57 protein-coding genes and 3 pseudogenes (1 of these 60 running past the window's edge) are annotated in these 56,648 nt (G+C 55.7%); 29 read left to right on the top strand and 31 right to left on the bottom strand.

Features of this window, described 5'->3' with window-relative positions; all coding sequences use genetic code 11:
* The 6 genes in view from H097_RS01075 to H097_RS01050 are tightly spaced (at most 11 nt apart) and all read left to right on the top strand, a layout consistent with a single transcriptional unit that may run on beyond the window.
* Positions 1–640: the 3' portion of an ATP-binding cassette domain-containing protein gene (locus H097_RS01075; RefSeq protein WP_032856981.1), read on the top strand. Its footprint begins 29 nt before the window's first position; only the last 640 of its 669 coding nucleotides appear in the window; the start codon falls outside the window, past its left edge; its stop codon occupies positions 638–640.
* Positions 640–1,506 (top strand): metal ABC transporter permease, encoded by an 867-nt coding sequence (locus H097_RS01070; RefSeq protein WP_032856662.1) that lies wholly within the window; start codon positions 640–642, stop codon positions 1,504–1,506. Before H097_RS01075 ends, H097_RS01070 begins: the two co-directional genes overlap by 1 nt.
* A gap of 11 nt (positions 1,507–1,517) precedes the next feature.
* Positions 1,518–2,396 (top strand): metal ABC transporter substrate-binding protein, encoded by an 879-nt coding sequence (locus H097_RS01065; RefSeq protein ID WP_032856661.1) that lies wholly within the window; start codon positions 1,518–1,520, stop codon positions 2,394–2,396.
* Positions 2,393–2,818, top strand: a complete 426-nt coding sequence (gene hisI / locus H097_RS01060) for a phosphoribosyl-AMP cyclohydrolase (protein ID WP_032856660.1) — start codon at positions 2,393–2,395, stop codon at positions 2,816–2,818. The genes H097_RS01065 and hisI overlap by 4 nt, the downstream gene beginning before the upstream one ends.
* Positions 2,815–3,375: a DapH/DapD/GlmU-related protein gene (locus tag H097_RS01055; RefSeq protein WP_032856659.1), complete on the top strand. Its 561-nt coding sequence runs from the start codon at positions 2,815–2,817 to the stop codon at positions 3,373–3,375. Before hisI ends, H097_RS01055 begins: the two co-directional genes overlap by 4 nt.
* Positions 3,376–3,377: 2 nt before the next feature.
* On the top strand, positions 3,378–4,715 hold the full coding sequence (locus tag H097_RS01050) for a dihydroorotase (RefSeq protein ID WP_032856658.1): 1,338 nt from the start codon (positions 3,378–3,380) through the stop codon (positions 4,713–4,715).
* A 46-nt stretch (positions 4,716–4,761) separates the two neighbouring features.
* Here the strand turns inward: H097_RS01050 and H097_RS01045 are convergent, their stop codons facing one another.
* Entirely contained in the window at positions 4,762–5,283 is a 522-nt protein-coding gene (locus H097_RS01045; RefSeq protein WP_032856656.1) for a DUF3617 domain-containing protein, read from the bottom strand.
* Between the two features lie 130 nt (positions 5,284–5,413).
* Between H097_RS01045 and cls the strand changes: the two genes are divergently transcribed.
* The gene (gene cls, locus H097_RS01040; RefSeq protein WP_032856655.1) at positions 5,414–6,853 is read left to right on the top strand and encodes a cardiolipin synthase; all 1,440 of its coding nucleotides are present in this window, start codon (positions 5,414–5,416) and stop codon (positions 6,851–6,853) included.
* 133 nt (positions 6,854–6,986) lie between these two features.
* Here cls and cfaB read toward each other — a convergent pair whose 3' ends face one another.
* The 4 genes from cfaB to H097_RS01020 form a co-directional block, all read right to left on the bottom strand.
* Positions 6,987–8,171, bottom strand: a complete 1,185-nt coding sequence (gene cfaB / locus H097_RS01035) for a C17 cyclopropane fatty acid synthase CfaB (protein WP_032856654.1) — start codon at positions 8,169–8,171, stop codon at positions 6,987–6,989.
* An 86-nt stretch (positions 8,172–8,257) separates the two neighbouring features.
* On the bottom strand, positions 8,258–9,040 hold the full coding sequence (locus H097_RS01030) for a DNA-binding domain-containing protein (protein WP_032856653.1): 783 nt from the start codon (positions 9,038–9,040) through the stop codon (positions 8,258–8,260).
* On the bottom strand, positions 9,031–9,876 hold the full coding sequence (locus H097_RS01025; RefSeq protein WP_032856652.1) for a DUF692 domain-containing protein: 846 nt from the start codon (positions 9,874–9,876) through the stop codon (positions 9,031–9,033). The genes H097_RS01030 and H097_RS01025 overlap by 10 nt, the downstream gene beginning before the upstream one ends.
* Before the next feature lie 62 nt (positions 9,877–9,938).
* The gene (locus tag H097_RS01020; protein ID WP_032856651.1) at positions 9,939–10,193 is read right to left on the bottom strand and encodes a membrane protein; all 255 of its coding nucleotides are present in this window, start codon (positions 10,191–10,193) and stop codon (positions 9,939–9,941) included.
* Between the two features lie 216 nt (positions 10,194–10,409).
* Between H097_RS01020 and H097_RS01015 the strand changes: the two genes are divergently transcribed.
* The 7 genes from H097_RS01015 (at position 10,410) to H097_RS00985 (ending at position 17,219) form a co-directional block, all read left to right on the top strand.
* Entirely contained in the window at positions 10,410–11,033 is a 624-nt protein-coding gene (locus tag H097_RS01015) for a CDP-alcohol phosphatidyltransferase family protein (RefSeq protein ID WP_032856650.1), read from the top strand.
* Positions 11,034–11,043: 10 nt separating this feature from the next.
* Positions 11,044–12,798 (top strand): bifunctional alpha/beta hydrolase/class I SAM-dependent methyltransferase, encoded by a 1,755-nt coding sequence (locus H097_RS01010; protein ID WP_032856649.1) that lies wholly within the window; start codon positions 11,044–11,046, stop codon positions 12,796–12,798.
* Positions 12,799–12,800: 2 nt separating this feature from the next.
* Positions 12,801–14,099: a phosphatase PAP2/dual specificity phosphatase family protein gene (locus tag H097_RS01005; RefSeq protein ID WP_032856648.1), complete on the top strand. Its 1,299-nt coding sequence runs from the start codon at positions 12,801–12,803 to the stop codon at positions 14,097–14,099.
* A complete protein-coding gene (locus H097_RS01000) occupies positions 14,089–14,532 on the top strand; it encodes a hypothetical protein (RefSeq protein WP_032856647.1) in 444 nt (147 codons plus the stop codon). Before H097_RS01005 ends, H097_RS01000 begins: the two co-directional genes overlap by 11 nt.
* A gap of 9 nt (positions 14,533–14,541) precedes the next feature.
* On the top strand, positions 14,542–15,162 hold the full coding sequence (locus tag H097_RS00995) for a lysophospholipid acyltransferase family protein (RefSeq protein ID WP_032856646.1): 621 nt from the start codon (positions 14,542–14,544) through the stop codon (positions 15,160–15,162).
* Position 15,163: 1 nt separating this feature from the next.
* Entirely contained in the window at positions 15,164–16,096 is a 933-nt protein-coding gene (locus H097_RS00990; RefSeq protein ID WP_032856645.1) for a phosphatidate cytidylyltransferase, read from the top strand.
* Positions 16,097–16,250: 154 nt separating this feature from the next.
* The gene (locus H097_RS00985; RefSeq protein WP_191982815.1) at positions 16,251–17,219 is read left to right on the top strand and encodes a bifunctional GNAT family N-acetyltransferase/nucleoside diphosphate kinase regulator; all 969 of its coding nucleotides are present in this window, start codon (positions 16,251–16,253) and stop codon (positions 17,217–17,219) included.
* A 357-nt stretch (positions 17,220–17,576) separates the two neighbouring features.
* On the opposite strand, the gene H097_RS28090 is transcribed toward H097_RS00985, so the two are convergent.
* Positions 17,577–17,969: a hypothetical protein gene (locus H097_RS28090; RefSeq protein ID WP_143513845.1), complete on the bottom strand. Its 393-nt coding sequence runs from the start codon at positions 17,967–17,969 to the stop codon at positions 17,577–17,579.
* Positions 17,970–18,338: 369 nt separating this feature from the next.
* Positions 18,339–18,977, bottom strand: coding sequence for an antitoxin Xre/MbcA/ParS toxin-binding domain-containing protein (locus H097_RS00980; RefSeq protein ID WP_224793261.1), 639 nt, complete (start codon positions 18,975–18,977; stop codon positions 18,339–18,341).
* 227 nt (positions 18,978–19,204) lie between these two features.
* Between H097_RS00980 and H097_RS00975 the strand changes: the two genes are divergently transcribed.
* Complete coding sequence (locus H097_RS00975) at positions 19,205–19,753, top strand: 3'-5' exonuclease (RefSeq protein WP_032856644.1); 549 nt, start codon at positions 19,205–19,207, stop codon at positions 19,751–19,753.
* Positions 19,754–19,781: 28 nt separating this feature from the next.
* Here H097_RS00975 and H097_RS00970 read toward each other — a convergent pair whose 3' ends face one another.
* The 12 genes from H097_RS00970 to H097_RS00925 all read right to left on the bottom strand — a co-directional run bounded on the left by H097_RS00970 (position 19,782) and on the right by H097_RS00925 (position 34,875).
* Positions 19,782–20,264, bottom strand: a complete 483-nt coding sequence (locus H097_RS00970) for a Mov34/MPN/PAD-1 family protein (RefSeq protein WP_019334922.1) — start codon at positions 20,262–20,264, stop codon at positions 19,782–19,784.
* The gene (locus H097_RS00965; RefSeq protein WP_032856643.1) at positions 20,261–22,045 is read right to left on the bottom strand and encodes a ThiF family adenylyltransferase; all 1,785 of its coding nucleotides are present in this window, start codon (positions 22,043–22,045) and stop codon (positions 20,261–20,263) included. Before H097_RS00965 ends, H097_RS00970 begins: the two co-directional genes overlap by 4 nt.
* Positions 22,029–23,279, bottom strand: a complete 1,251-nt coding sequence (locus H097_RS00960; RefSeq protein ID WP_019334920.1) for a nucleotidyltransferase — start codon at positions 23,277–23,279, stop codon at positions 22,029–22,031. The genes H097_RS00965 and H097_RS00960 overlap by 17 nt, the downstream gene beginning before the upstream one ends.
* Positions 23,279–24,445: an SAVED domain-containing protein gene (locus tag H097_RS00955; protein WP_032856642.1), complete on the bottom strand. Its 1,167-nt coding sequence runs from the start codon at positions 24,443–24,445 to the stop codon at positions 23,279–23,281. Before H097_RS00955 ends, H097_RS00960 begins: the two co-directional genes overlap by 1 nt.
* A 291-nt stretch (positions 24,446–24,736) precedes the next feature.
* Positions 24,737–27,880, bottom strand: a complete 3,144-nt coding sequence (locus tag H097_RS00950) for an efflux RND transporter permease subunit (RefSeq protein WP_032856641.1) — start codon at positions 27,878–27,880, stop codon at positions 24,737–24,739.
* Positions 27,877–29,361 carry an efflux RND transporter periplasmic adaptor subunit gene (locus H097_RS00945; protein ID WP_032856640.1) on the bottom strand — a complete coding sequence of 495 codons (1,485 nt, stop codon included), beginning with the start codon at positions 29,359–29,361 and terminating at the stop codon, positions 27,877–27,879. The genes H097_RS00950 and H097_RS00945 overlap by 4 nt, the downstream gene beginning before the upstream one ends.
* A complete protein-coding gene (locus tag H097_RS00940) occupies positions 29,358–30,614 on the bottom strand; it encodes a TolC family protein (protein ID WP_032856639.1) in 1,257 nt (418 codons plus the stop codon). The genes H097_RS00945 and H097_RS00940 overlap by 4 nt, the downstream gene beginning before the upstream one ends.
* 99 nt (positions 30,615–30,713) lie before the next feature.
* Positions 30,714–31,055 (bottom strand): hypothetical protein, encoded by a 342-nt coding sequence (locus H097_RS28530; RefSeq protein WP_080761980.1) that lies wholly within the window; start codon positions 31,053–31,055, stop codon positions 30,714–30,716.
* Positions 31,056–31,129: 74 nt separating this feature from the next.
* Complete coding sequence (gene copD, locus H097_RS00935; protein ID WP_019334915.1) at positions 31,130–32,068, bottom strand: copper homeostasis membrane protein CopD; 939 nt, start codon at positions 32,066–32,068, stop codon at positions 31,130–31,132.
* Positions 32,069–32,071: 3 nt separating this feature from the next.
* A complete protein-coding gene (copC, locus tag H097_RS27385) occupies positions 32,072–32,455 on the bottom strand; it encodes a copper homeostasis periplasmic binding protein CopC (protein WP_017341635.1) in 384 nt (127 codons plus the stop codon).
* Between the two features lie 339 nt (positions 32,456–32,794).
* Entirely contained in the window at positions 32,795–34,183 is a 1,389-nt protein-coding gene (gene copS, locus H097_RS00930) for a copper resistance membrane spanning protein CopS (protein WP_032856638.1), read from the bottom strand.
* Positions 34,180–34,875 (bottom strand): heavy metal response regulator transcription factor, encoded by a 696-nt coding sequence (locus tag H097_RS00925; protein WP_032856637.1) that lies wholly within the window; start codon positions 34,873–34,875, stop codon positions 34,180–34,182. The genes copS and H097_RS00925 overlap by 4 nt, the downstream gene beginning before the upstream one ends.
* A gap of 206 nt (positions 34,876–35,081) precedes the next feature.
* Here H097_RS00925 and H097_RS00920 point away from each other — a divergent pair, with 206 nt between their 5' ends.
* From H097_RS00920 to H097_RS27380, 5 genes are all read left to right on the top strand, one after another.
* Positions 35,082–35,435, top strand: coding sequence for a co-regulatory protein PtrA N-terminal domain-containing protein (locus H097_RS00920; RefSeq protein WP_019334912.1), 354 nt, complete (start codon positions 35,082–35,084; stop codon positions 35,433–35,435).
* Between the two features lie 163 nt (positions 35,436–35,598).
* On the top strand, positions 35,599–36,135 hold the full coding sequence (locus H097_RS00915) for a plastocyanin/azurin family copper-binding protein (RefSeq protein ID WP_019334911.1): 537 nt from the start codon (positions 35,599–35,601) through the stop codon (positions 36,133–36,135).
* Between the two features lie 95 nt (positions 36,136–36,230).
* Complete coding sequence (locus tag H097_RS00910; protein ID WP_050587200.1) at positions 36,231–36,476, top strand: DUF2933 domain-containing protein; 246 nt, start codon at positions 36,231–36,233, stop codon at positions 36,474–36,476.
* A gap of 89 nt (positions 36,477–36,565) precedes the next feature.
* Positions 36,566–38,836: a heavy metal translocating P-type ATPase gene (locus tag H097_RS00905; RefSeq protein ID WP_159440117.1), complete on the top strand. Its 2,271-nt coding sequence runs from the start codon at positions 36,566–36,568 to the stop codon at positions 38,834–38,836.
* 111 nt (positions 38,837–38,947) lie between these two features.
* Positions 38,948–39,148, top strand: a complete 201-nt coding sequence (locus H097_RS27380) for a heavy metal-associated domain-containing protein (RefSeq protein WP_074321237.1) — start codon at positions 38,948–38,950, stop codon at positions 39,146–39,148.
* Positions 39,149–39,178: 30 nt separating this feature from the next.
* Here the strand turns inward: H097_RS27380 and flgB are convergent, their stop codons facing one another.
* Positions 39,179–39,592 (bottom strand): flagellar basal body rod protein FlgB, encoded by a 414-nt coding sequence (gene flgB, locus H097_RS27375; protein ID WP_080761982.1) that lies wholly within the window; start codon positions 39,590–39,592, stop codon positions 39,179–39,181.
* A gap of 392 nt (positions 39,593–39,984) precedes the next feature.
* On the opposite strand from flgB, the gene H097_RS28525 reads away from it, so the two are divergent.
* From H097_RS28525 to H097_RS00885, 5 genes are all read left to right on the top strand, one after another.
* Entirely contained in the window at positions 39,985–40,191 is a 207-nt protein-coding gene (locus H097_RS28525) for a co-regulatory protein PtrA N-terminal domain-containing protein (RefSeq protein ID WP_032856636.1), read from the top strand.
* 178 nt (positions 40,192–40,369) lie between these two features.
* Entirely contained in the window at positions 40,370–42,298 is a 1,929-nt protein-coding gene (locus H097_RS00895; RefSeq protein ID WP_032856635.1) for a copper resistance system multicopper oxidase, read from the top strand.
* Between the two features lie 12 nt (positions 42,299–42,310).
* Positions 42,311–42,556: a hypothetical protein gene (locus H097_RS28310; protein WP_099170805.1), complete on the top strand. Its 246-nt coding sequence runs from the start codon at positions 42,311–42,313 to the stop codon at positions 42,554–42,556.
* The gene (locus H097_RS00890) at positions 42,528–43,529 is read left to right on the top strand and encodes a copper resistance protein B (protein WP_032856634.1); all 1,002 of its coding nucleotides are present in this window, start codon (positions 42,528–42,530) and stop codon (positions 43,527–43,529) included. Before H097_RS28310 ends, H097_RS00890 begins: the two co-directional genes overlap by 29 nt.
* Before the next feature lie 162 nt (positions 43,530–43,691).
* Positions 43,692–44,159, top strand: coding sequence for a DUF411 domain-containing protein (locus H097_RS00885; RefSeq protein ID WP_032856633.1), 468 nt, complete (start codon positions 43,692–43,694; stop codon positions 44,157–44,159).
* A 319-nt stretch (positions 44,160–44,478) separates the two neighbouring features.
* Here the strand turns inward: H097_RS00885 and H097_RS27370 are convergent, their stop codons facing one another.
* From H097_RS27370 to H097_RS00875, 3 genes are read right to left on the bottom strand one after another with little or no spacing between them, the layout of a single operon-like run.
* Positions 44,479–44,661 carry a DUF1289 domain-containing protein gene (locus H097_RS27370; RefSeq protein WP_017341650.1) on the bottom strand — a complete coding sequence of 61 codons (183 nt, stop codon included), beginning with the start codon at positions 44,659–44,661 and terminating at the stop codon, positions 44,479–44,481.
* 43 nt (positions 44,662–44,704) lie between these two features.
* Positions 44,705–45,670: a CDF family Co(II)/Ni(II) efflux transporter DmeF gene (gene dmeF / locus H097_RS00880; protein ID WP_032856632.1), complete on the bottom strand. Its 966-nt coding sequence runs from the start codon at positions 45,668–45,670 to the stop codon at positions 44,705–44,707.
* Between the two features lie 11 nt (positions 45,671–45,681).
* The gene (locus tag H097_RS00875) at positions 45,682–45,957 is read right to left on the bottom strand and encodes a metal/formaldehyde-sensitive transcriptional repressor (protein WP_025992775.1); all 276 of its coding nucleotides are present in this window, start codon (positions 45,955–45,957) and stop codon (positions 45,682–45,684) included.
* Between the two features lie 359 nt (positions 45,958–46,316).
* On the opposite strand from H097_RS00875, the gene H097_RS00870 reads away from it, so the two are divergent.
* Positions 46,317–47,627 carry an MFS transporter gene (locus H097_RS00870; protein ID WP_032856631.1) on the top strand — a complete coding sequence of 437 codons (1,311 nt, stop codon included), beginning with the start codon at positions 46,317–46,319 and terminating at the stop codon, positions 47,625–47,627.
* A gap of 41 nt (positions 47,628–47,668) precedes the next feature.
* Here the strand turns inward: H097_RS00870 and H097_RS00865 are convergent, their stop codons facing one another.
* The 4 genes and pseudogenes from H097_RS00865 to H097_RS00850 form a co-directional block, all read right to left on the bottom strand.
* Positions 47,669–48,412, bottom strand: coding sequence for a TraX family protein (locus tag H097_RS00865; protein ID WP_050593284.1), 744 nt, complete (start codon positions 48,410–48,412; stop codon positions 47,669–47,671).
* Positions 48,409–48,846, bottom strand: coding sequence for a YqaA family protein (locus H097_RS00860; RefSeq protein ID WP_032856630.1), 438 nt, complete (start codon positions 48,844–48,846; stop codon positions 48,409–48,411). The genes H097_RS00865 and H097_RS00860 overlap by 4 nt, the downstream gene beginning before the upstream one ends.
* Before the next feature lie 12 nt (positions 48,847–48,858).
* A pseudogene (locus tag H097_RS00855) lies at positions 48,859–49,994 on the bottom strand (nickel/cobalt efflux protein RcnA).
* A gap of 7 nt (positions 49,995–50,001) precedes the next feature.
* Positions 50,002–50,301, bottom strand: coding sequence for a metal-sensing transcriptional repressor (locus tag H097_RS00850; protein ID WP_032856629.1), 300 nt, complete (start codon positions 50,299–50,301; stop codon positions 50,002–50,004).
* Between the two features lie 127 nt (positions 50,302–50,428).
* On the opposite strand from H097_RS00850, the gene H097_RS28305 reads away from it, so the two are divergent.
* Genes H097_RS28305 through H097_RS00840 form a run of 3 tightly spaced genes read left to right on the top strand, consistent with a single transcriptional unit; the run spans position 50,429 to position 52,212 of the window.
* Entirely contained in the window at positions 50,429–50,767 is a 339-nt protein-coding gene (locus H097_RS28305; protein WP_229752137.1) for a hypothetical protein, read from the top strand.
* Positions 50,768–50,814: 47 nt separating this feature from the next.
* The gene (locus H097_RS00845) at positions 50,815–51,552 is read left to right on the top strand and encodes a HupE/UreJ family protein (protein WP_032856628.1); all 738 of its coding nucleotides are present in this window, start codon (positions 50,815–50,817) and stop codon (positions 51,550–51,552) included.
* Positions 51,553–51,564: 12 nt separating this feature from the next.
* Positions 51,565–52,212: a hypothetical protein gene (locus H097_RS00840; protein WP_032856627.1), complete on the top strand. Its 648-nt coding sequence runs from the start codon at positions 51,565–51,567 to the stop codon at positions 52,210–52,212.
* 265 nt (positions 52,213–52,477) lie between these two features.
* Here the strand turns inward: H097_RS00840 and H097_RS28520 are convergent.
* The 4 genes and pseudogenes from H097_RS28520 to H097_RS00820 form a co-directional block, all read right to left on the bottom strand.
* Positions 52,478–52,883 (bottom strand): annotated as a pseudogene (locus H097_RS28520) (potassium transporter Kup); the annotation flags it as partial.
* A gap of 164 nt (positions 52,884–53,047) precedes the next feature.
* Positions 53,048–54,373 (bottom strand): annotated as a pseudogene (locus H097_RS00830) (OprD family porin).
* Between the two features lie 218 nt (positions 54,374–54,591).
* Positions 54,592–54,924, bottom strand: coding sequence for a DUF2790 domain-containing protein (locus H097_RS00825; RefSeq protein WP_019334883.1), 333 nt, complete (start codon positions 54,922–54,924; stop codon positions 54,592–54,594).
* Between the two features lie 327 nt (positions 54,925–55,251).
* Positions 55,252–56,514: a hypothetical protein gene (locus tag H097_RS00820; protein WP_032856625.1), complete on the bottom strand. Its 1,263-nt coding sequence runs from the start codon at positions 56,512–56,514 to the stop codon at positions 55,252–55,254.
* Positions 56,515–56,648: the final 134 nt, after the last annotated feature.

Below are 56,648 nucleotides of genomic sequence, written 5' to 3'. Positions count from 1 at the left end.
CGCTCCGGGCCAACCGCTGACACCGGCCATTGATATCGAACTGGACAAAGGCAGCCTGACCGGGGTGATCGGCGCAAACGGGTCGGGTAAAAGCAGTTTGTTGAAAGTCATCGCCGGCCTGCAGAAGCCCCTGGCGGGCAAGGTCACGTTGGACGTTCCACGGCGCGGCGGGCTGTCTTTCCTGCCACAGCAACAATATCTGGACCGGCAGTTTCCTATCAGCCTTCAAGAACTGGTGATTGCCGGTTTCTGGGCGACAAAACACTCCCCGCAACAACGCAGCCAACGTCTGCAAGCCGTGCTGGAGGACTGGTGCCTCAACGGCCTGGAACAGCGCCCCTTGATGGCCCTGTCCGGAGGTGAACTGCAACGCGCCCTACTCGCCCGCCTCAGCCTGGCCGAAGCGCCGGTGTTGTTGCTGGATGAGCCCCATGCCGCACTGGATGAACAAGGCCAGGCGCTGCTGTGGAAACATATCCACGCCTGGCATGCCGAAGGACGCACCTTGCTGGTGGTCTGCCATGACCTGGCCGCTGTCCGCCAACATCTGCCACAGGCGTTGCAGATCAAAAGCAGCGGTTGCGTGCTCGCGCCGAGCACCGCACTGATCCTGCAACAACCGCAGATGCAGGTCGCCTGATGCACCTCACCGCCCAACTGTGGATGCCCTTCAGCGACTTCGTGTTCATGCGCCGCGCCCTGCTCGGCGGCCTGCTGCTGGCCTGTAGCACCGCGCCGCTGGGGGTGTTCCTGATCCTGCGGCGCATGAGCCTGATCGGCGATGCGGTGGCCCACGGCATCCTGCCCGGCGCCGCACTGGGCTTCTGGTTTGCCGGCCTGAGCCTGCCGGCCCTGACCCTCGGAGGCCTCGGCGCCGGCTTGGGCATGGCCGGCCTCGCCGCGTGGATCACCCGCCGCACCGGCCTGCGCGAAGATGCCAGCCTGGCTGCGATCTACCCGATTTCCCTGGCCGCCGGCGTGCTGATCCTTGGTCTGGCCGGCAAGCGCCTGGACCTGCTGCACCTGCTGTTCGGCTCGGCGCTGGCGGTAGACGGCCCGACCTTGACCGGCATGCTGTGGGTGTCCGGCTTCAGCCTGATCGCCATGGCACTGATCTACAAACTGCTGGTGCTGGACACCCTCGACCCCCTGTTCCTGCAAACCGTCAGTCGCCTCGGGCCGTTGGCCCATGGTGTGTTCCTGACCCTGGTGGTGTTGAACCTGGTGATCGGTTTCCAGGCCATCGGCGCCTTGATGGTGGTCGGCCTGATGATGTTGCCCGCCGCGGCGTCACGCTTCTGGAGCCGGCGGCTGCCGGTATTGATCGCGATATCGGCGCTGCTCGGATGCGTGTCGGTGTGGCTTGGCTTGTTGCTGTCGTTCTATTACTCGCTGCCCAGCGGCCCGGCGATTGTGCTGGTGGCTGGCGGCTTGTACCTGCTGTCCGTGGTGTTCGGGCCGGTACATGGCTTGCTGCGCCGCCCGCCCTTGCTTACATCCCAATGAGGTGTTTTCCGATGCGCGCTCTACTCGTACTGTTCAGCGTCCTGCTACCGCTGTCGTTCGCGACCGCCCAAGATAAGCTCCAGGTGGTCACCAGCTTCAGCATTCTCGCCGACATGACCCAGCAGGTCGGCGGCGAACATATCCAGCTCAGCAACATGGTCGGCCCCGATGCCGATGCACACACCTATGAGCCATCACCCGACGATGCCAAGGCGCTGCTCAAGGCCCGCGTCATCATCAAAAATGGCCTGGGTTTCGAGCCGTGGCTCGATCGCCTGGTTGCCAGCACCGAGACCCCGGCCACGGTGGTCACCGCCAGCAAAGGCGTGATCGCGCGAACGCTGGACGAAGACGGTGAAAAGACCCCCGACCCCCACGCTTGGCATAACCTGGCCAACGCCGAAATCTACATCAGCAACATCACCCAGGCATTGATCACTGCCGACCCGGCCAACAAGGCCGACTATCAACGCAACAGCCAGGCGTACCTGCAAAAGATCTACCGCCTGCTGGCCGAAGCCAAGGCCAAGTTTGCCGCGCTGCCTGCGGGCAATCGACGCATCGTCACTTCCCATGACGCCTTCGGCTACCTGGGCCAGGCCTACGGTATCGACTTCATGGCGCCCCAAGGTTTGTCCACCGAGCGCGAGCCATCGGCCGCCGAAGTCGCCGCGCTGATCACCCAGATCCGCCAGGCCCACGTCAAGGCGGTCTTCATCGAGAACATCAAGGACGCACGCCTGCTCAAGCAGATTGCCGAGGAAAGCGGCGCGCATATCGGCGGCACGTTGTACTCCGATGCCCTGGCTGCCAAAGGCCCGGCCAGTACCTTTATCGGCCTGTTTGAATACAACCTCAACACCTTGTCCGACGCCTTGGGCACGCCATGACACTGTCGATGCTTGAACTGGAAGCCGCCGCCGTGGGCAGCCGCTTTCCCCTGGCCCAGGTACTGGATGCCTTGCCGTGGAACAGCGACGGCCTGATTGCCGCCATCGCCCAGCAACACCGCAGCGGCGAGGTATTGATGCTGGCCTGGATGAACCGCCAGGCCCTCGACGAAACCCTCGCCAGCGGCCAGGTCTGCTACTGGTCACGCTCGCGTCAGCGCTTGTGGCGCAAGGGTGAAAGCTCAGGCCACAGGCAACAGTTGATCGAAGCACGCCTGGACTGCGACGGCGATGCCGTCCTGCTGATCGTCGACCAACAAGGCCCGGCGTGCCACACCGGGCGCCCGACCTGCTTTTACAACGCCATTGAAGACCACCAGGTACACATCCTCACCGCGCCCCTCAAGGAACCTGCTGCATGATCCGCAAGAACCCCTCCGGCGATCTGCCGGTCATTGCCGAGTCAGCCTACGTCGATAAAACCGCGATCATCTGCGGCAAAGTGGTCATCGGCGAAAATGTATTTGTCGGCCCCTATGCGGTGATTCGCGCCGACGAAGTCAACGCCGACGGCGCCATGGATCCGATCACTATCGGCGCCAACTCCAATATCCAGGACGGCGTGGTGATCCACTCAAAATCCGGCGCGGCGGTAACCATCGGCGAATTCACCTCCATTGCTCACCGCTCGATTGTCCACGGCCCCTGCATCGTCGGCGATCGGGTGTTTATCGGTTTCAACAGCGTGCTGTTCAACTGTGTGGTCGGTGATGGCTGTGTGGTGCGGCACAACTCGGTGGTCGATGGTCGCGACTTGCCCGCCGCGTTCTATGTGCCCTCCACCACCCGTATCGGGCCCAACACCGACCTGTCGCAGTTCCCGCCAGTGAGTGTCAGTGCCTCGGAGTTTTCCGAAGACGTGGCCCGTACAAACGTTGATCTGGTACGCGGCTACAAAGCCCTGCAAAACGAGTTCTGACTATGAGCAGCCTGCTGATCCGCAACGCCCGCCTGGTGAATGAAGGCCAGGAATTGGACGCCGACGTGCTGGTCACCAACGGTCGTATCAAAAAAATCGCCAGCAGCATCGAAGGGCAAAACGCCGCTGTCGAGATCGACGCCCAGGGTCAGTGGTTGCTGCCAGGCATGATTGACGACCAGGTGCATTTTCGTGAGCCTGGCGCGCCGGACAAAGGCAGTATCTACAGCGAGTCCCGTGCAGCTGTCGCCGGCGGGATCACCAGTTTCATGGACATGCCCAACACCCAGCCGGCGACCTTGACCCTCGAAGCACTGGCCGACAAAAAACGCCGCGCCGCCCTGCACTCGGTGGCCAACTATGGCTTTCACTTTGGGGTCAGCAACGACAACCTCGATACCGTGGCCGCCCTTGATCCGCGCAAGGTTGCCGGAGTCAAAGTGTTTATGGGGGCCTCCACCGGCAATATGCTGGTGGATGATCCGCAGATTCTGGAGCGGCTATTTGCCGAGGTGCCGACAATATTGCTCGCGCACTGCGAGCATACGCCGAGCATCCAGGCCAACGAGCAACGTTTGCGCAACCGCTTCGGCGAAGCCATTCCTGCCGTCGCGCACCCGCTGATCCGTGATGCCGAAGCCTGCTACCAATCCTCGTCCCTGGCGGTGGACCTGGCCCGTCGCCACGGTACGCGTTTGCATGTGCTGCACCTGACCAGCGCCCGGGAACTGGCACTGTTCGAAGACAAGCCGCTGGCAGAAAAACTCATCACTGCTGAAGTCTGTGTGCATCACTTGCTGTTCGATGATCGTGACTACGCGCGCCTGGGCCATCAGATCAAATGCAACCCGGCGATCAAGACCCGTGCCGACCGCAATGCCCTGCGCCTGGCCTTGCTCAGCAACCGGTTGGATGTGATCGGCACCGACCATGCGCCTCACACCTGGGAGCAAAAACAGCGGCCGTACCGCGAGGCACCCGCGGGGTTGCCCCTGGTGCAACATGCACTGCCGGCATTATTGGAGTTGGTGGCTGACGGCCTGCTGCCGCTGACCACGTTGGTGGCCAAGACCAGCCATCGCGTCGCCGACCTCTTCGCCATACCCGACCGGGGTTACCTGCGTGAAGGCTATTGGGCCGATCTGGTACTGATCAAGCCCGAGCCCCACGGCAAACCGGTAAGCAGCCAGCCGATCCTGGCGCGTTGTGGGTGGACGCCGTTTGCCGAGCGTAGCTTTCGCCACAGTGTCAGCACCACGTTGGTATCGGGGCACCTGGCCTGGCATGACGGTCAGGTGATCGACAGTTGCCAGGGGCTGCCCCTGCACTTTTTACGCTGACCCAAATGTGTAGGAGACGGTTTGCCGGCGCCTACAGGGGGATGCTTCAGGCGCGAGGTTTTACCGTACCGCAGTCGCTGCCCAACCACTGGGCTTGAGTGTCGAGGCTGCCGTTCTGCTGGATACCGGTGGCGTTGAAAGTGCCGTTGACCGAGGTGGTGAACGCCTTCTGGCTCTGGAACGTCGCCACGCCACTGCCCTGGGCTTTCGGGCAACTGAAGCGGAACTTCCACTGGTTGCCGGTCTTGTCTGTCACCTCTTGCTTGCAACCCGATTGCGGGTCGGTCAGCGGGATCGAATCGGAGGCTACTTGCGCGGGGGTCAGGCACACCTGCACGCCCTTGCCGGCCATGGTAATGCCTTGTTTTTCCAGCACAGCGCGCTGTTCCGGGGTCATCTGTTGCTTCAGTTGACCGAGGATCAACGACAAGTCAGGCAGGTTCTGGTTATCGACCTTCATATTGCTGGTGGTCAATTCCCACAAGCCCGGCGCCAACATCTGCGCCTGCGCTGCCACCGGCAGCGTCAAACCAACAACCATGGCCAAACCAAGCAGACGAGCATTCATCGGGTAACTCCTGGGTAATTGTCGGTGTTAGACGTCGTAAAGTGGTCGGCGTTGCATGCTCAATAAAATAGCGACAATCGCCGCCGAACATGGTCTGTTACGCATTGGATTGTCAGGAGTAATGTTGTCCATGGATTTCTTCGGCCCGCACCTGCTTGGCTACTTCATCGCAACCCTGCATTTTCTCGGCTCCCTCGCCGCCCTGCACGCGGTGCTGACCGTACGCACCGCCCAAGGCTCGATCGCCTGGGCGCTGTCGCTGATGTTCATGCCTTACCTGACACTGATTCCCTACCTGATCTTTGGCCGCAGTAGCTTCGATGCCTATATCCAGGCCCGGCGCCAGGCCAACCAGGAGATGCACAAGGCAATCACCGAACTGAACTGGCGCCCCTGGGTCGAAGAGGCCCTGGCCGCGCGCAACTCCCACGCCTACGCCTCCCTGCGCGCCATGCCCAAGCTGGGACGCATGCCGTGCCTGGCCAATAATCAGGTGCGTTTGCTGGTCAATGGCGACGCGACCTTCAGCGCCATCTTCGAGGCCATCCGCGCGGCCAGGACGGCTGTGCTGGTGCAGTTCTTCATCATTCATGACGATGAACTCGGGCGCCAACTGCACGCCCTGCTCAAGGCCAAGGCCGCCGAGGGCGTGGCCATCTACGTGCTGTATGACCGCATCGGCAGCCACTCCCTGCCCCACCGCTATGTGCAATCGCTGCGCGACGCCGGGGTACAGATCAAGGCGTTTGCCACCCGCAGCGGCTGGCTCAATCGTTTTCAGGTGAATTTCCGCAACCACCGCAAGATTGTCGTGGTGGATGGTCTTAGCGGATTTGTCGGCGGGCATAACGTCGGCGACGAATACATGGGTAAAAAACCGCCGCTCGCGCCCTGGCGCGACACCCACGTGCAAGTCAGCGGCCCGGTGGTGGCGTGCCTGCAGGAGTCGTTTGCCGAAGACTGGTTCTGGGCTGCACGCGAACTGCCGCCACTGATCCTGCCCGACACCTATGCCGATGACGGCGTGCTCTGCCAACTGCTGGCAAGCGGCCCGGCGGACCCGTATGAAACCTGCTCGCTGTTTTTCGTCGAAGCCATTCACGCGGCCACCGAGCGGGTGTGGCTCACCAGCCCGTATTTCATCCCCGATGAAGCGGTATTCGCCGCACTGCGCCTGGCGGTATTGCGTGGTGTGGATGTGCGCTTGCTGTTGCCATCACGCCCCGACCATCGGATTGTCTATGCGGCGTCCAGCCTGTACGCGATTGAAGCAGTACGCGCCGGGGTCCGGGTATTCCGCTACAAACCCGGTTTCTTGCATCAGAAAGTGGTGCTGGTAGACCGCGAAATCAGCGCTATCGGCAGTGCGAATCTGGACAACCGTTCATTCCGCCTCAATTTCGAAGTGATGTTGCTGACGGTCGACAAAGCCTTCGCCAGCGAAGTGGAACACATGCTGCTGGACGACTTTGCCCAGGCCCATGAAATCAGCCAGGAAGAAAGCCTGCAGACCCGCCGCCTGCAACAATTGGGCATGCGGGTGGCGCGGCTGATTTCCCCGATCCTATAGACCAACGCAGAACCAATGTGGGAGCGGGCTTGCTCGCGAAAGCGGAGTGCCAGTCACAATAATTACCGACTGTTACACCGCTATCGCGAGCAAGCCCGCTCCCACATTTAGTATTGCAGCGTACCCAAAGACCTCAGCGGTAAAGGTCTTCCCGCGTCCACGGCAACTCATGGCTGCCATCGGCATGGGGTTTGACTGCCAGGATCTGGTGCAGGTTGATCCAGCCCCTGGCAAACGCGTAGGCGCAACCCGCCAGATACAAGCGCCAGATGCGCAGTGCCTGCTCCGGCACCATCTTCGCAGCGGCTTCCAGGTTGTCTTCCAGGCGCTCGCTCCAGTGGTCCAGGGTGCGTGCGTAATGCAGGCGCAGGCTTTCCACGTCGACCACTTCCAGACCCACTTCACTGATTTGGGCGCTGATCATCACCAGGTGCGGCAACTCGCCATTGGGGAACACGTAGCGCTCGATAAACTCGCCGGCGCCACGCCCCACCGGGCGGCCGTCGGTATGTTTGGCAGTGATGCCATGGTTGAGCACCAGGCCACCTTCGCGCACGGCGCCGAACAGGGTCTGGCAGTACTGCGCCAGGTTCGCGTGCCCAACGTGTTCAAACATGCCGACGCTGACCACTTTGTCGAACCGCCCGTCCTGGGGCAGGTCGCGATAGTCGAGCAACGCCAACTCCACCTGGTCTTCCAGACCCTCGGCGAGCACCCGCTCCCTGGCCAGTGCCAGTTGTTCCTTGCTCAGGGTGATGCCGAACACCTTGACCCCAAACTCCCGCGCCGCATAACGCGCCAGCCCGCCCCAGCCGCAACCGACATCCAGCAGATATTCCCCAGGCTGCAAGCGCAACTTGCGGCACAGGTGGCGGAATTTGTCTTGCTGGGCCTGGTCCAGGGATTCGCTGCCGGTCTCGAAGTAACCGCAGGAATAGGCCATGTCGCGGTCCAGCCAGAGCTGGTAGAACTCGTTCGACAGGTCGTAATGGTAGGAAATCGCGGCGGCGTCCGTAGCCTTGTCGTGGATCGAACGCACCGGTCCGGCGTGCTCATCTTCCTCGACCAGTGCGTGGCTCAATTCGTCACACACCCGGATCACATCGCTGATGGAGCCTTCCAGCTCCAGTTTGCCTTCAACGAAGGCAGCGCCCAGGGAATCGAGCGTGGGATGGCTCAGTTGCGTCACCATCACCGGGTCCTTGACCACAATCGTGACGCTGGGCTCCGGGCCCAGGTTGAATTCATGGCCATCCCAGAGTCGCAGACGCAGCGGTAGCTGAAGATTCTGTAAGGCCGGTGGAAGTTGCGCGAGCATGAGTAGTCCCCCCTTGTTTCAGACGTCTGAAATGAGGGTAGACCATCCATAAAAAAGTAGCAGGCTATCGATTCAATAGCCCCATTCTATGGTGCCCGACGTTGCAGCAAACCGTCCTGAACCCACTGTTTCAACCACGTGACAGCTTGCAGCGGCGCGCCCTCTTGATAAGTGACTGCCAATTCGGCGCACAGTTCTGAAAACGTCCAACCCCGCTCGGCCATCCCGGCCAGGGCGTACGCCTCGTCGGGCTCCAGGCTGCGGTAGCGGCACACCTGTTGGTCACGCCAGATCAGGCACACCTCGGCCAGCGGCAATGGCTGGCTACCGGGAAACTCAGCCTGCGCCTTGACCGCGCGCCAGATCTGCAGGCTGTTGAAGCGGCACACCACCTGCTGCACTGCTGGGGCCCACTCGACCTGCAGCAACGGCCAGGCCTCGGGGGCCAGTTGCGCCATATCCTGCAGGGTCAGGGGTTGGCCCGCTGGCGCATCAAACGCCAGGGTAAAGGCCCATTCCAGGCGGGCCAGTTCTGCCAGGGGGGCGCTTTGTTCGGCGACCAGATGCTCGCCAATAAAGCCTTCAAACCGCTGCCCCAACCAGCGCAAGCTGAAGTGCGTCGAGGGGTAACGATGCACATAGGCCGCCACCAGCCCAGCAAACTCGTCATCCCCCAGCCAATGCCACAGCCCTGGAAAATCCCCTTGCATCACTTCCAGCAGGCGAGCCCGGTAGGCGTTGTGGTAGATCGCCAGCCCAGTGTCGACATCCAGGGTCGGGCCACCGATCAACGTGCTGCCAAAGCCACTGTTGTCACTGTCTGCCAAGAGATGTCGTTCGAACGCCAGTTGCCACTCGATCAGGCGCATAACGACCTCCTGGCCAAGGCGCCAGCCCCCAACTCACGGGCCTTGCCCAGTTCGTCGAGCAGCTCGGCGAATGGCGGGAAATGGTCATCGCGCTCCAGCAATGTCGCCACCGGCCCCAGGTGTTCCAGGGTCTGTTGATACAGCTGCCACACCGGGTCACACACGGGATGGTCATGGGTATCGACCACGTAGTCACCGTAATCCATATGCCCGGCCAGGTGCAGTTGGCGGATGCGCTGCGGCGGCAGGTTACGGATAAAGGTCCAGGCGTCGAAACCGTGATTGCGCGAGCTGACATATACGTTGTTGACGTCCAACAGCAGCTCGCAACCGCTGAGGTGGGTCAAGGCGCTGAGGAATTCCCACTCGGTGAATTCATCGTCCTTGGATCGCACATAGCTGGAGACATTTTCCAGCACCAATGGCCGCTGCAACACGTCTTGTACCTGCCGTACACGGTCGGCGACGTGGCGCAGGCTTTCCCCGGTGTAGGGCAGCGGCAGCAAATCATGCAGTTGATGGGCGTTGCCACGGCTCCAGCACAGGTGATCGGACACCCAGGCCGGCTTGACCCGGTCAGCCAATTGCTTGAGCTGCTTGAGGTAGTCCATATCGAGGGCATGGGGCCCGCCGATGGACAGGGACACGCCATGCATCACCAGCGGATAGCGCTCGGCGATGGCGTCCAGGTAGTACAGGGCTTTACCGCCCTGGACCAGATAATTCTCGGAGACGATTTCAAACCAGTCCACATCGGGCGACTGCTCGATAATCTCTTGATAGTAAGCGCTGCGTAAACCCAGGCCGTAGCCCAGGCAAGGAACCGATACCGACATGACGAACTCCTGGAAAGTGTCCACAGCGGCGTGCACACCGCTGCGGGATCACGTATTCGCGGTTATTCGCCGACTTTGCCACCAGCCGCATCGCAGGCTGCCTTGGTCATAGACTTGAAACCATGGCCCTTGCAGACAGCCTGGCCCTTGCAGGCGTTCTCAGCGGTCTTGCAATCGTTCATGCCTTTGCAGGAGGTCACGCCGTAGCAATGCACATTCGCTTCATCGGCGGCCTGGACCTGGGTCGCGACACCGGCAAACATCGTGGCGGCAGCAATGGCCAGGGCAGCACCGGAAACGGCATTCTTGAAGTTCATTGTTGTATTCCTCATGGGTCTGTAGGGGGTCGGCTGAACGGTTTGTTCCGTCCCGACACAGCACTAGAGTGAGGTGCCGGATGGACGTTACAACGCTGTGAAAATTTTCGTGGTTTCCTGAATCCTTGTAGGAGCCATCACTAGTGCCCGCCGCGATTTGTCGTCACACTCGCAGCAGTTTTTTCGCGGGATCACGGACAAGGAAGCGTCACTCTCATGATTTCGATCTATCAGCTCAAACCGCGTTTTCAAAACCTGCTGCGCCCTCTGGTACAGCGCCTGTATGACAACGGCACCACCGCCAACCAGATCACGGTGCTGGCCGGGATCGTGTCGTTGCTGGTGGGCCTGCTGATCGCCGGTTTCGCCCAGTACACCTGGCTGTTCGCGTTGATCCCGCTGTGGATGATCCTGCGCATGGCCCTCAATGCCATCGACGGCATGCTCGCCCGGGAGTTCGGCCAGCAGTCGCGCCTGGGCGCCTACCTCAATGAACTGTGCGACGTGATCGCCGACAGCGCGCTGATCCTGCCATTTGCCTTGATTCCCGGGGTCAGCCTGGCACCGGTGTTGCTGGTGACACTGCTGGCGGTGTTCAGCGAATACGCTGGCGTGCTCGGGCCCATGGTCGGCGCATCGCGGCGCTATGACGGGCCCATGGGCAAGAGTGACCGTGCGTTTGTCCTCGGCGTACTCGCCACCGGCGTGGCCTTGGGCTGGCTCGGCGCCGGCTGGGTCGACGGGGTGATGTGGCTGATGGCTGCGTTGCTCGCCTACACCCTGGTCAACCGTGTGCGCCAGGGCCTCAAAGAACCACAAGACATCTCCCCGACGGCATAAGGATCTTGCGATGCGCGAACAGCAGCAACACACCTTCAGCACCCATGACGGCGTAGAACTTTTCTATCGGCACTGGCCCGCGACCACAGAGGCAGGCAGCGAGCCGCGCCAGGCGATCCTGCTGTTCCATCGTGGCCACGAGCATTCCGGGCGCATTGCGCACCTGGTGGATGAGCTGGACCTGCCGCACTTCGATTTCTTCGCCTGGGACGCCCGCGGCCACGGCCAATCACCCGGCGAGCGTGGCGATAGCCCAAGCTTTGCCACCAGCGCGCGGGACGTGCAGACCTTCTGTGACCATATCGGCACAACCTATGGCATTGAGCCCGCCAACCTCGCCGTCATCGCCCAAAGCGTCGGCGCGGTGATCGCCGCCACCTGGGTCCACGACTACGCGCCGAACATCCGCGCCCTGGTGCTTGCCTCCCCGGCGTTCAAGGTCAAGCTCTACGTGCCCTTCGCCCGGCCAGGCCTGGCGCTGATGCGGCGCTTTCGCGGCAACTTTTTCGTCAACAGCTACGTCAAGGCCAAGTTTCTCAGCCATGACCCGGAGCGCGTGGCGTCCTATGACAGCGACCCGCTGATCACCAAGGCAATCTCGGTGAACGTGCTGCTGGGCCTGTACGAAGCGGCCGACCGCGTGGTCGCCGACGCCCAGGCCATCCAGGTGCCGACCCAACTGCTGATCTCCGGCTCGGACTTTGTGGTCCATCGCAAACCCCAGCAGCAATTCTTCGAACGCCTTGGCAGCCTGAAAAAAGAACTGCACATCCTCCCCGGCTTTTTCCACGACACCCTCGGCGAACGTGACCGCGCCGTGGCACTGGCCAGCGCCAGGCGTTTTATCCTGCAAAACTTCGCACACCCGCTGGACCGCGCCAGCCTGCTGGATGCCGACAAGATCGGCGCGACCTGCGCCGAATCCGAATCCCTCGCCGCGCCGCTGCCACGCAACTCACTGCGCGACCTGTACTGGCGCATGACCCGCGCCAGCATGGGCCTGGGTCGCCAGTTGTCCGAGGGCGTGAAACTGGGCTTTGACACCGGTTTCGATTCCGGCAGCACCCTGGACTATGTCTACCGCAACAAGCCCACCGGCAAAGGTGCGCTGGGGCGGATGATCGACACCAACTACCTGAACTCCATCGGCTGGCGTGGGATTCGCCAGCGCAAACTGCATGTCGAAGAGTTGCTGCGCCTGGCCATGGCCAAACTGCGGGACGACGCTCGTGAAGTGCGCATCGTCGACATCGCCGCCGGGCATGGTCGGTACATTCTGGAAGCCTTGCAGGGCGTTTCTCCACTGCCGGAATCGATCCTGTTGCGCGACTACAGCGATATCAACGTACGCGACGGCGGCGCGCTGATCCGCGAGAAAGGCCTGGGGGATATTGCACAGTTCGTCAAAGGCGATGCGTTTGACCGGGCCGACCTGGCGGCGCTGGCGCCCAAGCCAACGTTGGCCGTGGTGTCCGGGCTGTATGAACTGTTTGCCGATAACGCCATGGTCGGCGGCTCCCTGGCCGGCCTGGCCGAAGCCGTGGAGCCCGGCGGGTACCTGGTGTACACCGGCCAACCATGGCACCCGCAGCTGGAACTGATCGCCCGCGCCCTCACCAGCCATCGCCAGGGCCAGGCCTGGGTGATGCGGCGTCGCAGCCAGGCGGAAATGGATCAATTGGTGGAGGCGGCGGGCTTTCGCAAGATCACCCAGCGCGTGGATGAGTGGGGCATCTTCAGCGTCTCGCTGGCGCAGAAGATCTGAGCATGCGCGAACCGGGACTGTTCAAACCAGCGTTACTGTGGCTGCTGCTGTTGGCACCGCTGTTTTTCAGCACCTACGGCTTCGCCACCTGGGTCACCAGCCAGCGCAGCGACGTCGGCACCCTGGTGTTCGCCTGGGAAACCCATATGCCGTTCTGGGCCTGGACCATCGTGCCTTACTGGTCGATCGACCTGCTCTACGGCTTCTCCCTGCTGCTGCCCAACAGCCGCCATGAACTCAAGCAACATGCCCTGCGCCTGCTCAGTGCCCAGGTGATTGCAGTGAGTTGCTTCCTGCTGTGGCCATTGCGCTTCACCTTCGAGCGACCGGAAATGGACGGCGTGTTCGGTTGGCTGTTCGCGGTGCTGGCGGGGTTCGACAAACCGTTCAACCAGGCGCCTTCGCTGCATATCGCCTTGCTGGTAATCCTGTGGGTCATGTACCAGCGCCATACCCAGGGCCTGTGGCGCTGGCTGGTGCATGGCTGGTTCGCCCTGATCGGCATTTCGGTGCTGACCACTTACCAGCATCACTTTATCGACTTACCCACAGGCGCCCTGGCCGGCTGGCTGTGTGTGTGGCTATGGCCGGTGGATCATCCAAGCCCGCTGTTGCATGCACGGCTGACCCAGGACCCGAAACACTGGCGCCTGGGCTTGCGTTACGCCGTGGGCGCCCTGTTGCTGGCGATAGCGGCCTTTACGTTGGGGGGCGCAGGGTTGTGGCTGCTCTGGCCGGCCGTGGCGGTGTTATTGGTGGCGCTCAACTATTGGCTGCTGGGCGCCGCAGGTTTTCAGAAACGCGCGGATGGGCGCCTCAGCCCGGCAGCACGCTGGCTGTATGCGCCTTATCTCGCGGCGGCGTGGCTCAACTCACGGCTCTGGACGCGCAAACATCCACAGCCCGACCAGGTTGTGGATAACGTCTGGCTAGGGCGGATTCCGACAGCAGCACAGTTAAATTCATTCAATGCCGTGGTCGACCTGTGTGCCGAACTGCCGGTTTATCCACAAGGCCGCGCTTACCATGCCCTGCCCATCCTCGACCTGACCGTACCTACACCTGCACAGTGCCTGGAAGCGGCCCAAGCCATTGAGCGCTTGCGCGAACACGGGCCGTTGCTGGTGTGCTGCGCCCTCGGTTATTCGCGCAGTGCCTGCGCCGTGGCTGCATGGCTGCTGCACAGCGGGCGTGCCAACACGGTGGATGAGGCACTGGCTATTATTCGTACAGCACGACCGGATGTGGTCCTGCATGCCAATCACCGCCAAGCCTTGGGAGAACTGCCGCATGCCCGCTGATATGCAACTCCAGGTGGTCGCCAGCCTGCTGCGCCGCGGCCGCTCGCTGGATCAGTTATCCACAGGCCTGACCTTGCTCGGGGTGCTGTTTGGCCTGGCGCAACTGTTGATGGTCAGTATCGCGCCGATCTGCCTGCTGCTCAGCCTGTGGATGATTATCCTTGGGCTGCTGCAAAAGTATTGGGCACTGCGGGTGGCGTTCGATGCCGATCTGTTTGCGCTGCTGGCCAAGGACATAGAGCGCACCGGCGAACTGGACCAGAGCCTGCAAAGCCTGGGCCTGCAACCGGCCAACCGCGCCAGCCGACCCTGGGCCGAGCGCCAGCGCGGCGCCCTCAAATTGCTGCGCAAACAGGCTTACCTGCTGGGCGCGCAAGTCTTACTGACATTGGCCGTCATCCTGGCCAGCCCGTGGCTGCCCTTCTCCGGATAAGGAATCCTCATGTTCGAACCCGTGGTCGCGACCCTGATTACCTCCATGGCCCGCACAGTGACCGGCGCTCGCAGCCTGTGGCTGGGTTGTGCGCCAGAACCGGTGCAGCGCATCTATTTTGCCAACCACAGCAGCCACGGCGACTTTGTGCTGCTCTGGGCATCCTTGCCGCCAAACCTGCGCAAAGCCACACGCCCGGTGGCCGGCACGGACTACTGGAACAAAAGCGCGCTGCGCCGTTACATCATCAACCGCGTCTTCAACGGCGTGCTGATCGACCGCGAACGCAAAGACCCTGTGGATAACCCTTTGCAGCCAATGCTCGAAGCCCTGGAACAGGGCGACTCGCTGATCATCTTCCCCGAGGGTACGCGTAACCTGGAGGATGGCCTGTTGCCGTTCAAAAGTGGCCTGTATCACCTGGCAAAGAGTTACCCACAGGCGCAACTGATCCCGGTGTGGATCGCCAACCTCAACCGCGTGATGCCCAAGGGTCGCGTGCTGCCACTGCCATTGCTATGCACCACCAGCTTCGGCGCCCCCCTGCAATTGGCAGACGGTGAAGACAAGGCCCTATTCCTCGCCCGCAGCCGCGACGCCCTGCTCGCCCTCGCCCCGGAGCATTCCTGACATGGATAGCCAAACCCTGATGTTGTTCGGCGGTATCGGCATGATCCTGGTGCTCGCCTCGCTGATCGGCCTGATCCTCAAGCTACGCACCCGTGGCACGCCTAACGCGGTGATCGACAACCTCAACGCCCGCATCAACGCCTGGTGGGTGATGGTGGTGGTGATCGGCATCGCCTTCTGGCTCGGCACCGGCACGGTGATCCTGCTGTTCTACGCCGTGTCGTTCTACGCCCTGCGCGAATTCCTCACCCTCACCCCCACCCGCCGCAGCGACTACCCGGCGCTGGTCGCCGCGTTCTACCTGGCGCTGCCGCTGCAATACCTGCTGATCTACTTTGACTGGTACGGCCTGTTCTCGATCTTTATCCCGGTCTACGTATTCCTGCTGCTGCCCATCCTGGCCTCGCTGGGCGGCGACAGCACGCACTTCCTGGAGCGGGCGTCGAAAGTGCAGTGGGGCCTGATGATCGCGGTGTTCTGCGTATCCTTCGTCCCCGCCCTGCTGACCCTCGACATCGTCGGCTACGAGGGCCGCAACCTCTTGCTGATCGCCTACCTGGTGATCGTAGTGCAGCTCTCGGACGTGTTGCAGTACGTGTGCGGCAAACTGTTCGGCAAACGCAAGATCGCCCCCAACCTGTCACCGTCGAAAACCGTCGAAGGCTTTGTCGGCGGGATCCTGCTGTCATCCCTGATCGGCGCGGCGCTGTGGTGGATCACACCGTTCAACCCCTGGCAGTCCTTCCTGATAGCACTGTTGATCAACCTGCTGGGCTTTGCCGGCGGGATTGTGATGTCGGCGATCAAGCGCGATCGGGGCGTGAAGGACTGGGGGCATATGATCGAAGGGCACGGCGGGATGCTCGATCGGCTGGATTCGGTGTGTTTTGCGGCGCCGATTTTCTTTCATCTGGTGCGGTATTGGTGGACCTGAGTCACACCTATCCGAAGGCTCGCGACGCTCAAATGTGAGAGCGGGCTTGCGCGCGAAAACGTGATGTCAGGCGCCACCTGTTTGGCCGAGTCTCCAGGCTATTCGGCATTACTCGCGTTATGTCTTAACATAGCCGGTTGCCGAAAGAACCGTCATGGCCATAACCATGGAGGGCTTCCGCCCTTTTCGACTACAAATAAGTGTGCTGAAGATGAACAAGCCTTTCATTTCGCTGTGCCCCGAAATTACTCGGGCGCATGCACTGACGCTGATGGACTGGTTGGAGGATGAGCGCGTCACCTGCTATCTGAGCGATTCGCGTCATGTCTCCCGCTCCATCGAGCACGCCATCGATCGGACTCAATTGCCGATCCTGACCCATCTATTCAACCGGGGCGGGCGATTCTTCATGGCCTATGACCGGCATGACGCGCCGGTGGGTTTTGTCCGTCTCATCAAGACCGGCTCAGATTGCGAGATCGTCCTGGTCATCGGAGACAGCGACAAATGGGGCAAGAACCTTGGCGCCCGTACGATCCGCGAAGGCATGAAACTGGCCTTCCTCGACATGCGGGCCAAGAAGCTCATCGCCAAGATCCACCCGGACAACGCGCGCTCGCTGAAAGCCTTTCTGCGCAGCGGCTTTGTGCTTGAGAGCGAAACACCGACATTGAAGTCGTTTTCCATGACGGTGGGGCGCTATCTCCAGTTCTTGCGCGAAGGTGGCGTTGGCGACTCCACTAGGATCTACATCACTGAAATCGACAAGGCCAGGCTCGAAAGTCTAATCGTGCTCGAACAAGGCCCGGCCGTTGTTGAACTCGAACACGAGCTTGAGCGAGCCATTGTCGTCAAGCCGCAGCAGGTGGCCCGCAATGTCGTCACGATGAACTCCAGGGCCTTGCTGCAGCTGGACGACGAAGAGATCGAAGTGGCCCTGGTCTACCCCGAAGACGCGGACAGCAACGCAGGGAAGCATTCCGTGTATTCCGACATCGGCGCCGCCATTTTGGGTTATCAGGAGGGAGACGCCATCGACTGGCGGGTTTCTGACCGGACCCGCCGGATTGAGATCAGGAAAGTGCTTTACCAGCCGGAGGCTGCGGGCGACTTCCACCTATAGAGATAGGGCCCAGGCTACTTCGTGCAGCCATTGAGGACGGTGGCGCGTCTGTAGCAGGCGCTGATCAGAACGGTCAGCTACCTGCGTCAGATTTAATACACCAGCGGCAGTTTTAATTCTCTAAAACCACCTGGTTACCAACAACATAGTTTGACACAGCCCCTCTCGTAAATCGGGGCCTGTAGGATGATCCGGGGGCCACACAACAGCAACATAGACTGACACAGACGGGTCGCACTTCAAATACGGGGCTCGATTGGTAACAACATAGTTTGACACAACAGCGAGAGCAATCATTTATGCCGAAACACCATGTGAGCGCGACCGGTCAATCACCTGTGCGGAAATAGTCTTTTTTCAACACAGGCTCAGTGCGATGTCTAAATCCGTGCGCAACCTTCGACCGGTCCCCATCAGCACATACACTGTGTTTTTTGTTCGAAATAAGCAGTCATTGGTGAAGGAAACACCCAGCGTTGATCGGACCCAATCACCAGGCGGGAAGCGGCCTTTACTGTCTTGGATAACGGTCAAAGCGTAAACGAGAGCAGGAATTAGCTGTCTATCCGTAATGGCTTTTCGCTGACGTGTTGTAATGTCGAGATCCAATATTGCCCAATCAGCAACAAGACAATAGGCACGGGAAGGAAAATGCAGACTGGCGAAAGCCACTGCATCTGAGGGGGCGAGTTGGCATCCGTCTATTTTCTCGCCTGCAGAAAGCACTGAAACATAATCTGCCAAATTCATTTGTACCTCCTGCCGATCCAAAAAACCGATTCGAACGAGAAGCATCATTCAGCTTAGCTCCCAGCGGATCACCAGGTTCCGATGCCGACGGATAGCAGCAGGGTGATCTCATGGCTGTTCCGTCTTCTCCCTTCATCTCACTGAACGGGATGATTTCTATCGAGTTGTCACCGGATAAAGTGGTTTGCGCCAGTACACAGCTATACCATTGCCGTGCGTGAACCCTACCTAGCGGTAGGTGCCGATGCGGGTGAAACCTAGTGCTTCATGGATGCCCGTGCATGCCGTATTCGGCTATGCGACGCCGGTATTGGTGCATGAAATCCATGTTACTCAAGGAGCGGTAGAGTCCGTTTGGCTGCGACTGAATCAAAATGACATGCCCTCAGACACTTGAATCAGCATTTCTTCGACTAGATGTGTGCCAAAGGTTGTAGTGACCATCGCCAATGGGCTTTCTCCTAAAAAACGGGCTTTGGGTTTGGAAAGCCAATGTTTGGCCTTCCCTTTGTCACCGAAGACCACCTCGGCCATAGCGGTAATATGTGCAAAACGGAACAGGCGATCGCTCTCATGCGACGTTAAAAGCTGATTGGCTGACAGTTTTGTTTTGAGCGTTTTGGGTTGAATGATTCTGTCGCGTTCTTCGTCGCTGAGGGTTCCATCATCACAAAGCATTTTGATCAGGCTGGCCGAGAAGCCAGCTACTATCATGTCGTGAATGTCCAGATCCGAAGCATTGACAGAAATATGAAGAAGCGTCTCCAGACGCATGCGGTAAGCATGACTGGCATCCTGACGCAGGACGCCAGCAAACATGGGCCGCACTGATGTTGCGTTGCGGACGGGCGTCAGGACTAATGTGCCATTCAATACCGTTAGCTCCAAGTCGTCCCCAACACCTAACCTCATTTGGTCAAGCAACTCTTGAGGCAGATCAATGATGATGTCGCCAGTTCCGTCCTCAGTTTTCTGGGATTTTACTATCCAACGCTCAGTTTCACTCATGATCGTCCGGCCCTCATCCGCCATCAGAGAATGACACACATCATCATGGTTGGGCCCAGAGCTGACCAAAGGAACGCGCAATCCGCTGGTAGACAGGCACTGCCGCTGCTCGAACGCCGGATAGCGAGTGAAACAGCAAAAAATGGGGCAATGGATATACCTGCCTTTCCACCTTCACATGGCTAAGAGCCTGAGCGTGATCAGTTAACTACACGAAAGGATATGACATGCACCCTAATGAGCTTTATGTTTCCGTCGACGTCGAGACTTCTGGGCCTATACCAGGCGATTACAGTCTGCTTTCCATTGGAGCTTGTCTTGTAGCCCAACCTGAAACGTCCATATATCTTGAACTACGGCCTGACAGTCCGAAACACGACCCCGAAGCGCTGGCAGTATCGGGGCTGAGTCTGGAGAAGCTGGAGCGCGAGGGTCTCGCTCCGCAACAGGCGATGCTGACATTTGATCAGTGGCTGAGATCGTCCTGCCAAACGGGGCAAAAGGTCATTTTCGTAGGACTCAATGCACCGTTTGACTGGTCATTCGTCAATTACTACTTCCACAAATACCTGGAAACCAACCCCTTTGGTTTTACCGCTATCGACATGAAGGCCTACTTTATGGGCGCTGTAGGTTGCAGCTGGAAGGAAACAAAATCATCCAAAATGACCGCTGCGCTGAAGCCACTCAGCGAACCGAACCATAACGCATTGGATGATGCCCGCTTTCAGGCAGAGCTCTTCGCCCTAATGCTAGCGGGTAACTATAAACGCTGACCTGCCTTCCACCGCACTGACTTGAAGTTCATCTGACCCAGGTTGCCTCAACATATCTGCCGTCCCTGAACGACCACGCCTTGATACCTTCTGGTTTTTCGGACTTGCCGACAATAATGGCTATTGGGTGCGGCAGATCCTGCGTGTAACGTGCAGCAAATTTGGAGAAACTACCGATGTCTGCCGGAGAGATCACCGGAACGGATTGGGGATGCGTATGCCAATAGCCCACCAGGCGTAACCCTTGTTCGTTGGCAGCCTGGATCTCCTGACGGCACCGCGCCGCATCCAACTCTAGCCAAGACCAGCCTGACCGATCGGCGCGATGAGGCAACGTGGCCAAGGCCAGCAGCAAACCTTTCGGATCAACAGGGTTGACGAATAACTGTCCACCTCGCTCCACGCCAAAAAGGCCCTGCCGATGACTATCCAAGATGTCCGCGACCGCCTGGGACACCAATAGCTCGGAGTCCACCTCCGGCCATCGCCAGCGCCATGCGATATCCGTCATACCATTTCGTCCTTATCTTCCGGCCATCCGCGTTCGAGTAGGATTTGCTGCGTCCCCTCTGGCAGTTTGGGCCCATGGTATTGGCCTCCTAGGCTCAGCACATCTTCAGGCCTATAAATGCTGCTGACCCAAGATGCAGTGGCGATCTTGCCGGTCAATGCGCGTAAGGCCGTGTGCGACACCATAGAGGCGATATTGGTCATTCCCAGCGAGCCGCCTGGGATAAAGCTCTCGCCACACGCGGGCAGTGGAACAACACCGCCTCCCGGCCACTCTGTAAATCTATGCAAAAAATCGCCGACGTCCGTGAACAACTGACGGCCATCAAAGGTGCCGCCTGGTGCGAATAGAGCATGGCCGACCTGGGTATACGGTTCGCTCCAGGCTTGTAAAAGCCCCCAAGGAGCGCCGCTGGATTTGGTTCGCCATACAGTGACCTCCGACTGCCAGTCTGCTGTCGTGATCACCACCAGATCTGCGTTATCGAACACTTCTGGTTTGCTACTCATCACTACTTCGGCAAAAGTCGAATAAGCGGTGCATTCTGTCGTCGGAAGATCTAACAGAATCTTGTCCCTCAACGCTGAGGCTTTCAGCCTCCCTAGGCTATCCGCTCCCAGAACGTGCCTCCCCAGATTGGCTGACACCAAAGTGTCAGGATCGATGAGGGTAAGGTGGCCGACACCGGATCGTGCCAATTGTATTGCCACCGTACTGCCTAATGAGCCAACGCCAACACAAACGACTCGAGCATTTTCAAGGTGCTGTGCAGTGCCGCTTATATCGCGGGACAGGATAGACGCTCGATCAAGCACATCCAGGGCAGTTGCTCGGACGAGCGCCGGAGGATGAGCATTTGCGATAGCTGGCCGCCGGCGAGCTGTACGCAAGCCAAACTTTGCCCCCCGCTCCTGCTGTACACCGAGCGAACGCACATTGAGACAATATGTTGGAGCATCTGCGCCTCCTGGAAGCTCCAGAACAATCCATCGACTCGCCAACGTTCCATGCAGCTCAAACCATGCCAGCAATTGCTCGGCATCGTCTGGTTGAAGGTGTGGCTTTAGCCACAGCAATAAATCTTCTGGATCCGGGGTGCGGATATCCGGATAAGTCTGAAGCTTGACGTAAAAACCGGGAGTTTCGGCCGCACGAATGACAGCAGAGCGCCCGACGACCCGTCGGTAATGCCCTTTGAGTGCAGCTACATTCGATGCTAACCAAACCGTTTCCTGACCGGATGGCACAGCTCGGCGCGGATCGCTGAGCGCAAACAACTGCGAGGCAGCCTGAGGTCGATCCAACAGTAAGAGGTTCTGGAATGACTGCCCGTGCTGAAACGACCAGTAGGTAGTGATCTCATTCTGAAATTCGATATCGCGTGTTGCCTGGTTTGATCCCATCTTGGACAACGAAACGATCTGGGCCAAGCGAGCAAGGCTGTCCTCTACCACGACCTCCGGGGAGCCCATGATGGGGCGTTCCTGAAAGCCATGAAGGCAAAGCCCCGACTTAGTGGCATGCGGCCAAACCAGCCATGGAGAGGGTTCGACGTTCAGCCGCAAGAGCCCGCGGGGAAAGTTGGAGGGGAAACCTATACGCAGTCGCCGCTCCTGCCCCGTGTAATCGGTGGGCAAGGGGAAGTGAAAGCACGCCGCTTCGTCAGCCCGCATGGGTGCGGGCTGGAGCAATGCATCGGCAGCATCCTGACCTAGGGTGTTACGCAGTGCGGCGATTCCGCGCTGCAATGGTGTCTTAATAGGATCAGCCAAGGCGTCCAACTGGCTTTACGCTCGACTGAGAGGTTCCGCCACCGCTGGCCCCTCCGAAGAGCGAACCCATCGAAGCAGAGTTTCGAGTAGTGCCATCCGGTCGACCGGGCATCGTCCAATTCGCAGGGATTTCATTGTTCACTGCCGTGATGAACGCCGGCGCAATACCGAAGTTCTTTTTCACTGCCTCGGCAAAGGAGTCATTGGATTCAAAACTTTCCAAACCTAATGACACAGATGCACTGGCGTCCGCATGCCACTTGGCGAATGCCTGACGGTAGCCTTGCCCCTCGCCCGGTCGATTCCACTTCTCTGCAAAGTTTTCGCCGTTATCGGCAGGGTTGCAGACATAGCAGTCGCTACCTCTATGCGCGATGTGCTGCGGCATTCTGCGAACGATTTCCAAAATTGCATCGAGCGGTGCCAGAGGCTTCGACTGCGACTCCTTTACGACATCCAGGTATGCGTGCGTGGCTAGAGTGGTGATGACCGCAGATATTGGGCGAGTATCAGCGCTCCTTGTCTTGATGGCCCATTCATCGCGATGCCGCTTGAGCAGCTTAATGGTCGCACGCAGGGGATCTTGATCGATGTAATCCTGATAATGCGGCAAAGGATCTTGGGTCGCGGCATCAAGCATCCGCTGGCTTTTGGCAACCACTAAGCTTTCCAGAGAGATTTCCTGGGCGGAAGCGACCTGCAACCAATTCGAGTAAGGAATAGGGCTGCTCGCTTTCCATCCTGTGACTCGATCCGGAACCTCAAGCTTACCCTCGCCGTTTGCTTCGCCATTTCCGTTGATCGCCCGGGCAGGTGTGACATCGATGTGGAAACCTGGATTTTCGTCTGCATAAACGATTCGAATACCACGACGTAGTTGCTTAACTTCTTCCTGAACGCGGGAGCCTTCCCTAAAACGCTGCTCAATCGCCTCTAGAACTTCCTTCGCACCAGCGCCTTGAGCGTGAGGGAGCCAGATAATCGCGTCCGCATCAATGGTGTCCAGATCCGCAGGCGCCCCGGGAATTGGCTTAATGGTCGTTTTCAGCCGCATTGAGCCCTGAACGAAAATATGAGCCTCAGCGAGCAACGGATTGTCGGAAGCCGAGAGGATTTTTTCCAGTTGGGAGTAGCGGTCATTGATTTTTTCGTACTGCGCTTCCGACAGCGAGATCTCCCTCGCGGCGCGAAGCAGAAAATATTCCCAACTGCTGCGCTTGGTCTGTTCGTTGCTCAAAAGCATTACATAGCCTCCTGGGCCACGGGACCCAATTGCAGTGTTTGCGTAAACCGATCTTGGTTTTCTTTGTCCCGATCGAAGATCAGGTATGTATGTTGATGCTGTGTTGTGAGCAACGCGCCAAACTCGATGGCCAATGCCGCAGGAATGGCGGCGAAGACGTGGATGGGGTCAGGAGTCAGAGCCTCAAGCTGGCTCAGTCGTATTTGAAGTGCGTCGCGAAAAGCATGAATCACCCGACGGTTCTGTACCATCGCGTAGCTTGGTTCTGGGATCGACAGCTCTGCAATACGTGCACCGGGTAGAGCGTCGGTCACGTCGCGTACTGGAACTTGCGCAGAAATGGAGAGCACCAACGCCAGTGGGCCATCGCCGTTGGGTGGAGGCGTAAACAGAAAACTAGGCGGCTCAGCAGACTGATCGGGCCAGCGCAAAAGATGCTCGCGATGAAAAGAGAAGATCAAGCGTTTGGAACGGTCGCCGATACTCTGGCCCAACATCATCAAGGCCGGAATGTCGGCCAAGCCGACTACTGCTAGCGCGGGCGAATCGCCATAAGTGCCGCCGCGACGTTTGAGTTGCTGCTCCAGCTCATACTGGACGCTGTCTTTGACGTTCTGCCAATAGGTAGTGTCCCTGCCACGTGGTCCGGGCGCAGCGAAGGCGATTTTGATGCCTTGATCGAAGGCGGTTAATCCCTCGGCGGACATCGCAGCCAACAGATCGCGAACGGGGATATCGTTGATCGTCTGAAAGTGCTGACTCTGGACGATGAGAGGAATGGCTCTGCCACCATCGGGGGTCGTTGCGGCGAGTCGGATGCGTTCAAGGTACGCTTGGTGCAAACCGCTCAGATCATTTTCAGGGTAGCCATCTGCGTCACGATCAATTTTGTCATGACAGCCTGGGCACAGGAGCATCAGGTTAGCAGTATCGTTAGTGTGCGCCTCAGCATCATGATCCGCGCGTCCCCGAGGCCCCTTGGGACTGGCGGGTAAGATATGCGCCACTTCGCCCCATTTCATTGGCTTGCCGGCACGATAGTCGAACGTTAGATCCGTACCGCACAGTTCACAATGACCAGCGGTCTGTGTCCATACGATCCGCTTCGTCTCATCATTCGTGTTAAAGCGCCCGCTCGCGGGCTTAGCGTCTTCTTTTTCTGCCATTTCGACCGACCCCCGAAAAACATCCATGATTGAAAACGATGATGGCAAGATAAGATCATATTAGGGTCATTCGTCCCGATTTCAAGAGAGATCTGAGGGTGACGAATGCTGAGTCGCCTTTTAGCAGGATGCTTTTTTGGCTCATCGAAAGGCGGTGGTGGCGGCGTTCGTTTTCTGGCAAGTGCTGGTGGGTAATGGCACTGACCACAGCGCATGTAAGACTGATGAAAACGAGCTGTGCAGCTCAAACGAGGCTGCAAGCGCAGCCCCTTTCGTATGCGTTTTTACGCGTCAGTGCTTGCCAGGCTCAACGGACAAGTGTCGACGACGCATGAGGTGATAGGCCGCCGGGATCACAAACAGCGATAGCAAGGGTGCCGTAACCATACCGCCAATCATCGGGGCGGCAATGCGGCTCATAACCTCGCTACCGGAACCGCCTCCCAAAAGTATAGGTAACAAACCAGCGATAACCACTGCCACGGTCATAGCCTTAGGTCGAACGCGCTGGACAGCGCCTTCACAAATCGCGGCCATCAACCCGCGTTCTGTGTTGTCACCGAGGTCTTGACGCTCGGTCCATGCATTTTTCAGGTAGAGCAGCATGATCACGCCAAATTCGGCAGAAACACCGGCCAAGGCGATAAAGCCGACCCCGGTGGCAACCGACAGGTTGAATCCCAACAGATAGAGAAACCATGCCCCGCCCGTGAGAGCGAATGGCAGCGTGGCCATAATCAGCAAAGCCTCATCAAGGCGTGCAAATGTCAGGTAGAGCAACACGAAGATGATCAACAGCGTGGCAGGCACCACCAGTTTGAGTCGTGCGTTGGCCCTTTCGAGAAACTCGAACTGACCTGAGTAGCTCAGGCTCATGCCGGGCTGCAACTTGACCTGCTCACTGACGACCCGGCGTAGATCGGCGACTACGGAGGCAATGTCCCGGCCACGCACATCGATGTACACCCAGCCTGAAGGCCGTGCGTTCTCACTCTTGAGCATTGGCGGCCCGTCGTTGACCTTGATCTTCGCCACGGTGCCAAGGGTGATCTGGCTGCCTAGCGGGGTGTAGATCGGCAACTGCTCCAAAGCGCCGAGCGAATCCCGCCACTCACGAGGGTAACGTACGTTAATTGGGAAACGAGCCAACCCTTCAATCGTCTCCCCGACGTTTTCACCGCCGATTGCGCCGGCCACGATTGATTGCACATCGGCAATATTTAACCCATAGCGTGCCGCAGCTTTGCGATCGATATCTACATCAATATAGCGGCCACCGGTCAGTCGTTCGGCTAACGCTGAACTGACACCTGAGACGTCCTTGGCAACACGCTCGATGGCTTGGGTGACGGCATCGATCTCCGTCAGGTTGGTACCGGCAACCTTCACGCCAATCGGGCTTTTTATGCCGGTGGCCAGCATGTCGATACGGTTACGAATAGGCGGTATCCAGATGTTGGTTAATCCTGGGACACGCACCACTTGTTCTAGCTCCTCAACGAGCTTTTCCTGGGTCATGCCTGGGCGCCACTGCTCGCGTGGTTTGAATTGAATGGTGGTCTCGAACATTTCCAACGGTGCCGGGTCAGTCGCGGTTTCAGCGCGGCCGGCTTTTCCGAAAACGTGTTCGACCTCTGGAACTGTCTTTATTAGACGGTCAGTCTGCTGAAGCAGTTGCGCGGCCTTCTGCGCCGATAATCCAGGCAGAGCTGACGGCATATAGAGCAGGTCCCCTTCGTCCAACGGGGGAAGAAACTCACCACCCAGACGAGAGATCGGCCACAACGCGCTGACAAAGACTAGCAATGCAACCAGCAGCGTTACTTTAGGTCGACGTAATACGGCGTCCAGAGCGGGCTCGTAGATCCGGATCAACCAGCGATTTAGCGGATTCTGTTGCTCATTAGGAATTCGTCCGCGAATCCAATACCCCATCAACACCGGAACTAGAGTTACCGACAGTCCAGCCGCTGCGGCCATAGCGTAGGTTTTGGTGAACGCCAATGGACCGAATAGACGTCCTTCCTGAGCCTCCAGCGTGAACACCGGAATGAACGACAGGGTGATGATCAGCAGACAGAAGAACAATGCGGGTCCTACCTCGGCAGCCGCTTCAGTCATCACGTGCCAATGACGTTCACCTTTCAGTTCCTCCCCAGGATTAGCCACGTGCCAAGCCTCGACCTTCTTGTGGGCGTTTTCAATCATCACCACGGCAGCGTCGACCATGGCGCCGATGGCGATGGCAATCCCGCCAAGGGACATGATGTTGGCGTTGATACCCTGATAGCGCATTACGATGAAGGCGATCAGCACCCCAACCGGCAGGGAGATGATTGCCACCAGAGATGAACGCAGGTGCCAGAGAAAGATTCCGCAGACCAACGCGACGACGATGAACTCTTCGATCAGCTTGTGGCTGAGGTTTTCCACGGCACGATCAATCAACTTGCTGCGGTCGTAGGTGGTGACGATTTCTACCCCCGCCGGCAGACTGCTTTTCAGCTCGTCGAGTTTGGTCTTGACCGCCGCAATGGTTTCTCGAGCATTCTTACCGCTGCGCAGAATTACCACGCCGCCGACGGTCTCACCTTCGCCATCGAGTTCGGTGATGCCTCGACGCATCTCAGGCCCCATCTGAATCGTGGCAACATCGCCCAGAGTGACCGGCACACCACCCGTGCCCAGTTTGAGTGGGATAGCACGAAAGTCATTGAGGGTCTTCAAGTACCCGGAAGCCCGCACAATAAACTCGGTCTCCGCCATCTCCAGCACCGCCCCACCAGTTTCCTGATTGGCCTTGCCGATCGCCTCGGTCACTTCAGACTGCGTGATCCCCAAGCTGGCCAACTTCACCGGATCAAGCTGCACCTGGTACTGCTTTACCATGCCACCCACCGTGGCCACTTCCGCAACGTTCGGTAGGGTCTTAAGCTCGAATTTGAGGAACCAGTCCTGCAAGGCACGTAACTGCGCCAAGTCATGCCCGCCGCTTCGGTCTACCAGGGCGTACTGGAAAATCCAGCCAACCCCAGTGGCATCAGGTCCTAATGCGGGCTTGGCACTGGCCGGAAGCCGGCTTTGTATCTGGCTCAGATATTCCAATACGCGCGAGCGGGCCCAGTACAAGTCAGTTCCGTCTTCGAATAGTACGTAAACGAAACTGTCGCCAAAGAAGGAATAACCGCGCACAGTCTTGGCACCAGGCACAGAGAGCATAGTGGTTGCCAATGGATAGGTGACCTGGTTTTCTACGATCTGTGGGGCTTGGCCTGGATATGGTGTACGGATAATTACCTGAACATCCGACAGGTCTGGCAATGCGTCAATGGGCGTACTTTGAACCGCCCAGATCCCCCATGCCGTGACAAACAGCGTCGCCAGCAACACAAGAAAGCGGTTAGCCACCGACCAGCGAATAAGGGCCGCGATCATGGCTGGCTCCCAAAGCGTTCCAGACGCTCAACTCGCAGACCATCTTCCGTCTGGCTGACAGCGATCCGAACCTTGTCGCCCGTTTTAAGACCCTTCATCAGAGCTGGAGCGGCGAGAGGGAAAGTCATCGTCATGCCTGACATACCCAATGTTCTGAAGGGACCGTGGGCGAGCGTGACTTCTTTGTCGTTGATCTCAACGATCTGACCATCGGCCTCATGCAAAGCGCCTGCGGTTACAGTAGATGGCGAAACGTCCAGTGAGCTTGCGACAACGCCCTTGAGACTGGCCTCCGAGTCGAGAAGGAACTGGCCAGAAGTCACCACTTTTTGCCCCTCTTCCAAGCCTTTCAATATCAGCGTTTTGCCATCGTTATCTTGGCCTAACTGCACCTCCACCGGGCGATATCGACCAGCGTCTTCAGAGAGCATGACCAACGTACGTCGACCGGTACGAATGACGGCCTCGCTCGGCACCCACAAAACACTTTGCTCCGTCGAACGATTGAGACTTACCTGCGCGGTCAAACCTGGCCTGAGTCGGCCATCCGGATTGGGTAACTCAACTCGAACGCGAAGTGTGCGACTGTCCGAACTGGTTTCCGGAAGAATCGCACTGACGACGCCCTTGAGCACAACTCCAGGGAGCGCGGACAAACGCGCTTCGGCTGCTTGCCCTACGACGATTGACCCAGCCTCCGACTCTGGTACCGCCACGGCCAGCCAGACACTGCTCAAACCATTAACACGCGCGAGCGTCTCGCCTGCGGCCACCGTCATACCTTCACGCACACTCAGCTCTTGAAGCACACCACCAATAGGGCTGGTCAGAGTCAGGTTCGGTTGAACTTTGCCACTGCGCTCAACTTGAGCAATTAACTTAGTTGGCATTCCGGTGAGCCTCAATCGCTGGCGGGCCGCTGTCAGCAAGTCAGCATCGCCACTACGCTTGAGGGCGAGAAATTCCTCTTGAGCAGCTGCCCAATCCGGCACCAAGATATCTGCCAAGGCTGCATTCACTTTCAGCACATCACCAGGTGCATGGGCGTACACGCGCTCGACAAAACCCGCCGTACGGGCCTGAATGACTGCAACGTCCCGTTCGTTGAAGGCCAGAACACCTACCACGTTCAGTGTCGAGGCAAATACCCCTCGACTGACACTAGCCAGTCGCACACCAAGGTTCTGAGTCAGGCTTGGATCAATTCGAATGCCGCCGCTGTCCCCCTTGGTATCTGCGTATTGGGGGATCATCTGCATGTCCATGAAGGGTGACTTACCCGGTTTATCGAATTTCTGTTGTGGGTACATGGGGTCATACCAATACAGAACCTTTCGATCGGGAGAGGCTTTGGCTTCCTGATCCGGCTCGACACCAGCTACTTCGCTCATTCGCGGTTGGGCTAACCAGTAACCTCCGGCAACACCCAAGGCAATCGAGATGCCGACAACTAAAGTCCCTTTCCATACTTTGAAATTCATTGAGCGGGCTCCCCGTAAGAGAAATACAAGCGAGCGCTGGTGAGAGCACGTTGCTCTTCAACGTCAATCTGCTTGAGACGGGCTTCGATGAGTTCGCGTCGGGCGGCCACAACCGAGTTCAAATCACCTTTGCCGGAACGGTAGCTAGCCATGGTGAGTTCAACCTTTTCTTTAGCCAGCGGCAACAAGCTTTCCTGATTACGGGTGACTGCACGATTGAGTCGCTCGTAGTCGGCCAACTCATCCTCCAGTTGCTGGGTATGCTCGCGCGACAGAGCTTCCCGCTCAGCTTCAAGTTGGTTGAGTTCGGCGTGCTTTGCCGCAATTTTGGGGTTTTGCCGAGAGTCAGGAAACAGCGGGAGATCCCATGAAAACTGGACGCTAACCATGTCACCGAATTGTTTGCCTCGATGCTGATAGTCGAATTCCCAGCTCCAGTCAGATTGCTTTTCCGCCTCAGCTTCACGGATCTTGGCTTGTGCTTCACGGGTCATCGGCACATACGCCGCCAATTCAGGGTGATGTTGCAGCTTATGGGAGTATCCAGAGGTTTCAATGGGCCAATCAGGCAAGCTGCCCGCCGGTTTGTCATTGGCAGCTGGGCCAATCCAGCGCTTGAGGGCCGCCCGGGCCTGTGCACGTTGGCGAACTAAATCATCCTGCTGCTCCGCCAGTTGGGCAGCTTCCTGTTTAGGTGTCACCGCATCGGCGGGTTGGGCGCGGCCACCCGCAATCTGAGATCTGACGGTATCGGTCAGAAGACGGTTTTCTTTGTAGAAGTCCTGGAACATCGCATCTTTACGCTCAACCGAGTAGCTACTGATCCAGGCCAATGCCGTGGACTGTCGGACGTTCAGACGCGCCACTCGACGCTCAGCGGACGCTCGATCAACAGCCGCATCCGCGACCTCGATACGTGCTTTGCGCTTATCGCTGTTGGGCATCTCCTGTCTGATCCCGACCACTTGCATGGTCATGAAGTCCTGGTCGATGCTCCATCTGTCGGCACCACCAATGGGGTAGTTCTGCAAGCCCAGCAGTAGCTTGGGATCGGGTAGTTCGCCGGCGGGAATGGCCGCACTGGTGGCTGCTTGAATTTTGGCGTCTTGTGCGGTCAACGACGGTGCATTGTTTTCGGCCAGCCGCAGCGCTTCATCGAGTGTCAATGCACCAGCAAGGCTCGGCAATGCCAGTACGCTTGCCGCCAGGCCGGCCACGAGGGACCAACCTGTGCAAAAGCAGTTGGAGTTCATGTTCACGATTCCTGTGATGATCCACCGCGCGCTTCATAAGACATGCGCGCAGATATGCCATCCCGCTAACGCGGAATGAGGCTCAGTGTGGTACAGGAATCAAGTACGGGGAGGTCGCCATAACCCAGAAGGGGTTTGTACGAGTGGGAAATGGCTGGAGAAGGGCAGAACGATTGGACTGGACAAGGTAATAGGAGGCTTGATGATCGAGACTTGCAGCATGCCGCCCGTTTTGCATTCCTGGCCCGACTTACAAGGTTTGCCATGCTCAGCGGTACTTTTCATGTCGTGGCAGCAGTCTTGACCCATACCATCCATCATCGCTATACCCATGGTTTTCATCGGGCATGGTTCAGTCGATGCCTGAACACCCGCCATCCCGCTAAGGGGAAGCGCCAAGCTAATTAGGAAAATCAGGCAACACCGCACATAGCGTTTCATGGGCTAAAGTGTAGACGGTGCAAATGGCCCTTACAATTCACCCTTAAGACTCCTGTATTGGCTGTTACCAACGTCTATGCTGCGCTCATTTCCATGACAGGGCTTAAAGTACCTAACCATGCGACAAGACAGATAATGATGACCGCCATTGAAAACTCAAGTTTCATGCTACGGCGCAAGGCATTCACCGCGACAGCGTATTCGCCATTGCGAACTGATCGCTCCAATAAGGGGCTTAGATGAAAACGGTTAAGCGTGGCTAATACGATCATCCCTGCAAATAGCAGGATTTTCAAAAATAGCAACTGGCCATAAGTGCTGAGCATCACCTCATCGAGGCTCGGTCCTACGATAAATAGATAATTCACCACGCCCGTTATACTGATGATCACTACAATCACCGCGCCGGCCGATTCAAACCCTGTCAGTACCCGAGCAAGAACTCGTACTTCCTGATCACCTTTCAGCGATTTTAAACGCAGCAGCAGTGCAAATGCTGCCAACGCACCCAACCAACCGCCTGCGGCCAAGAGATGGAAGATGTCGCTAGTAAAATGCCAGTAACGACGGCTCCCTTCGTCCATCGCACCATGCCCTGTCCATGCCAGCGTCGCTAGCGCAATGGCGCCACATACAGTGACAATCCAAAGACTGAGTGTCGGAAAGCGCTTGCTCAGAGCAACGCCGAGAACAGCCGTCAGCAACGCCACTATCCGGACCATCCAGGTCAAACCGACGTCAGTCCCCATGAGAACCATTTGAAAAATATGGTGATGTAGCTCCATGAAGCCCGACACACCACTCATAGCTTTCGCAAGCAACAACATGGCTGCTAGAGACAGAGCTACACCTAAAACAGATGTACTGTAAAGAAGCGACTCAAAATTTAAAACCGCTCCCGATACTCTCTCTTTTCCCCTCAGGCTATAAAGACCAAATATTGCCAGTCCAAATAACAGCATCAGATCAAAATATAGAGCAAAGCGAACAGCTATATTTATTGAGTCGCTCATGAATCATTTCACTTTGAAAGAAAAATTGCCGGTGATTGGATGAGTGTCAGACGAGACGGCACGCCACTCAACTTTATAAGTACCTGTGGTCAATGGCGATGCAGGCGTAATAACCATCGTCTTAGGATCTCCACCGCCTGCAACGGCTGCTTTAACGCCCATTGGGGAGTTAGGCATGCCAGGCATATCGGTCATGATCAGCTTAGCACCGGAAAACTGAGTCGTTAGATTCTCAGAAAATTGCAGTTCAATTTTCGCAGGAGCAGCAACATCCGACCCTTCTGCTGGAGTAGAAGAAAGCAGCTTTGGATGTGCTTGAGCAACTGCACTCAAAAGCAAACCCGCTGTCAGTGCTACAGCTACGGTGGTGGTTTTAAGGAATGACATGCAAGACTCCTCACAGCAAAAGCTGTTGATTCTAGGTTTTTGATGAGTATCTAGTTATTACTTTTACGCTTATTAAAAACACTGGCGAGCTACCTAGCAAATTCCGTGTTCTAGGGCGGGCTGGACAGGAATAATCACAAGAATTCCAACGTCACAGCGCAAGTACACGATGCCACACGAACGCAAACTATTCGATTACATTTCAGTCAGCTTGGACCTGCTTTGGGACGCTGAATTTCTTGAAAAAATGGTTAAAACGGGCTTCCGTTTTGCGACGTTCACACCGTGAAAACCGTTCGCAAGACCACATAGCTGCTCGGGTGTATATGGTGTCGTTGATTAGGCATTTTCTGCACTCGCACATGGGAGCTGTATATGAAAGGCTGTTTTTCCATCTGACGACGTGCACCATATCTTGCCGCCATGCGACTCGATAATGGATCGAGTGATTGATAAGCCTAGCCCCGCATTACTTGGGTTTCCTTCTCTACGAGCGGGGTCCACTCGATAAAATCGATCAAACAGTTTTTCAAGGTGCTCAGGAGCGATAGGTTCTCCAGGGTTTTCCACGGAGACAGAGATTGACGTCCCTTCCTGCCTTATATCGACGCTGATACATTTCCCTGCGGGGGTGTACCGGAGGGCATTCGAGAGCAGATTAGAGATAGCCCTGTCGAGCATAAGAACGTCACCTCGGACGCTGCCCCTCCCTGTCACCTTAAGGTCGATGCCTTGCTCATCAGCCAACAAGCGGTAGTACTCGAGTAATTTTTCTACTAGCGCTACCAAGTCTATCGGTTTGTTTTCATGAGTAATCAGACCATTATCTGATTTCGCTAGAAAAAGCATGTCATCGATCATCCGCCCCATACGCTTCAGGTCATCAAGATTCGAATACAAGTTGTCTTCGTAATCTTCAATATTCCTTTTTCGAGAAAGCACCACTTCGGTGTGTGTCATCAAATTGCTGACTGGTGTTCGTAGTTCGTGAGCAATGTCCGCAGAGAAGTTTGATAAGCGAACAAATGCATCGTCAAGTCTAGATAACATTGCATTGAAAGAAAGCACCATCTGCTGAAGCTCTTTAGGCACGGCCGCTAAAGGAATCCGTTCTTTGAGCGATTTAGCAGACATTGACGCAGCGACTTGAGTAACCTGGCGAATAGGTCTTAGTCCACTGCTCGCGACCATCCAGCCCAGCGCCGCACTGACCAGCGCGCTTATAAACAACCCTATCAAAAACCAGCGTTCAAGCGTCTCAAAGAACGCCATATGTTGCGTAACGTCAAAGATCAACATAACGGTCAGCGGTTTTTCTTGTCCAGTCACAATCGCCTGCGCCGTTATTCCCCGGAACGTTTGCTCATCATCACGCCACTCCCAAACGTTGTTGTTTGAGGTCGTGCGAAAGTCTTCAGGAATATCGATTGGACCTGGATCAGCAAAAAGGGTCTTGCCGTGACCATCGAAGATCAGGGCTATCAAATCTCGGTGAGCACCCAGCAGCGCCTCCAACTCAGGCTTAACATCACTGAACTGGTCAATGCTACTCAATCCCGTCAAAATTCTTTGGGTCGAGTGTAGCTTCTCGTTTAGCGCCTGCTGATCTAGCATTTTGAAATGATGCCGGCTAAGGCTGTTAAAACTGAGTCCAGCGACGGTGAGCACCGCCGTTACAGCTAGCATGAACATCAGGCTCATGCGGGTAGTCAGAGACATTCGCTTCATTCCAGCCCCGTCCCAGAATCCGGCGCATCTAGCATGTAGCCCATGCCTCGGGAGGTGTGGATAAGCTTGACCTCAAAATCATCATCAATCTTTGCTCTGAGCCGCCTTACGGCGACCTCGATGACGTTCGTATCGCTGTCGAAGTTCATGTCCCACACCTGGGAAGCGATAAGCGACTTAGGCAGCACCTCACCTCGACGACGGAGCAGCAATTCGAGTAACGCAAACTCTTTGGCCGTGAGATATATACGTTTGCCTCCACGGACAACCCTGCGCTTGAGCAGGTCAACCTCAAGATCAGCCAATTTCATATGAGTTTGGGAGGGGGCTGTACTCCCTCTTCGCAGCAGCGTTCTGACGCGGGCAAGCAATTCAGAAAAAGCGAAGGGTTTTATGAGGTAATCGTCTGCCCCCAGCTCAAGTCCTTTGACGCGATCCTCGACGCGGTCTCGCGCCGTGAGAAAAAGCACGGGGACATTTTTTCCGGATGCCCGCACCTTCTGAAGTACTTCCCATCCGTCCAGCCCAGGCATCATCACATCGAGAATCAGCAGGTCATAAGCCTCGCTCAACGCGTGTTGAAGCGCCTCCTTACCATTGGTAAAGCGATCAACATTGAACCCTGCCTCAGCAAGACCTTGCTGCAAATAAATGCCTATTTTGGGTTCGTCTTCCGCAACCAGAAGTCTCATGGGGGTGGCTCTCGAATGATTGTGATGATGAGTCTGCAAGGAAATGCTTCTGCCAACCAGCAACTGACAGAAAAGTAATATTGGCTTCAGGTAGATGTCAGCGAGTGCTGTCTAGGGTTCGAGCATGGGTACTCCCTAGTACTCGACCGACGCCTCCGCATGAAACCTTGGGGGAGCCGGAAAACAGATCAAAAAGGAGCTTCCTCATGAATCATCTAAAAATCCTTTTCTTTGTGGGTTCGATACTCATCTCAGCGTCTGCTTTGGCTGAAGGTGGCGCAGATCGGATTGCGGAGCGTATGGAAAGCCTACGCGACAAAGCAGAAGCGACCTTGGTGCAAGCTGAAAAAGCCCCAGAGGGAGAGCGCCATGTACACATGGCCGAGCATATGAAACTGCTGGGCGAAATCATGAACCAACTCCATCAGGATCACCCAAAAGCATCAATGTCGCCTCAGGAACATCTTTCCTGGATGGAAAAGCACGACGCTATGGTTGATGACGTTTTGAACCAAATGCAGCGCGAACACAAACTGATGCTTTCTGAGAACCATCAGTAACCGGGTACCTCCGATGGGCTGTTTGATCCGCTCGGTTGGTACGGCGTCATATGCGCGCCGTACTACTCTTGGAAACTGACAGAAATGTAGTGTTCACGTCAGTTAGCTGGCAGCTCTATCCGTTTAGCATAGCTAGTGTTTTCCATTTGCTCTTGAGGTCATCATGAAAGCTAAGCTCGTTACCCCAGTTATTGCGGCGATCACCTTATTCTTCGGTGCGACGGCCATGGCAGACGTAGGTCATGGCAAAGAGGACATCGGCCAGCCTGGCGTCGCTTCTGCGGTGACCCGTACGGTAGATGTGGAGATGGGTGATATTTTCTTCATGCCTAAAAACATCGATGTGAAGCCTGGTGAGACTATTCGTTTTGTCCTTCGTAATAAGGGCGCACTGCTGCACGAATTCAATATCGGCCAAGCCGCCGCTCATGCGGCGCACCAAAAAGAAATGGCGAGCATGTTCCAGAATGGAACGCTTACACCCACCGGGTCAGGGAAAATGACGGGCAGCATGGGTCACAGCATGGGAGGGATGAAGATGGTTGGAATGGAACACAACGACCCGAACAGCATGCTGATCGAGCCAGGAGCAACAAAGGAATTGATCTGGACCTTCAACAATACAACTGGACTTCAATTTGCCTGCAACGTGCCAGGTCATTACCAGTCTGGGATGGTCGGTCAATTTGACCTGAAGTGAGCCTGAACTGACCGCTAAACCCGCGTCTCCTCAAGAGTTGGCTACGCTCTGAGGCAGACATCAGAGCAATTCGCTCACACGCTGGGGTCTAGATCATGAATAACCATCAGCATCCGGCTGGAAGCATCACCACCCCATTTTGGACGCGCAAAACAGGCGTTGTGCTGATTATGTTCATTGTGATCGGCGCCTTCTACGTGGTGCGGGAGCATTTCAGCCACGTCTATCCATACTTGCCCTATCTCATTCTGTTGATCTGTCCATTGATGCATTTTTTTGGGCATGGACATGGCGCACATGACCATGGCAATCAGGCGCAAGCCAACAAGGAAGAGAAATAGCTATGCCCAATAAACCGAGCCACCACGATCACGGTCCTACCCACGCAGCCTCGCCCCCTGACGCTGATCTACGTGACCCGGTGTGCGGCATGACGATTACGCCTCCAAGTAAATTTGGCGAGTCTTATCAGGGACAGATTTATCAGTTTTGCAGCCAGAAATGCCAAGAGAAATTTCGGGCAGCTCCAGAGCACTACAGCGGTATTCATCCCAGCACTGAACCCAGCATCGCGGCTACAGAGCCCGCGCTCCAAGTAGCCACTGAATTTACCTGCCCGATGCACCCGGAAATAAAACAGCCAGGGCCCGGCAATTGCCCAAAATGTGGCATGACATTAGAACCTGTCATTCCGGCGCTAGATGACGATGACAAAACCGAGCTCCGTGATTTCGCGCGCCGCTTTTGGTGGTCTCTGCCTTTAACCGTGATAGTGACCGTTCTAGCCATGGCGGGCCATTCATTACAACTCTTCCATGGCTCGGTTCAAAACTGGATCGAGTTTGCTCTTGCGACACCGGTCACCTTATGGGCAGGGTGGCCCTTTTTTGTAAGGGGCATAGCATCTGTTAGAAATCGCAGTCCAAATATGTGGACTCTGATAGGTTTGGGTACTTCCGCAGCTTATCTTTACAGCGTCGCAGCAACCCTCTTTCCCCAAAGTTTTCCCACCACCTTCATGCAAGATGGACGCATCGGCGTTTACTTCGAAGCCGCTGCAGTCATCATCTCGCTCACCTTGCTTGGGCAGATTCTTGAGCTAAAAGCACGGTCACAAACCTCCGCCGCCATTAAGTCCCTTCTAGGCCTATCTCCCAAAACTGCACGCAAGATCAACGCCGATGGTCAGGAGGAAGACATTCCTCTTACCCATGTTCACTTGGGCGACCATTTGCGGGTCAGACCTGGTGAAAAGGTGCCAGTTGATGGCTCTGTGCTCGAGGGAGAAAGTGCGGTGGATGAGTCCATGCTCACTGGTGAACCTGTGCCGGTAATGAAAAGACCAGGGGATAGTTTGATCGGCGCCACGCTTAATACTCACGGGAGCTTGGTGATGGAGGCGCAAAAGGTCGGCGCCGACACCATGCTATCGCAGATAGTGCAAATGGTTGCTCTAGCCCAACGCTCCAAAGCGCCAATGCAAAGAATGGCCGACTCGATCGCCGGCTACTTTGTGATGGGGGTTATCGCGATTGCGTTGCTGACATTCTTAGGCTGGGGACTATTCGGCCCGGAACCCAGCTGGGTCTTCGGCCTGATCAACGCTGTCGCCGTACTTATCATCGCTTGCCCCTGTGCACTTGGTCTCGCAACGCCCATGTCGATCATGGTTTCGACGGGTAAAGCGGCCAGTATGGGTGTGCTGTTCAGGGACGCCAGTGCTATTGAAAACCTTTGCAAGATCGACACGCTGATTGTCGATAAAACGGGGACCCTGACAGAGGGACGGCCGGTATTTCACAGTGTGGAGGCCACACCAGATTTCAACCCACACGATGTTCTTCAACTGGCCGCTAGCCTTGATCAAGGCAGCGAACATCCTTTGGCGCACGCCATCGTCGATCACGCCCGAACTGAAAATATCGCGCTCACCAAGCCTGAATCGTTTGAGTCCGGGTCTGGGATTGGAGTCAGTGGCCTTGTTGATGGCAAGAAGGTACAGCTGGGCAACACAGCACTGATGGACGCTGCCGGTGTAAGCACTAAGGTCTTACAGTACCGTGCAGAGTTGTTGCGCCTTGAAGGCATCAGCATCATCTATCTAGCAGTTGACGGGGTTCTGGCAGGATTACTGGCGGTCTCAGATCCGATAAAACCGACCTCCAAAGAAGCAGTCACCAAGCTTAAAGCTGATAACGTAAAAATCATCATGGCCACCGGAGACGGGCTCACCACCGCACGTGCTGTCGCCAAGGAGATGGGTATTGAAGAGGTTCATGGAGAAGTTAAACCTCAGGACAAAGAGCGCCTGGTGGCGGACCTCCAGCGATACGGTCGAAAGGTTGCCATGGCCGGCGACGGTATCAACGACGCACCGGCCTTGGCGCGTGCAGATGTGGGCATTGCCATGGGTACAGGGACTGATGTCGCGATGAATAGCGCTCAGCTCACGCTGGTAAAAGGCGACCTGATGGGGATTCTACGGGCACGGGCACTTTCGGTTGCGACAGTAAAAAACATGCGGCAAAACTTGGGTTTCGCCTTCCTTTACAACTCAATGGGTATTCCCTTGGCCGCAGGCCTACTCTATCCGCTGACGGGGCACCTTCTGTCGCCAATGATCGCTGCGTTAGCCATGAGCGTCAGTTCTGCGTCTGTAGTTTTCAATGCTTTGAGACTGAGGAATACCCATATAGCTTGAGCGAAACCGTTGCTCGCACCCCACAAAACATAACTCTTGACCTTACCGCGGTGTCAACGTTGATGCTGTCATCGCGGTGAAAAGAGACCGCTCAGCACAAGAGGAATAACCATGTTCGTCTTAAACGTATCAGGCATTGGTTGCGGTAGCTGCGTCAGCAAAATCACTAAAGCGATTCAATCGTTGGACAGCGAGGCTAAAGTTTCCGTGGATCGCGCGGCAGGTAAGGTAAGCGTTGAAAGTAGCGAAAACCCAGAGCAAGTTCGTAAAGCTGTCGAATCACTCGGTTTCCCATCGCAAATCAGCGCTTAAGGCGCTGATTTCATTGTTGGGTAAATTTTACTAATCACCTCGCAGAGCTTTAAGCAGCCCCTTAAATGCTCCGTTCAATCTATTAAAAGCGCTTTCAAAATGAATTTCGTTCTCAGTAAACTTTGCAACTTCAAGCTGTGCATCCACAGTATTTTGATCAATTGAAGGTTGGTAAGGCGTGCTGTAAAACAAAGCATCACGTTGACCATCACTTGCTGATTCGTTAATGGCAATATGTTTTATGTTTGTTGTTTTCAAAGAGAATGGAGAATTCAAGCCTCGTGTTGTCTGGCTGGCGAGCACAGCAGAAAACTCCAAATCTCTAGCCTTAAAGTTAGGAGTATCGGCGTTAGCGATATTATTGCTAAGTACCTCGGCTCTTTGGCTGCGATAAACTAACGCTCTTTCGGCGGAGCCAAGCGCTTTTTCAAAATTAATGCTCACAAGCGGCCACCTTCCGTTACGCTACTATTTCCAATTTTCACCTATATCAAACACTTATGTGTTGAATGTGGTGCGTCTAAGTCGACTTATAACTCCGGTGCAAATTCAAAAAACGTCAAGCCCTGTGAAAGTGACCGAAAGCACAGAACACCGAACGGCTAAATTTTAGGAGATTGGTTTCAGCGAACTCCGACAGTGGATAGACCATACGGATTAAGTACATCGCACCTCAAGAGAAATATCGGAACCTGACACAACTGTAATATTGGCCTAAGCTGCCTGACAGGGAATCAGTCTTATAGTCTTATTGAGCCTTAAGCTCTTCCCTGAGCATCAACTTTGTTGTGGATTCAGGGGCTACCATCTATCAGAGGAAACCCAAATGAACCCTATTGAACCCTATCAAAACCTTGTTCGTCATCGCTGCTCTGACCGTATCTTCTTTTGCTATGGCTGAAGGCGGAGGTGACCGCACTTTCGAACGTATGGAAGCGGCCAGGAGTAACTCGATGGAATCGTACCAAGTAGCCCAAACGAAAAATGCCCAGCCTCCTGTCGCGGAAAGCAAAGCCAGGGCGATGGACCACAAAAATTGCTAAATATTTGAGCTACGCTCACAAGCTGACAGAAATGTAATCACTGTGGTGGTTTAAATGTGGCAACTTCTGAGCTCGCTTACCGTTTGAGTTCGTCTTTTGTAACGGTGAGTGAGTCTCATCCAGACAATTCATTTGTTGTTTCGCGCGGCTTCCCTTTTGACTGATTGGACATAACGGCATGCACTCCAAAACCTCTAGGCGGACATTCGTGAAAGGCTTGGCCGCTGGTGGCATTCTCGGCGGCCTTGGCCTTTGGCGCACTCCTGTATGGGCGGTGACAAGTCCTGGTATGCCGAGCGTACTCTCCGGTAACGAATTTGATCTGTTTATTGGTGAAAGCCCTGTAAACATCACAGGCTCGCCTCGCACAGCTATGACCATCAACGGATCATTGCCCGGACCTTTGCTGCGTTGGCGTGAGGGGGAGACCGTCACTCTGCGTGTAAAAAACCGTCTAGACCAAGACACATCAATCCATTGGCACGGGATCATCCTACCCGCCAACATGGACGGTGTGCCTGGCTTGAGCTTCCATGGCATCGCACCCGATGGCATGTACGAATACAAATTCAAGCTTCATCAGAACGGAACCTACTGGTATCACAGCCACTCGGGTTTGCAGGAGCAGGCAGGCGTTTACGGTCCAATCGTCATCGATTCGAAAGAACCTGAACCGTTTCAATACGATCGCGACTACGTGGTGATGTTGACTGACTGGACCGACGAAGATCCCAGTCGCGTTATGGCGAAGCTCAAGAAACAATCGGGCTATTACAACCATCACAAGCGCACCGTCGGAGACTTCATAGACGATGTCAGCAGCAAAGGTTGGTCTTCGACGGTAGCAGATCGAAAGATGTGGGCTGAGATGAACATGAGTCCTACTGACCTCGGCGATGTCAGCGCGGATACCTATACCTATCTCATGAATGGCCAGGCACCCAACGGTAACTGGACTGGTATTTTCAAACCGGGTGAGAAACTCCGTCTGCGCTTTATCAACGGCTCCGCCATGAGCTATTTCGACGTCCGCATTCCTGGGTTGAAGATGACCGTGGTTGCCGCAGACGGTCAACATGTCAAGCCGGTGAGCGTCGACGAGTTTCGTATTGCGGTAGCTGAAACATATGACGTTATTGTGGAGACTGCTACTGATGAGGCTTACACCATCTTCGCTCAGTCTATGGATCGCACAGGTTACGCCAGCGGAACACTTGCAGTGCGTGACGGCCTAAAGGCACCGATACCTGCGATTGACCCACGTCCTATAGTAACTATGGATGACATGGGGATGGGCGGTATGGCTGGTATGGACCATGGCAGCTCGGGTGGAATGGGCGGCGGCGACATGGCCGGCATGGATCACAGCAAGATGGCAGGGATGAACCAAGGTGACATGACCGGGATGACCGGCATGGACAGCGGTGACATGACTAACATGGCTGGCATGGACCACAGCAAGATGGCTGGCATGGACAAAGGCGACATGTCCAACATGGCTGGCATGGACCACAGCAAGATGGCAGGAATGGGCAGTGGCGATATGTCAGGGATGGCTGGCATGGGCGGTATGGGTGGAGAAATGCAGACTCACCCAGCCTCTGAAACCAACAATCCCTTGGTTGACATGCAAGCCATGAGTCCAACGCCAAAGCTGAACGATCCTGGCATAGGCTTGCGGAACAATGGTCGTCGAGTGCTCACTTACTCCGACTTGAAAAGCACTTTCCAAGATCCTGACGGCCGCGAGCCAAATCGTACCATCGAGCTTCACCTGACCGGTCACATGGAGAAGTTTTCGTGGTCGTTCAACGGCATCAAATTCTCTGACGCCGAACCGCTGCGCCTGAAGTATGGCGAGCGTCTGCGCATCACCTTGGTGAACGACACCATGATGACCCACCCCATCCACCTTCACGGCATGTGGAGTGACCTCGAGGATGAGAACGGCAAGTTCATGGTGCGCAAGCACACGATTGATATGCCACCAGGTACCAAACGCAGCTATCGAGTCACCGCTGATGCCTTAGGCCGCTGGGCATATCACTGCCATCTGCTTTTCCATATGGAAATGGGCATGTTCCGTGAAGTACGGGTTGATGAGTAAAGGAGACGATCTGTGAGCACATACCTAAATCGTAATTCCCTCGTGGGTTGCCTCTTTGCCGCTGTCCTGCTGAGTGGACTCTCGTCCACGGTGCTGGCAGAGGAAAATGGCAGCGATCATTCAACCACTGTTCCTGCTACAGCAACGGACAAGCCAGCAGCGGCAAACGATTCGAAGCTAGATCACGGGTCAATGGACCATAGCAAGATGAGCCATGAGTCGATGGATCATGACCAAAAAACCAAAAAGGCAGATTGAGATCATGACCAGTAAGTTTTTACGCCCAACGCTGATGGCACTTGCAGTCTCCACCGGTCCAGCATTCTTTTTTATGGCTCAAGCCGCTGAAGAGATGGATCCGTCGATGGCGATGCCATCAAGTGCGGACGCAAAGCCTTCAACTGCACAAAAATCCAAACCAGCCAAAGCGAAAGATGCCGCGATGGATCACAGCAAGATGAGCATGGATAACGGGCAAATGGACGGTATGCAAAGCATGGATGGAGGGGCGACTACCACAAGCCGAACCCCGATCCCCGTACTTACCGACGCTGACCGGGCCGCCGCTTTTCCAGACGTACCAGGCCATGGTGTGCACGATAAAAAAATTAACTCGTTCATCCTCCTGGATAAATTTGAGTACCAAGACGCTGACAACGGCAGTGCGCTGGCTTGGGATGCAAAAGGGTGGATCGGCGGTGACGTCGACCGCCTCTGGTTGCGTTCGGAAGGTGAACGTACAAATGGCGTAACCGAAAACGCTGAACTTCAGGCTCTGTGGGGACACGCCATCGGTCCATGGTGGGATGTCGTCACCGGTATTCGACAAGATTTCAAACCCGGGTCACCTCAAACCTGGGGAGCGCTCGGTATTCAGGGCATGGCCCTCTATAACTTTGAAGCTGAAGCGACTGCTTATATTGGTGAGAACGGTCAAACCGCTGCTCGATTTGAAGGCGATTACGACATCCTGTTGACCAATCGCCTGATCTTGCAGCCGACCGCCGAAGTAAACTTGTACGGGAAAAATGATCCTCAGCGCGGCATAGGATCTGGATTGGCCAACACCGAACTAGGCCTGCGGTTGCGCTACGAAATTACTCGTCAATTCGCACCCTACATTGGTGTTAGCTGGAATCGCTCATACGGTAAAACGGCTGACCTGGCCAGCGATGAAGGGGAAAAAACAAACGAGGCCCGATTTGTAGCTGGTATTCGGATGTGGTTCTGAGCGATTTGAGCACTAGCCCTACGGATTCAAATGATCGGGGAGTTGGCTCCCCGACTCTAAAGTAGATCCTTCAATGTAACCTTTGCAGCGGCATAAACGCTTGAGTGGGGTTCTATTGCTTCATGGAACATCTCGCCGTCTCCGAGGGAAAAGGAAATATTCATGACAGGTAGCTTCCGACTTTCAAGTCGATTTCTGCGTATCGCAACATTCGCCGCGCTGTTCATTGGCTCAACGGCTCAAGCGGCGCAGGCCCTCACCATCGATGTGCATCGTGATGCAAACTGCGGATGTTGCAAAAAATGGATTCAGCATCTTGAGGCCAATGGCTTCACCGTCATCGATCATGAAGAAACCAACATGAGTGCTCTCAAACTAGATCTGGGTGTCGCTCCACGACTCTCGTCTTGTCACACCGCGATGATCAACGGGAAGTTTGTTGAAGGCCACGTGCCAGCTGAGCAAATAATTGCGATGAGTAAACGCGACGACCTTCTCGGGATCGCTGCTCCTGGCATGCCACCTGGTTCTCCAGGAATGGAAGTCGACGGAGTGCATGAGGCCTACCAGATAATCGGCCTGACCAAAGCTGGCACAGATCAGGTCATTGCTGAGTACCCTCAAAACTAATCCCACCCCATCCCTCCCGTCACAGCATGGTCAGCGTTCATGACCATGCAGCGGGACATGCTCCTTCGATTTCATTCTCAAGCCATGGCTAAAGACGATCAACAGCCGTCGTAAAGGCATGCTTGTGCCTAATCAGATAACCCCGAACCGCAGTCCTCAATAAGAATTTGAGATGACCCCATCCTCCGCATGCTGACAAGCACTGCGCAGTTGATCGCGATAGTGTTAAGTTCGGAGATGGCGTTGCACCCTCAGCGTACCTTCCCGAATCAGGACATCTGTCTCGGCTGAAACAGTAGAAAACGTAAATGACGGTGGCTTAAGAGTTCTTTTTTTGAAGGCTCTTCAGACGCAGGGTCGCGCGTTGTACAGCGGCCATTTTTTCTGGACGCTTCATTCGTTTCCATTTTCTGATGTCTTCCTTGGTGCGACCGCAGCTAACGCACAGTTCGCTGTTCAGCTGGCAAACAGAAATACAGGGATTTTCGATGTCCTTTGCCATTGTTCAATTCCTCGTCGAACTTATGCGTGCTGCGGTTTCATTGCTAAGCCAGAACGGCGATCTGATCGGGTGCGTCAGCGCCCAACTTCGTGCGGTACTCAACTGTCAGATGAGTGATCTCATGAACCGTCGCAAGCCGTTCTCGTATGTTTTCTGCATTGACTGCTGGGCTGCCCAGAACACTCACAATCGCGGCGCGGGCTTGCGGCCCAACCTGCCAGACATGAAGATCAATGATCGAAGCATCTCCCGGTCGCTCAACCAGTTCACGAATCTCTTCAGCGACATGATCATCTGTCTGGTCGAGCAATACACCCGAAGTCACCCGCATCAACGACCAAGCCCAGCGTGCAATCACAACGGCACCCACAATCCCCATTGCAGGGTCGAGCCATACCCAACCAAGGTATCGACCAGCAAGAAGGGCTGCGATGGCCAGAACTGATGTCAGTGCATCTGCAATGACGTGAACGTAAGCAGAGCGCAAATTATTGTCGTGGCCATGCGCATGGTGAGATTCATCGTGATCGTGGTCATGCCCATGGTGATGATCATGACCGCCAGACAGCAAAAGCGCGCTCACCACATTCACTGCTAGTCCGACAATCGCGATTAGAGTCGCTGTCCCGAATTGCACTTGAGTCGGTTGAAAGAGACGAAACAGCGACTCTCCAGCAATTCCCAAGGAAACCAGTCCCAAAATCAGAGCAGAAGCGAAGCCACCCAAGTCTCCCACCTTGCCAGTTCCAAAACTGTAGCGAGCACTTGAGGCATGTCTTTTAGCGTAAGCGTAAGCAGCTGCGGCTATGCCGAGTGCTCCTGCATGCGTTGCCATGTGAAAACCATCGGCAAGCAACGCCATTGAGCCAGTGAGATAACCTGCGGTGATTTCAGCAACCATCATTACGACGGTCAGGGCCACCACCCACAAGGTTCGCTTGGCGTTTTCTTCATGTGATTTCCCAAGGAACATATGGTCGTGGGAATACTCGGCGTACGAATTACTCATCTGGGCAAATCCTATTTGGAATAGCGGCGAATGGCTTCGAGCAGCTCGTCGACACCTTTCGCTCTTTCGTCATTGCTGAGTGTCGGATTCGCGACGTGTTCACGAGCGTGGTCTTCGATAATTTCATCCATCAGCCCATTGATAGCGCCACGGGCAGAAGCGACCAAAAGCAGGGTTTTCGAGCAGTCATCATCAGAGTCGAGTGCTCGCTCAATCGCCTGGACTTGCCCAGCGATTCGCTTTACGCGCTTAAGAAGATTGTCTTTGCTTGATCTCATGTGACTCATACCATACCCCCCCTACCTATTAGAACAATATAATCACACGTTCCAATTGGCCATACAACCCAGGGAGGGAATCCATCCGACCAGCAGCGTTGCAGCATCTGAATGCTGCATTCGAAACATTCAGCACGTCGCCTCGCCGCGCAGTACCAATACAAGCCGTATGGGCGGCCCGGCACTTCAATAATTCGATAGATGGCGTAGCGCCTATCTCTTGAGCTGCCTAGGTCTATGGTTTAGGATCGAACCACATCCCCCCTGGGAGGATGCAGCAATCAACAGAGACGAAACCAGCTGATTGCGTCTCTTCGTGGAAAGTTCGGTAACCACATGGTTACGCACTTCGCTATTTGAGATATTTCATGCTGAAAATCCTAGCCAACCGTACCTACCGCCACCTCTTCTTGGCTCAAGTGATTGCGCTCATTGGGACGGGTCTTGCCACTGTTGCATTAGGCCTATTAGCGTTCGACCTTGCAGGTGCCAATGCGGGCGCTGTGCTCGGTACGGCGTTGGCGATCAAAATGACGGCCTACATTGGCGTTGCGCCAATCGCAGCCGCTTTTGCAGAGCGTTTACCCCGCCGGGCAATGCTGGTCTCTCTGGATCTGGTGCGAGCACTGGTCGCACTGGCTCTTCCGTTTGTGACGGAAGTCTGGCAAATCTACGTGCTGATTTTCGTCCTTCAGTCCGCTTCGGCAGCGTTCACTCCGACGTTCCAGGCGACCATTCCAGACATACTGGTGGATGAAGACGACTACACCCGTGCCTTGTCGCTATCACGTCTGGCCTATGATCTTGAAAGTGTCGCGAGCCCGATGCTTGCCGCTGCACTGTTGACGGTGATCAGCTTCCATAGCCTGTTCGCCGGCACGGTCATTGGGTTCCTTGCCTCAGCGGCCCTAGTCGCCACAGTGCTGCTGCCTAAGGCGAAGCAGATACCACGACGCAGCATCTACGAACGAACCACCCGTGGCATGCGCATATTTCTGGCCACACCTCGCTTGCGAGGGCTGTTGGCTCTCAATCTTACGGTTGCGGCCGCCAGTGCTATGGTCATCGTCAATACGGTGGTGCTGGTGCAGTCGCGCTTCGCTCTGCCGCAGAGTTCTACGGCATTGGCGCTGGCCGCGTTTGGTGGCGGTTCCATGGTGGCGGCCCTGGTCTTGCCTCGACTGTTGAAAAATATCAAAGACCGAACGGCCATGTTGTTTGGTGGAGGAGTATTGGTCGCAGGCTTAGCAGTTGGCATCAACCTAACCACCTATAACTTCCTGCTACCGCTGTGGGTGGTGCTTGGGGTGGGCTACTCCTTGGCTCAAACCCCGAGCGGTCGACTGTTGCGTCGCTCGGCACATGCCGAAGATCGCCCAGCGTTGTTTGCCGCCCAATTTGCGCTATCCCATGCTTGCTGGTTGATTACCTACCCATTGGCGGGATGGTTGGGTGCGAACATCAGCCTCACTGCGTCGTTTGTTGGGCTCGCTGTCGTGGCAGGTAGTGCGCTGGTGGTCAGCATCGTGATCTGGCGTCCAGCTCATGACCAAGACTCTATCAAGCACACCCATGAGAATCTGCCGGGCGATCACACGCACGTCGACGGCCAGGAAGGTGCGGATCACGAACATCCATACGTGATCGATGATCAACATCGCCGATGGCCCAACAAATGATTGTAAGTTCCTAAGATTTGCTAAGGCTAGCTGTCGGACATTCAGACTAGGAGCCGTAGGGCTTGCAGAGCGGCAAGGTGCCCCGGATAGAACCAGTAGCCCCATTGCCCGACCGGCCAGATCTTGAAGGAGAAGGTCTGACGCAGAAGCCAAAGTCCGATCAAGGGGGCCGCGAATGCGGTGCTCAAAGCCAGCATTGAATAGATTTCCAAGTCCAACGCCCTGGTTACGATGCTACTGCGGGTATTGCTCAACAGGCATAGAGCCGCTGGCAGCAGCCAAAGAACACCTGGGTTCTTTATTGCTACTAAGACAGCCGCTGGAACAAGTGCACCGTAGAAGCCGTACATCAGAGGATCATCCAGCACGTAGGCAACTGCAGCGGCCATCAACGCCATAGCGCCGCTCAACAAAGTGCGATGTTGCCACCCCCAGGCAATCACCAGCCCTAACGCCAGGGTAACCAACACGTTGAATGATCCCGAGGTGCTGATGTAGCGATAAGGCACTTCTGAAATGGCGGCGAACAACAGCATCAAGGCGAGGTAGCGTCCGTTCGCAGCAGTCAGCCACTCACCCGGTTTGGAGCGCGCCACGTTGGCCGCAATGGCGAGACAGAACAGCGGAAAAGACAGCCGCCCCAGAATGAACAGATTACTCATCTCCGGCCACACCAAGCGTAAGTGATCGATAACCATGGTCAGCATCGCCAGCCACTTGATCAGATCCAGACTACTGCTTCGGCTCTTGAGTAAGGAATTCTGGGCTGTATGAGCAGTCGTCATACCCACCCCAGTGTGACGGCGGTCAGCACGAGATAACGCACGCCCTTGGCCAGGGTGACAATCAGCAGAAAACTCCAAAGTGGCTCGCGCATGACTCCGGCGACGACTGTCAGCGGATCGCCAATGATCGGCACCCAGCTCAGCAGCAACGACCAGCGCCCGTAGCGCAGGTAGGAGTTCCGGGCCTTTTCAAGCTTGCTCTCGCTCACCGGGAACCAGCGCTTGTGGCGCAATCGCTCAATAGAGCGACCTAGAATCCAGTTCAGCGCCGATCCGAGCACGTTGCCGAAGGTGGCGACCGCCAAAAGCGTAGAAACGACGTACTGGTCGGAAAGCAGCATCCCGACCAGCACAGCTTCAGATTGCATTGGCAGTAACGTGGCGGCACCGAATGCCGCCAGGAACAGACCAACGTAGCTGGTGAGTTCAAACACTCGGACGTCGCCTCATGCGTTCAGGCCGATCCAGCCATGAAAGCCGACGTACAGACCAACACCGATGATCAACACGCTGGACAGGTAAGGTGCACGACGCGCAACGGCGCCCATCCAAGGCCAGCGATTCGAGGCCTGCTTGGCGCCAATAGCGGCTGCTGCACCGACGGTAACCAGTGTGAGCGCCAGACCAATGCTGAAGCACAGGACGAGCACGCCACCCAAGGCGACTTCTTTGATCTGAAGGCAGAGCAGTAGAACGGTGATGGCCGCAGGGCAAGGAATGAGCCCCCCCGTCAAGCCGAACATAATGATCTGTCCCGTGGTGACCTCACGGTTGGTAAAGCGCTTGCGGATATCGTTGGCATGGGCGCGCTCATGCGCATCCTGATAGCCATCAATCGACAACTCCAGGCCTTCCAGTTCGGAATGCGCGTGCCCGTGATCATGCTCTTGGTATTCTAGGTCATAATCATGGGAATGACCCGCATGGCCCAGACTCAAGCGGGCACTGAACTCATGAGGCTCCGGGATATCGACTGCCGACTCCAGGAAGCCTTCGCGCTCGACGAAAGAGAACGATTGAGTGCTGCCGTCCGGACGGGTAGTCATCAGGCGAACATCTGAGGCTGCCCAGGCGTGTCCGGTCAATGTCTTCAGGCGCCAGTGCGGTGGCATGCCTTCTTCGAAGATTGACAGCTCAACACGGCCATGGCTGGTATCGATTCGGTGGGTCTCATCATGATGACCATGGTCATGCTCGTCGTGGTGGTGATCATCACCTTGCTCGAACTTGAACATCTGCTCACCACGCCAGGTACGCCACAACATCCAGAGCGCAATCACAATGATCAGCGCGGAGGACGCGAGCTGGAAGTAAGGTTCTGTGGTTTGAGCATCCAGACCTTTGCCCAGGTACATTCCGCCGATTGCAACCAACCACACCACTGCGGTGTGCGAAAGCGTCGCGGCCAAGCCCAACAAAACGGCCTGTTTGACCGAGCCACGGATAGCCACGATGAAGGCCGCCATCATGGTTTTTGAATGGCCCGGCTCCAGGCCATGTAAGGCACCGAGCAGAATAGCGCTCGGAAAATACAGCCAGGCGTGTGAACCACCTGCTGCAAGAGTTCAGCGAAGTTGGGCATGTCAGACCTAAAGGTACTTGGTGATTTGCTTGAAGGCTTCCAGTGGTGCGCGCTCGCCATTGTTCAACGCCGAGACGGTGTCCTCCAGGCAGTGATCAATGTGATCCTGGATGAGCGTGCGCTTCGCTTGGCACACCGCTTTTTCAACAGCATGCAGCTGCTGGGCGATGTCCACGCACTGACGACCCTCTTCGATCATGGTGATGATGCCGCGTAAATGGCCGTCCGCCCGCTTGAGCCGCTTGATGATTGCTTCATGACTTTGGTGGGTATGCGCATGGCTGTGTTCGTGTTCTTGCTCACTCATGACTTGAGCCTCAGGCCTCAATGAATTAGGCTGGCATCCTATCCCCCCTAGGGGGATGCGGTCAAACGCATCAAAGCCCCACAAAACGAGTTGAAAGCCGAACACTATGTTCAGTAGAACACTGACAATGACGGTGGTAATCGCACTTGCTCTGGCCATGTTTGTGGCTTGGGCCGGGCATACCTATACGTTGTCGGTGACATCGAAACAGCCAGCCTGGGAGATTGCGCAAGATGCCCATCACTCCAATGAGCAGCAGGCAGAGATGTCGAGCGCGAGCTACTCGGATCACTACCACTCGCCGTTGACCCCTGACCATCAGCACGAAACGCCACAGCTCACGTCCGCGTTGAGTTTGGCTGCACAGCCGAAGCTGTCCATACGAGTTGATGCACGCCGATATTCCGTTCCTCGTCCGCCGATTTTCTTGATCGAGCGTCCACCCCGTCCTTCGTTCGCATCCTGACCATGGCCGCACCGCGGCCTTTGATCCCTGCAACGTAGGATTGATCTATGCATTCGCACTCGATGAGCGGCGTTGTCGCATTCACTGCGCCATCGCACCGCCCGCTACTGCTGTTTTTTTTACTTGTCACTGCACTTTTCCTCGGGATGCCCGAGGCGATGGCTCACGCCGTCGCGGAAGGAGACAAGGGCTTCATCCAGGAAAGTTCCGGCGTCTTGTTGCTGCCCTTCATCTACATGGGAGCCAAACACATGATGACAGGCTACGACCACCTGCTGTTTCTGTTCGGGGTGATCTTCTTCCTCTACCGCCTGAAAGACGTGGGGCTCTACGTCACGCTGTTCGCTGTAGGCCACTCGGTCACGCTGCTGCTTGGCGTACTGACCGAGATCAGCATCAGCTCCTACATCATCGACGCCATCATCGGTTTCTCGGTGGTGTACAAGGCGCTCGATAACCTGGGTGCATTCCAGCGCTGGTTCGGTTTCCAACCCAACACCAAGGTGGCCACGTTGATCTTCGGACTACTCCACGGTTTTGGGCTGGCAACGAAGATTCAGGAGTACGAGATCTCGTCTGATGGCCTGATTCCGAACCTGATCGCCTTCAACGTAGGTGTTGAGATCGGCCAATTGCTGGCCCTTAGCGCGATTCTCATTTTGATGGGGTATTGGCGGCGCACCGGCGGTTTCTGGCGCCACGCCTACGCCGCCAACGTCGCCATGATGAGTGCCGGTTTCCTGCTGATGGGTTACCAGATCACCGGCCTGTTTGTCTCTGCGTAAGGAATTCTGACCATGTTCAATACTCCGCTTCCAACTGTTAATGAATTGCCCAGCACTCGCAAACTGGTGCGTTCGACTGTCATTGCACTGTTGACTGCGGTCGTCCTGCTGGTGACCGTTGTCATGCCTTCGGAATATGCCGTTGATCCAACGGGTGTGGGCCGAGCACTGGGGCTGACCCAAATGGGCGAACTGAAGATCATCCTGGCCCAGGAGGCTTTGGCGGATGCAGCACCACCTCAACCAGCAACTTTAGCTCCAGCTCCAGCTTCGCAGGTTGCACAGGCTGAACCTGTTGCGACACCTGTTACTCCGCCAGTGGCGACACCTCCCCCAGCTCTGAAGACAAATCAAATGAGCGTCACGCTCAAGCCAGGTGAAGGGACAGAAATCAAACTGAAAGTGCTGAAGGGCAAGACGGTCAGCTATGAATGGACAGCGGCTGGTGGGCCTGTGAATTACGACACCCATGGCGAGCCTTACAACGGTGAAAAGGGTTACTTCCACAGCTATACCAAGGGCAAGCAAGTCAAAAGTGACAAAGGTGAATTCACCGCCATTTTTGACGGCACCCATGGTTGGTTTTGGCGTAACCGCAGCAATAGCGACGTGACCATCTCACTGAGAACGGCCGGCGATTACTTGAGCGTCAAACAGTAATCCGAAGCAGCGATGGCTGTTCTATTGCCGAAAATGCAGCGATCAACCTAGATAAAGACCATTTATCTCATCCATTTTTTGAAGAGTCATTCCATGAAAACCCCAGCAACGCTGATTCGTTCGATGCTCCTGATTTGCTTTATTGGCCTGATGACCGCATGCGGTGGCGGTGAGAAAGGAACAACATCCAAGACCGCTGAGCACGGACACTCACACGAGTAACACCCTGAATAAAACATGGCCGCATTTGCGGCCTTGTTTGCTTCTATATCTCAACCTGCGCACCCAGTTCGACCACTCGGTCAGCGGCAAATGGAAGTATTTGAGGTTGCTGTTGACGTGCTTCAGTAAAAAAGTGAACAAGCTTTCTCGCCGACGAGCCATTCCGATACGCTTGATCGGGATATCCGTCTCGCGGCTAAGGAAGTAGGTGGATTGCTTCGTGCAGAAATCCAGCTCATTCAAGTGTAAGAAACTCAAGGCTACGGCTAGGTCAGGCTCCCCGATAAGACCAAAGTGCGGGTTAACCCGGAAAAATTATTCGTCATAAGCCTAGACCTCAAACCGCCGATCATCTGGTACGCGCAGCTGTCTTCAGACGCCACAGTTAGCAACACCACCTGCTCGTGCAGAACCTGTTTATGCAATAGATTGTGCGAGAGCGCATGAGGGGCTGTATCAGCATTGTAATAACTGCCGGGTCATACCAACATTTATGTCAATCCACAAAAAAAGGCGCCACTAGGGCGCCTAAGCCGTCTCTAAACCAAAGGAGAAACAAAGAGACGGGGGTGTATTTGGCAATTGGACACCTGATGCCGATGGCTAGCGTCCGTTAAAGCAGTTGCAATGGGTATTCGACAATCAGTCTGACTTCGTCCAAATCAGATTCGAAATCGGTAGCTCGTGTCGTTGCTTGGCGAACACGCAAAGACATGTCCTTCAGAGAGCCTGACTGGATGACGTATTTGGCCTCTATGTCTCGCTCCCAACGCTTTTGGTCCTGCAATGGGGCACCATCCGCGCCGCGACGCATGTACACGCTGTTCGCGTTGGAATAGTCCGCATCCCAGCCCTTAGCGTAGCGGGTCATGAAGCTGAGACCGGGGATGCCGAAAGCCTGCATATCTAGATCGTAGCGCAGCTGCAAGGATTGCTCTTTCGGTGAGTTGAAATCGCTGTATTGGATAGAGTTATCCAAGAAAATTGAGTCGGACTGGCGAAGGTAGTCAAAGTCGTCGTTACCATTATTGCGCTGGTAACCAACGGTCACGGCGTGCGCTCCGAATTTGACCCCGGTCTTGCCGCTCCAGATGTTGTTATCGAAGCTTCCCAGAAGTTTTTTACCCTCATCAACCGCTCGGTATTAATTAAAGCCGCCGATTAGCGATACGCTTTCTGAGAGTGGATAGCTCAATGTGGTGCCCGCGTAGTATTGGTTCCACACATCCTTGAATTGGCTGGTGTAAAGACTCACACCTACGTGCTCATTGACCGTGTAATCGCCCCCTAGATAAGCGATCCATGGAGCATCTACTGCACCGGCGTAAAAAGTTGAAAAGCCGTCACGCATGCTACTGGAATTGGGTTGGCTCATCGCATGCAGCCGGCCCCCCTGAAGGGTCAGGCCTTTGATGCTGGTATTAGTGAACGTTGCACCACGGAAACTCTCCGGGAGAAGTCGGGAATCCCCATAGGCAACGACAGGCGTCGATGGAAATACGTCGCCTACCTTGACGACTGTATCCAGGAAACGCACTTTTGCGGCCCCGCCTACTTTTGAGTAGGAGTCTTCAGGTTGGCCTTTGCTATTGTGCGGCAAGACATCGACTGAGCTTCGGGCTCCCGAGCGACCATCACCTGAATCGAGCTTGAGGCCTTCCATTGCAAACGCATCAATGCCGAAGCCTACGGTACCTTGAGTAAAGCCTGATTCGAATCGGCCAATGATGCCATGAGCCCATTCGGCTGAGTAACCATTGCCCGTGGGGCTTGACTGGCCCTTTCGATAATCACGATTGAGATAGAGATTCCGATTGAGAATACTAAAGGTGCTCCCCTCAATGAACCCTTCAGGCTTTTGCTCCACAGCTACTGCAACTTGCCCCATGCTCATGCCAAGGGCAATTAGAGAAAGACCATAAATGCTTTTATTGTTCATTTAACACTCCAGGCTTTAGCTTGGCAGAGTTTCTTTATGAAATATTTTTTATAATTATAAAAAGCCACCAGCACGTGAGGATTTCTCCTACGTGCCGGCAGACATAATTTCATACAATAGATAACTCCAGCGTGACCTGAAAATTACTTCTATGTCAGCGAACAGTAAGCAGGCTCAAAACATACCGAACAAACTGGCGCAGCTAGGGCCAACGCTAACTAGCTTCCGTGAGGGCAGTTAGTACCCATAACCTTGTATTCCAGGGTGTTGAGCTTGCCCGCCGAATCTTCATAGGTCATGCGCGAAGGAGCTACGCCACAGGTTTTATTGGCTTGAGTGGTACTGATTACCTTCTGGACATCGAGGTTCATTCCATATTCATAATGAACAACTTCAGGTGTCGTCTTTCCATTTTCTAAGGCGTACTGTTCCATCGCCTTCTGGTTCTCTTGCATCATTCGACCATAAACACGGTCACCACCGCCTTCAGCCATGGCCAAAGAAGACAAGGTCAAGATGGAAACGGCAAAAAAAGCTTTTAGTGATTTCATGAATTTCATGATTTTCTCCTAGTGTTCACTTACTTCTGACTAGAGGATAACCAGTGATGCCTTTCAGAAAGCTGCCGCGAATATTACATATGCGTAAGGTGTCCCTCAGCACTGGTGAGCTCGACTATTAGAATTTTAACTTATTGGCGGAGTAGGCTGAATATGTCAGATAAGCATTAAAGATCAACTCGAGTTTCTCACGAAATACCCAAGTATTTTTTATTAAAGATACATCTCATCTATATTATGGACAGCTGCTTGGACTGCTCCATATGGATGAGTGGTTTGAGCGCAGTAAGATGAGACGAGGAACGTGTTACAAAAGCCTTATAGGCTGAGAATATTAGGGGCTACGTTGAGTACCGAAAATACCATCGCTAGGATAGCCTTTAACAGCCATAAGAAATCGTCCCGGTATTTTATCGCGGCTAGCAGCAAAGCACCGACGATTGGAAGCAGGGACAACCCCTTCAGCAACCGAAAGGTCCTGGTGAGGGTTAGGCCTTGCTTGTCGACTTGATCGATGGTGATCCTGAGCAGCCCCTGAAGTTTCGGGGGATATGTTTTTATCTTGTCCTTGAAATCATCGAAAATGACATTGAAGCTGTGTAGGAGGCGCTCCGTTTGCAGCATTTGGTTGTGAAGGATTGCAAGCAGAACCACAGAAACCGCTGCCAACCCAAGGACAAGGATAAAACCTTCGAATCTTGAGGTTGTTTTCTCCAGCACGACCAAACCCGCTAGCGATATCGGCAGGGCGAGCATCTTGCCGGCGATGTCGCCCAGCACCCCGCTAAGCTTCGTGCCATAGTCGATTTCAGCTTGGGCCACCTCCCGCCGGGCCCGCTCAAACGAGAAGCTATAGACGTAGGTTTGCAGATTAGCGCGGTATGTGGCGAGGACCTCCCGCCACTCCCGCACGATCACCAAGAACAGATTGGGCTCGCTCTCAAACTTCTCGATGACGCTAGCCACCGCCATCCGAATCATTAATTTTCGTTCGGAGAGGTGTGCCTTATTTTCGTTTTTTCGATTGAGTATTTCTTCCAACAAGCTCAGGTGATTGAGCTCATAGTCAAGGACCTTGACGTCAACCTGGGTAGGTAACAGAAAAGTTCTCGGAGGCTTAGCCCCATCGGGAGGCAAGGCAAAGAACAGATTAAAACCATCTTGGCTGCTGTCTTTGTCGACACCGATCGCTAGCAGTGCAAGCAGCTCGATGAGCCGGCAGACGCGCCTGAGCGCCTTAATCGCCGGAGGCTCGATGTCATCGCTATCTGCCCAACAGAGCTCAACAATGTATACGTTGCTCGGGAATTGCCCCTTGCCCAATGAGCCATTGCGAGCGACAAACTCGCCTAGGTTCGCGTAGAACCGGCCAGACTCGTTCGATGGCAAGCGAAACTCAATATCGAGAGAGTCTGCTTCTTCAGAGCAATGCTCGAACTTGCCATAGGCTGCGGGCAGGCCATCGCACATTCGCAACGCACCGATAATGTCGGGCGTTGGCATCCCCTCATAGCGGATGACTCCGTCCTCAATGGTGGGCGCTCCAATGGCGCGGTAGAGAGCTACCACATTAGAAAACATTCTTAGCCGACCCTGGCCAGCAGTTCTTTCTCGATCACACCAACCAGTTCGGCAGTCAGATTGGACAGCGTCAACTTTTTCCGTCCCTCTGAACGAGCCCCATGAAAGACAGGACACCGTTTCCCCCTTACGAT

The organism is Pseudomonas sp. FH4 (genome assembly GCF_000510915.2).
GTDB lineage: Bacteria > Pseudomonadota > Gammaproteobacteria > Pseudomonadales > Pseudomonadaceae > Aquipseudomonas > Aquipseudomonas brenneri.
Note: the sequence above shows the minus strand (reverse complement) of the source record. Positions and strands in the feature narration are given on the sequence as shown.

Bases quoted from the DNA above. Each gene is read 5' to 3' on its own strand.
- H097_RS01000 (WP_032856647.1), top strand. From the start codon at position 14,089: ATGCCCGCTGATATGCAACTCCAGGTGGTCGCCAGCCTGCTGCGCCGC.
- H097_RS00945 (WP_032856640.1), bottom strand. From the start codon at position 29,361: ATGAATTTCAAAGTATGGAAAGGGACTTTAGTTGTCGGCATCTCGATT.
- H097_RS01015 (WP_032856650.1), top strand. From the start codon at position 10,410: ATGATTTCGATCTATCAGCTCAAACCGCGTTTTCAAAACCTGCTGCGC.
- H097_RS00985 (WP_191982815.1), top strand. From the start codon at position 16,251: ATGGCCATAACCATGGAGGGCTTCCGCCCTTTTCGACTACAAATAAGT.
- H097_RS01065 (WP_032856661.1), top strand. From the start codon at position 1,518: ATGCGCGCTCTACTCGTACTGTTCAGCGTCCTGCTACCGCTGTCGTTC.
- H097_RS01055 (WP_032856659.1), top strand. From the start codon at position 2,815: ATGATCCGCAAGAACCCCTCCGGCGATCTGCCGGTCATTGCCGAGTCA.
- H097_RS01010 (WP_032856649.1), top strand. From the start codon at position 11,044: ATGCGCGAACAGCAGCAACACACCTTCAGCACCCATGACGGCGTAGAA.
- H097_RS00950 (WP_032856641.1), bottom strand. From the start codon at position 27,880: ATGATCGCGGCCCTTATTCGCTGGTCGGTGGCTAACCGCTTTCTTGTG.
- H097_RS00890 (WP_032856634.1), top strand. From the start codon at position 42,528: ATGACCAAAAAACCAAAAAGGCAGATTGAGATCATGACCAGTAAGTTT.
- H097_RS00850 (WP_032856629.1), bottom strand. From the start codon at position 50,301: ATGAGTGAGCAAGAACACGAACACAGCCATGCGCATACCCACCAAAGT.
- H097_RS28530 (WP_080761980.1), bottom strand. From the start codon at position 31,055: ATGAAACGCTATGTGCGGTGTTGCCTGATTTTCCTAATTAGCTTGGCG.
- H097_RS00885 (WP_032856633.1), top strand. From the start codon at position 43,692: ATGACAGGTAGCTTCCGACTTTCAAGTCGATTTCTGCGTATCGCAACA.
- H097_RS27380 (WP_074321237.1), top strand. From the start codon at position 38,948: ATGTTCGTCTTAAACGTATCAGGCATTGGTTGCGGTAGCTGCGTCAGC.
- H097_RS28090 (WP_143513845.1), bottom strand. From the start codon at position 17,969: ATGAATTTGGCAGATTATGTTTCAGTGCTTTCTGCAGGCGAGAAAATA.
- dmeF (WP_032856632.1), bottom strand. From the start codon at position 45,670: ATGAGTAATTCGTACGCCGAGTATTCCCACGACCATATGTTCCTTGGG.
- H097_RS00960 (WP_019334920.1), bottom strand. From the start codon at position 23,279: ATGCTTTTGAGCAACGAACAGACCAAGCGCAGCAGTTGGGAATATTTT.
- H097_RS00845 (WP_032856628.1), top strand. From the start codon at position 50,815: ATGCATTCGCACTCGATGAGCGGCGTTGTCGCATTCACTGCGCCATCG.
- H097_RS00820 (WP_032856625.1), bottom strand. From the start codon at position 56,514: ATGTTTTCTAATGTGGTAGCTCTCTACCGCGCCATTGGAGCGCCCACC.
- H097_RS01025 (WP_032856652.1), bottom strand. From the start codon at position 9,876: ATGTCGGTATCGGTTCCTTGCCTGGGCTACGGCCTGGGTTTACGCAGC.
- H097_RS00970 (WP_019334922.1), bottom strand. From the start codon at position 20,264: ATGACGGATATCGCATGGCGCTGGCGATGGCCGGAGGTGGACTCCGAG.
- H097_RS01070 (WP_032856662.1), top strand. From the start codon at position 640: ATGCACCTCACCGCCCAACTGTGGATGCCCTTCAGCGACTTCGTGTTC.
- copC (WP_017341635.1), bottom strand. From the start codon at position 32,455: ATGTCATTCCTTAAAACCACCACCGTAGCTGTAGCACTGACAGCGGGT.
- H097_RS00980 (WP_224793261.1), bottom strand. From the start codon at position 18,977: ATGAGTGAAACTGAGCGTTGGATAGTAAAATCCCAGAAAACTGAGGAC.
- H097_RS28305 (WP_229752137.1), top strand. From the start codon at position 50,429: ATGACGGTGGTAATCGCACTTGCTCTGGCCATGTTTGTGGCTTGGGCC.
- H097_RS01045 (WP_032856656.1), bottom strand. From the start codon at position 5,283: ATGAATGCTCGTCTGCTTGGTTTGGCCATGGTTGTTGGTTTGACGCTG.
- H097_RS00905 (WP_159440117.1), top strand. From the start codon at position 36,566: ATGACGATTACGCCTCCAAGTAAATTTGGCGAGTCTTATCAGGGACAG.
- hisI (WP_032856660.1), top strand. From the start codon at position 2,393: ATGACACTGTCGATGCTTGAACTGGAAGCCGCCGCCGTGGGCAGCCGC.
- H097_RS00875 (WP_025992775.1), bottom strand. From the start codon at position 45,957: ATGAGTCACATGAGATCAAGCAAAGACAATCTTCTTAAGCGCGTAAAG.
- H097_RS00920 (WP_019334912.1), top strand. From the start codon at position 35,082: ATGAATCATCTAAAAATCCTTTTCTTTGTGGGTTCGATACTCATCTCA.
- cfaB (WP_032856654.1), bottom strand. From the start codon at position 8,171: ATGCTCGCGCAACTTCCACCGGCCTTACAGAATCTTCAGCTACCGCTG.
- H097_RS01050 (WP_032856658.1), top strand. From the start codon at position 3,378: ATGAGCAGCCTGCTGATCCGCAACGCCCGCCTGGTGAATGAAGGCCAG.
- H097_RS00995 (WP_032856646.1), top strand. From the start codon at position 14,542: ATGTTCGAACCCGTGGTCGCGACCCTGATTACCTCCATGGCCCGCACA.
- H097_RS00870 (WP_032856631.1), top strand. From the start codon at position 46,317: ATGCTGAAAATCCTAGCCAACCGTACCTACCGCCACCTCTTCTTGGCT.
- cls (WP_032856655.1), top strand. From the start codon at position 5,414: ATGGATTTCTTCGGCCCGCACCTGCTTGGCTACTTCATCGCAACCCTG.
- H097_RS00910 (WP_050587200.1), top strand. From the start codon at position 36,231: ATGAATAACCATCAGCATCCGGCTGGAAGCATCACCACCCCATTTTGG.
- H097_RS00915 (WP_019334911.1), top strand. From the start codon at position 35,599: ATGAAAGCTAAGCTCGTTACCCCAGTTATTGCGGCGATCACCTTATTC.
- copS (WP_032856638.1), bottom strand. From the start codon at position 34,183: ATGAAGCGAATGTCTCTGACTACCCGCATGAGCCTGATGTTCATGCTA.
- H097_RS00990 (WP_032856645.1), top strand. From the start codon at position 15,164: ATGGATAGCCAAACCCTGATGTTGTTCGGCGGTATCGGCATGATCCTG.
- H097_RS00940 (WP_032856639.1), bottom strand. From the start codon at position 30,614: ATGAACTCCAACTGCTTTTGCACAGGTTGGTCCCTCGTGGCCGGCCTG.
- H097_RS00825 (WP_019334883.1), bottom strand. From the start codon at position 54,924: ATGAAATCACTAAAAGCTTTTTTTGCCGTTTCCATCTTGACCTTGTCT.
- H097_RS00975 (WP_032856644.1), top strand. From the start codon at position 19,205: ATGCACCCTAATGAGCTTTATGTTTCCGTCGACGTCGAGACTTCTGGG.
- copD (WP_019334915.1), bottom strand. From the start codon at position 32,068: ATGAGCGACTCAATAAATATAGCTGTTCGCTTTGCTCTATATTTTGAT.
- H097_RS00925 (WP_032856637.1), bottom strand. From the start codon at position 34,875: ATGAGACTTCTGGTTGCGGAAGACGAACCCAAAATAGGCATTTATTTG.
- H097_RS01020 (WP_032856651.1), bottom strand. From the start codon at position 10,193: ATGAACTTCAAGAATGCCGTTTCCGGTGCTGCCCTGGCCATTGCTGCC.
- H097_RS27370 (WP_017341650.1), bottom strand. From the start codon at position 44,661: ATGGCAAAGGACATCGAAAATCCCTGTATTTCTGTTTGCCAGCTGAAC.
- H097_RS00865 (WP_050593284.1), bottom strand. From the start codon at position 48,412: ATGACGACTGCTCATACAGCCCAGAATTCCTTACTCAAGAGCCGAAGC.
- H097_RS00840 (WP_032856627.1), top strand. From the start codon at position 51,565: ATGTTCAATACTCCGCTTCCAACTGTTAATGAATTGCCCAGCACTCGC.
- H097_RS01030 (WP_032856653.1), bottom strand. From the start codon at position 9,040: ATGCGCCTGATCGAGTGGCAACTGGCGTTCGAACGACATCTCTTGGCA.
- H097_RS00895 (WP_032856635.1), top strand. From the start codon at position 40,370: ATGCACTCCAAAACCTCTAGGCGGACATTCGTGAAAGGCTTGGCCGCT.
- H097_RS01005 (WP_032856648.1), top strand. From the start codon at position 12,801: ATGCGCGAACCGGGACTGTTCAAACCAGCGTTACTGTGGCTGCTGCTG.
- H097_RS00955 (WP_032856642.1), bottom strand. From the start codon at position 24,445: ATGGCAGAAAAAGAAGACGCTAAGCCCGCGAGCGGGCGCTTTAACACG.